This window comes from Rhodobacter sp. P1_C2, from assembly GCF_056406375.1.
In genome coordinates, this window is the sequence record NZ_JBFUAG010000010.1 from 1 (window position 1) to 56,025 (window position 56,025).

The 56,025-nt window shown below is 66.3% G+C and carries 53 protein-coding genes (1 of these 53 only partly in view); 16 read left to right on the forward strand and 37 right to left on the reverse strand.

Annotated features, from left to right (window positions below; translation table 11 throughout):
• Window positions 1-205: 205 nt before the first annotated feature.
• Window positions 206-1,861, reverse strand: a complete 1,656-nt coding sequence (locus AC1DZT_RS17125) for an amidohydrolase (RefSeq protein WP_478007861.1) — start codon at window positions 1,859-1,861, stop codon at window positions 206-208.
• A gap of 83 nt (window positions 1,862-1,944) precedes the next feature.
• Window positions 1,945-2,922: an agmatinase gene (locus tag AC1DZT_RS17130; protein ID WP_478007862.1), complete on the reverse strand. Its 978-nt coding sequence runs from the start codon at window positions 2,920-2,922 to the stop codon at window positions 1,945-1,947.
• A 169-nt stretch (window positions 2,923-3,091) separates the two neighbouring features.
• On the opposite strand from AC1DZT_RS17130, the gene AC1DZT_RS17135 reads away from it, so the two are divergent.
• Window positions 3,092-3,472 carry a bactofilin family protein gene (locus AC1DZT_RS17135; RefSeq protein ID WP_478007863.1) on the forward strand — a complete coding sequence of 127 codons (381 nt, stop codon included), beginning with the start codon at window positions 3,092-3,094 and terminating at the stop codon, window positions 3,470-3,472.
• A 24-nt stretch (window positions 3,473-3,496) separates the two neighbouring features.
• Window positions 3,497-4,282, forward strand: a complete 786-nt coding sequence (locus tag AC1DZT_RS17140; RefSeq protein WP_478007864.1) for an enoyl-CoA hydratase — start codon at window positions 3,497-3,499, stop codon at window positions 4,280-4,282.
• Here AC1DZT_RS17140 and AC1DZT_RS17145 read toward each other — a convergent pair.
• The 5 genes from AC1DZT_RS17145 to AC1DZT_RS17165 form a co-directional block, all read right to left on the reverse strand.
• Window positions 4,279-5,463 carry an MFS transporter gene (locus AC1DZT_RS17145; protein WP_478007865.1) on the reverse strand — a complete coding sequence of 395 codons (1,185 nt, stop codon included), beginning with the start codon at window positions 5,461-5,463 and terminating at the stop codon, window positions 4,279-4,281. The genes AC1DZT_RS17140 and AC1DZT_RS17145 overlap by 4 nt on opposite strands.
• Window positions 5,460-6,938 (reverse strand): carboxypeptidase M32, encoded by a 1,479-nt coding sequence (locus AC1DZT_RS17150; RefSeq protein ID WP_478007866.1) that lies wholly within the window; start codon window positions 6,936-6,938, stop codon window positions 5,460-5,462. The genes AC1DZT_RS17145 and AC1DZT_RS17150 overlap by 4 nt, the downstream gene beginning before the upstream one ends.
• Window positions 6,935-8,086, reverse strand: coding sequence for a heme A synthase (gene ctaA / locus AC1DZT_RS17155; protein ID WP_478007867.1), 1,152 nt, complete (start codon window positions 8,084-8,086; stop codon window positions 6,935-6,937). The genes AC1DZT_RS17150 and ctaA overlap by 4 nt, the downstream gene beginning before the upstream one ends.
• A gap of 414 nt (window positions 8,087-8,500) precedes the next feature.
• Complete coding sequence (locus tag AC1DZT_RS17160) at window positions 8,501-8,761, reverse strand: hypothetical protein (RefSeq protein ID WP_478007868.1); 261 nt, start codon at window positions 8,759-8,761, stop codon at window positions 8,501-8,503.
• 317 nt (window positions 8,762-9,078) lie between these two features.
• Window positions 9,079-9,240, reverse strand: coding sequence for a hypothetical protein (locus AC1DZT_RS17165; protein ID WP_478007869.1), 162 nt, complete (start codon window positions 9,238-9,240; stop codon window positions 9,079-9,081).
• Window positions 9,241-9,366: 126 nt separating this feature from the next.
• Here AC1DZT_RS17165 and AC1DZT_RS17170 point away from each other — a divergent pair, with 126 nt between their 5' ends.
• The 4 genes from AC1DZT_RS17170 (at window position 9,367) to AC1DZT_RS17185 (ending at window position 11,134) form a co-directional block, all read left to right on the forward strand.
• Entirely contained in the window at window positions 9,367-10,197 is an 831-nt protein-coding gene (locus tag AC1DZT_RS17170; protein WP_478007870.1) for a class I SAM-dependent methyltransferase, read from the forward strand.
• Between the two features lie 73 nt (window positions 10,198-10,270).
• A complete protein-coding gene (locus AC1DZT_RS17175) occupies window positions 10,271-10,450 on the forward strand; it encodes a hypothetical protein (protein WP_478007871.1) in 180 nt (59 codons plus the stop codon).
• Between the two features lie 24 nt (window positions 10,451-10,474).
• Window positions 10,475-10,804 (forward strand): hypothetical protein, encoded by a 330-nt coding sequence (locus AC1DZT_RS17180; protein WP_478007872.1) that lies wholly within the window; start codon window positions 10,475-10,477, stop codon window positions 10,802-10,804.
• Window positions 10,805-10,915: 111 nt separating this feature from the next.
• Complete coding sequence (locus tag AC1DZT_RS17185) at window positions 10,916-11,134, forward strand: DUF6500 family protein (protein WP_478007873.1); 219 nt, start codon at window positions 10,916-10,918, stop codon at window positions 11,132-11,134.
• 24 nt (window positions 11,135-11,158) lie between these two features.
• Here the strand turns inward: AC1DZT_RS17185 and AC1DZT_RS17190 are convergent, their stop codons facing one another.
• From AC1DZT_RS17190 to AC1DZT_RS17205, 4 genes are all read right to left on the reverse strand, one after another.
• A complete protein-coding gene (locus AC1DZT_RS17190; protein WP_478007874.1) occupies window positions 11,159-11,545 on the reverse strand; it encodes an ester cyclase in 387 nt (128 codons plus the stop codon).
• A gap of 27 nt (window positions 11,546-11,572) precedes the next feature.
• Entirely contained in the window at window positions 11,573-12,322 is a 750-nt protein-coding gene (map, locus tag AC1DZT_RS17195) for a type I methionyl aminopeptidase (RefSeq protein ID WP_478007875.1), read from the reverse strand.
• Between the two features lie 70 nt (window positions 12,323-12,392).
• Complete coding sequence (locus AC1DZT_RS17200; protein ID WP_478007876.1) at window positions 12,393-12,734, reverse strand: VOC family protein; 342 nt, start codon at window positions 12,732-12,734, stop codon at window positions 12,393-12,395.
• Window positions 12,735-12,943: 209 nt separating this feature from the next.
• Window positions 12,944-13,681 (reverse strand): RNA methyltransferase, encoded by a 738-nt coding sequence (locus AC1DZT_RS17205; RefSeq protein WP_478007877.1) that lies wholly within the window; start codon window positions 13,679-13,681, stop codon window positions 12,944-12,946.
• Window positions 13,682-13,816: 135 nt separating this feature from the next.
• Here AC1DZT_RS17205 and AC1DZT_RS17210 point away from each other — a divergent pair, with 135 nt between their 5' ends.
• Window positions 13,817-14,437: a thiamine phosphate synthase gene (locus tag AC1DZT_RS17210; protein WP_478007878.1), complete on the forward strand. Its 621-nt coding sequence runs from the start codon at window positions 13,817-13,819 to the stop codon at window positions 14,435-14,437.
• Window positions 14,438-14,441: 4 nt separating this feature from the next.
• Here the strand turns inward: AC1DZT_RS17210 and olsA are convergent, their stop codons facing one another.
• From olsA to AC1DZT_RS17225, 3 genes are all read right to left on the reverse strand, one after another.
• Entirely contained in the window at window positions 14,442-15,272 is an 831-nt protein-coding gene (gene olsA / locus AC1DZT_RS17215) for a lyso-ornithine lipid O-acyltransferase (RefSeq protein ID WP_478007879.1), read from the reverse strand.
• The gene (gene olsB / locus AC1DZT_RS17220; RefSeq protein WP_478007880.1) at window positions 15,269-16,054 is read right to left on the reverse strand and encodes an L-ornithine N(alpha)-acyltransferase; all 786 of its coding nucleotides are present in this window, start codon (window positions 16,052-16,054) and stop codon (window positions 15,269-15,271) included. The genes olsA and olsB overlap by 4 nt, the downstream gene beginning before the upstream one ends.
• Before the next feature lie 82 nt (window positions 16,055-16,136).
• Entirely contained in the window at window positions 16,137-16,334 is a 198-nt protein-coding gene (locus tag AC1DZT_RS17225; RefSeq protein WP_478007881.1) for a DUF3553 domain-containing protein, read from the reverse strand.
• A 24-nt stretch (window positions 16,335-16,358) separates the two neighbouring features.
• Between AC1DZT_RS17225 and AC1DZT_RS17230 the strand changes: the two genes are divergently transcribed.
• Window positions 16,359-16,955, forward strand: coding sequence for a histidine phosphotransferase family protein (locus tag AC1DZT_RS17230; protein WP_478007882.1), 597 nt, complete (start codon window positions 16,359-16,361; stop codon window positions 16,953-16,955).
• 21 nt (window positions 16,956-16,976) lie between these two features.
• On the opposite strand, the gene AC1DZT_RS17235 is transcribed toward AC1DZT_RS17230, so the two are convergent.
• From AC1DZT_RS17235 to obgE, 3 genes are all read right to left on the reverse strand, one after another.
• Entirely contained in the window at window positions 16,977-18,236 is a 1,260-nt protein-coding gene (locus AC1DZT_RS17235; protein ID WP_478007883.1) for a glutamate-5-semialdehyde dehydrogenase, read from the reverse strand.
• Window positions 18,237-18,306: 70 nt separating this feature from the next.
• Complete coding sequence (gene proB, locus AC1DZT_RS17240; protein ID WP_478008037.1) at window positions 18,307-19,413, reverse strand: glutamate 5-kinase; 1,107 nt, start codon at window positions 19,411-19,413, stop codon at window positions 18,307-18,309.
• A 5-nt stretch (window positions 19,414-19,418) separates the two neighbouring features.
• On the reverse strand, window positions 19,419-20,444 hold the full coding sequence (gene obgE / locus AC1DZT_RS17245; protein WP_478007884.1) for a GTPase ObgE: 1,026 nt from the start codon (window positions 20,442-20,444) through the stop codon (window positions 19,419-19,421).
• A 275-nt stretch (window positions 20,445-20,719) separates the two neighbouring features.
• Here obgE and AC1DZT_RS17250 point away from each other — a divergent pair, with 275 nt between their 5' ends.
• Window positions 20,720-21,802: an alkene reductase gene (locus AC1DZT_RS17250; RefSeq protein WP_478007885.1), complete on the forward strand. Its 1,083-nt coding sequence runs from the start codon at window positions 20,720-20,722 to the stop codon at window positions 21,800-21,802.
• Window positions 21,803-21,862: 60 nt separating this feature from the next.
• Here AC1DZT_RS17250 and AC1DZT_RS17255 read toward each other — a convergent pair whose 3' ends face one another.
• The 7 genes from AC1DZT_RS17255 to AC1DZT_RS17285 all read right to left on the reverse strand — a co-directional run bounded on the left by AC1DZT_RS17255 (window position 21,863) and on the right by AC1DZT_RS17285 (window position 29,079).
• The gene (locus AC1DZT_RS17255) at window positions 21,863-23,482 is read right to left on the reverse strand and encodes a dihydroxyacetone kinase subunit DhaK (RefSeq protein ID WP_478007886.1); all 1,620 of its coding nucleotides are present in this window, start codon (window positions 23,480-23,482) and stop codon (window positions 21,863-21,865) included.
• 11 nt (window positions 23,483-23,493) lie between these two features.
• A complete protein-coding gene (locus tag AC1DZT_RS17260) occupies window positions 23,494-24,489 on the reverse strand; it encodes an ABC transporter ATP-binding protein (protein ID WP_478007887.1) in 996 nt (331 codons plus the stop codon).
• A complete protein-coding gene (locus AC1DZT_RS17265; RefSeq protein ID WP_478007888.1) occupies window positions 24,482-25,576 on the reverse strand; it encodes an ABC transporter ATP-binding protein in 1,095 nt (364 codons plus the stop codon). The genes AC1DZT_RS17260 and AC1DZT_RS17265 overlap by 8 nt, the downstream gene beginning before the upstream one ends.
• A gap of 3 nt (window positions 25,577-25,579) precedes the next feature.
• A complete protein-coding gene (locus tag AC1DZT_RS17270) occupies window positions 25,580-25,768 on the reverse strand; it encodes a hypothetical protein (protein WP_478007889.1) in 189 nt (62 codons plus the stop codon).
• Complete coding sequence (locus AC1DZT_RS17275) at window positions 25,765-26,703, reverse strand: carbohydrate ABC transporter permease (RefSeq protein ID WP_478007890.1); 939 nt, start codon at window positions 26,701-26,703, stop codon at window positions 25,765-25,767. Before AC1DZT_RS17275 ends, AC1DZT_RS17270 begins: the two co-directional genes overlap by 4 nt.
• Window positions 26,700-27,635 carry a carbohydrate ABC transporter permease gene (locus AC1DZT_RS17280; RefSeq protein ID WP_478007891.1) on the reverse strand — a complete coding sequence of 312 codons (936 nt, stop codon included), beginning with the start codon at window positions 27,633-27,635 and terminating at the stop codon, window positions 26,700-26,702. The genes AC1DZT_RS17275 and AC1DZT_RS17280 overlap by 4 nt, the downstream gene beginning before the upstream one ends.
• Window positions 27,636-27,759: 124 nt before the next feature.
• Window positions 27,760-29,079 (reverse strand): ABC transporter substrate-binding protein, encoded by a 1,320-nt coding sequence (locus AC1DZT_RS17285; protein WP_478007892.1) that lies wholly within the window; start codon window positions 29,077-29,079, stop codon window positions 27,760-27,762.
• Window positions 29,080-29,245: 166 nt separating this feature from the next.
• Here AC1DZT_RS17285 and AC1DZT_RS17290 point away from each other — a divergent pair, with 166 nt between their 5' ends.
• On the forward strand, window positions 29,246-30,265 hold the full coding sequence (locus tag AC1DZT_RS17290) for a LacI family DNA-binding transcriptional regulator (RefSeq protein ID WP_478007893.1): 1,020 nt from the start codon (window positions 29,246-29,248) through the stop codon (window positions 30,263-30,265).
• Here the strand turns inward: AC1DZT_RS17290 and AC1DZT_RS17295 are convergent.
• From AC1DZT_RS17295 to AC1DZT_RS17335, 9 genes are all read right to left on the reverse strand, one after another.
• Window positions 30,260-32,026, reverse strand: a complete 1,767-nt coding sequence (locus AC1DZT_RS17295) for an ABC transporter ATP-binding protein (RefSeq protein WP_478007894.1) — start codon at window positions 32,024-32,026, stop codon at window positions 30,260-30,262. The two genes, AC1DZT_RS17290 and AC1DZT_RS17295, sit on opposite strands and share 6 nt — an antisense overlap.
• Entirely contained in the window at window positions 32,023-32,982 is a 960-nt protein-coding gene (locus AC1DZT_RS17300; protein WP_478007895.1) for an acetamidase/formamidase family protein, read from the reverse strand. The genes AC1DZT_RS17295 and AC1DZT_RS17300 overlap by 4 nt, the downstream gene beginning before the upstream one ends.
• Before the next feature lie 6 nt (window positions 32,983-32,988).
• The gene (locus tag AC1DZT_RS17305) at window positions 32,989-34,611 is read right to left on the reverse strand and encodes an ABC transporter substrate-binding protein (RefSeq protein ID WP_478007896.1); all 1,623 of its coding nucleotides are present in this window, start codon (window positions 34,609-34,611) and stop codon (window positions 32,989-32,991) included.
• 31 nt (window positions 34,612-34,642) lie between these two features.
• Window positions 34,643-35,563: an ABC transporter permease gene (locus AC1DZT_RS17310; protein ID WP_478007897.1), complete on the reverse strand. Its 921-nt coding sequence runs from the start codon at window positions 35,561-35,563 to the stop codon at window positions 34,643-34,645.
• Entirely contained in the window at window positions 35,564-36,448 is an 885-nt protein-coding gene (locus AC1DZT_RS17315; RefSeq protein ID WP_478007898.1) for an ABC transporter permease, read from the reverse strand.
• Window positions 36,426-37,025, reverse strand: coding sequence for an ANTAR domain-containing response regulator (locus AC1DZT_RS17320; protein WP_478007899.1), 600 nt, complete (start codon window positions 37,023-37,025; stop codon window positions 36,426-36,428). Before AC1DZT_RS17320 ends, AC1DZT_RS17315 begins: the two co-directional genes overlap by 23 nt.
• Complete coding sequence (locus AC1DZT_RS17325) at window positions 37,022-38,092, reverse strand: transporter substrate-binding protein (protein WP_478007900.1); 1,071 nt, start codon at window positions 38,090-38,092, stop codon at window positions 37,022-37,024. Before AC1DZT_RS17325 ends, AC1DZT_RS17320 begins: the two co-directional genes overlap by 4 nt.
• Before the next feature lie 193 nt (window positions 38,093-38,285).
• A complete protein-coding gene (locus AC1DZT_RS17330) occupies window positions 38,286-41,408 on the reverse strand; it encodes a PAS domain S-box protein (RefSeq protein ID WP_478007901.1) in 3,123 nt (1,040 codons plus the stop codon).
• Window positions 41,409-41,410: 2 nt separating this feature from the next.
• Window positions 41,411-42,145 (reverse strand): response regulator transcription factor, encoded by a 735-nt coding sequence (locus AC1DZT_RS17335; RefSeq protein WP_478007902.1) that lies wholly within the window; start codon window positions 42,143-42,145, stop codon window positions 41,411-41,413.
• A gap of 97 nt (window positions 42,146-42,242) precedes the next feature.
• Between AC1DZT_RS17335 and AC1DZT_RS17340 the strand changes: the two genes are divergently transcribed.
• Window positions 42,243-42,923 (forward strand): response regulator transcription factor, encoded by a 681-nt coding sequence (locus AC1DZT_RS17340; RefSeq protein WP_478007903.1) that lies wholly within the window; start codon window positions 42,243-42,245, stop codon window positions 42,921-42,923.
• 6 nt (window positions 42,924-42,929) lie between these two features.
• Here AC1DZT_RS17340 and AC1DZT_RS17345 read toward each other — a convergent pair whose 3' ends face one another.
• Together AC1DZT_RS17345 and AC1DZT_RS17350 are read right to left on the reverse strand one after the other, a co-directional pair.
• A complete protein-coding gene (locus tag AC1DZT_RS17345; protein ID WP_478007904.1) occupies window positions 42,930-43,361 on the reverse strand; it encodes a globin domain-containing protein in 432 nt (143 codons plus the stop codon).
• A 198-nt stretch (window positions 43,362-43,559) separates the two neighbouring features.
• On the reverse strand, window positions 43,560-46,355 hold the full coding sequence (locus AC1DZT_RS17350) for a hypothetical protein (protein ID WP_478007905.1): 2,796 nt from the start codon (window positions 46,353-46,355) through the stop codon (window positions 43,560-43,562).
• Between the two features lie 241 nt (window positions 46,356-46,596).
• Between AC1DZT_RS17350 and AC1DZT_RS17355 the strand changes: the two genes are divergently transcribed.
• The 4 genes from AC1DZT_RS17355 (at window position 46,597) to AC1DZT_RS17370 (ending at window position 50,395) form a co-directional block, all read left to right on the forward strand.
• The gene (locus AC1DZT_RS17355; protein WP_478007906.1) at window positions 46,597-48,684 is read left to right on the forward strand and encodes a calcium-binding protein; all 2,088 of its coding nucleotides are present in this window, start codon (window positions 46,597-46,599) and stop codon (window positions 48,682-48,684) included.
• An 88-nt stretch (window positions 48,685-48,772) separates the two neighbouring features.
• On the forward strand, window positions 48,773-49,597 hold the full coding sequence (locus AC1DZT_RS17360) for a glycoside hydrolase family 25 protein (protein ID WP_478007907.1): 825 nt from the start codon (window positions 48,773-48,775) through the stop codon (window positions 49,595-49,597).
• 124 nt (window positions 49,598-49,721) lie between these two features.
• Window positions 49,722-49,964, forward strand: coding sequence for a hypothetical protein (locus tag AC1DZT_RS17365; protein ID WP_478007908.1), 243 nt, complete (start codon window positions 49,722-49,724; stop codon window positions 49,962-49,964).
• Window positions 49,961-50,395 (forward strand): hypothetical protein, encoded by a 435-nt coding sequence (locus tag AC1DZT_RS17370; protein ID WP_478007909.1) that lies wholly within the window; start codon window positions 49,961-49,963, stop codon window positions 50,393-50,395. Before AC1DZT_RS17365 ends, AC1DZT_RS17370 begins: the two co-directional genes overlap by 4 nt.
• Window positions 50,396-50,439: 44 nt before the next feature.
• Here the strand turns inward: AC1DZT_RS17370 and AC1DZT_RS17375 are convergent, their stop codons facing one another.
• On the reverse strand, window positions 50,440-52,938 hold the full coding sequence (locus AC1DZT_RS17375; protein WP_478007910.1) for a GcvT family protein: 2,499 nt from the start codon (window positions 52,936-52,938) through the stop codon (window positions 50,440-50,442).
• 198 nt (window positions 52,939-53,136) lie between these two features.
• On the opposite strand from AC1DZT_RS17375, the gene AC1DZT_RS17380 reads away from it, so the two are divergent.
• Entirely contained in the window at window positions 53,137-55,290 is a 2,154-nt protein-coding gene (locus tag AC1DZT_RS17380) for a hypothetical protein (RefSeq protein WP_478007911.1), read from the forward strand.
• A gap of 4 nt (window positions 55,291-55,294) precedes the next feature.
• Here AC1DZT_RS17380 and AC1DZT_RS17385 read toward each other — a convergent pair whose 3' ends face one another.
• Window positions 55,295-56,025: the 3' portion of an iron chelate uptake ABC transporter family permease subunit gene (locus AC1DZT_RS17385; protein ID WP_478008038.1), read on the reverse strand. 61 nt of this gene lie beyond the right edge of the window; the window shows 731 of its 792 coding nt (coding positions 62-792); its start codon lies off the right edge, out of view; its stop codon occupies window positions 55,295-55,297.

Here is a 56,025-nt window from a genome sequence, read left to right on the forward strand (position 1 = left end):
CCGTCTGGCGTCGTCTGCGTCTCGGTGAGGCGGTATTTAGGGAAACACCACAAAACCCGCAAGCGAAAAAAACACCCTTCATGACGATTTCTTGTCAGCCCCAACAAAACTTGAACTTTTTGAGCGCTTCGCCGCCAACCGACTCACCCGGCGAATCCACCCCAAACCCCACAACACCCCACGCAACCCAAAATCTGGGGATAACTCAAACGAATCCAGCAACTTCATGCGTGATTCGACCGCCGCAGACCGTCAAAGCGATTCCCAGACTGCCGATCGCCGCATCCGCCACCTGCTCGATATCGCCGTCGATCAGCACAAGATCGGCGGCCATGCCGGGGCGCAGCCTCCCCGTCACTGTTTCCATATGCGCAGCAAAGGCCCCGCCTGCGGTATAGGCGTGCAAGGCCGCCATCCGGTCCAGGCCCTGCGCCGTGCCCCCCGCATAGGCAGGCCGGGTCGCGTTGGCCTGCAGCCCGCGCAGGACCGAGACATCCGCCACCGGCCAGTCCGAGGCGAAAGCCACCCTTGCCCCGGCCTCGGCCAGATCGCGGCAGAGGTAGGCGTCCTTCCAGCGCTCCGGTGCGAAGACGGTCTCCATCGCGCCGATCGGGAAATCCATCGCCCCCGGCGGATGCGGCGGTTGCAGGCTGGCGGTGATCTCCAGCGCGGCAAGGCGCGGCACGTCGCTGCGGTTGATCAGCTCGATATGTTCGATGCGGTGGCGGCGGTCGTGCTTGCCATTGGCGCGGGCGGCCGCTTCGTAACCGTCGATTGTCTGGCGCACCGCGCCGTCGCCGATGGCATGGACGGCGATCTGCAACCCGCGGCGGTCGATCTCGACGCAGACCTCGTTGAAGCGGTCGGGGGCAAACAGCGGAAAGCTGCGGTGCCCCGGTACGCCGGGATAATCCTCGAGCATGAAGGCCGTGCGGCTGTCCACCACGCCATCCATGAACATCTTGACGAAGCCCGACGACAGCCATTCATCCGCATAGCCCGCCGTCATCGCACTGGCGCGCTCCAGTTCCGCGAGGTCCATTTCCGGCTTCATGTGGAAGGGCACCTTGACGCGCTGGGTCAGACGGCCCTCCGCGCGCATCTCGGCCAGAAGTTGCAGCGTGTAAAGGCTGCCGTCCATCGTGACGAGGCTGGTGATCCCTTGCGCCGCGCAATGCGCCATGCCGCGTGCGATATGGTCCTTGTCGATGGCCCGCTCGGCATCGCTGGGCCAGGTGGCAGGCTCCGCCCCCCGCGCGATGGCAAGGTACATGCGGGAGACCCCGGCCAGCGCCAGGATCGCATCGAAGGCCTCGAACTCCAGAAGCTCACCCGAAGCCAGCCCATCCGCGCCCATCACCACCTCATGGCCATGCGGCATCTCCGCCCCATGCAGCAGACCCGCTTGCTGCAAGGCGATCGTGTTGGCCCAGACGGTGTGATGGTCCATCGCGCGGATCGCAATCGGCCGGTCGGCAAAGATCTCGTCCAACGCCTGCCGCGTCACCCCGCCCGGCAGCAGCGCATAATCCGCCCCCTCCGCCATGAGGAACCCATCGCGCCCCTTGGCATAGGCGTGGAAGGCCGCCTTCAGCGCCTCCATCCCATGCACCCCGGTCAATTGCAGGTGATTGAGCTCGGCCCCGCCGAACAGATGCATATGGCTTTCGAAGAACCCCGGCAGCAGACTGCGCCCGCCCGCCTCGATCACCCGCGTCTCGGGGCCGCGCAAGGCCATGACCTCTGCCGCACTCCCCACCGCAAGGATCTTGCCCCCCGCCAGCGCCACCGCCTCGGCCCGGGGCTTCGCTTCATCCATGGTCAGCACTTGCGCGCCGGTGATGATCATCTCTGCCTGCACAGCGGCTCTCCTTTTCATTGGTCTTCAAATATCCCGGGGGGGTCCAGGGGGGCAGAGCCCCCCGGCCTCCGCCGGCCGCAGGCCTACTTCGCCAGCCGCTCCGCCATCACGCAGAGCATCTCGAACATCAGGCTGATCCCCAGCCAGGCCGTGCCCCCCGCCTGGTCGAAGGGGGGCGAGACCTCGACCAGATCGGCCCCCACGATATTCAGCCCGCGCAAGGCCCGTGCCACCTGCAGCGCCTGCCAGGAGTTCGGGCCGCCCACCTCGGGCGTGCCGGTGCCCGGCGCGAAGGTCGGATCGACGAAGTCGATGTCATAGGTGACATAGGTCTCGCCCATGCCCACGATCTCGCGCACCTCGGCCATCACATCCTCGACCCCGCGGCGGTGGAATTCGTCGATGCCGATGATGCGGATGCCCTGTTCGGCGGCATAATCCCAGTCCTCGCGGCCATAGGCCGTGCCGCGGATGCCCACCAGGACATAGCGTTTGGGGTCGATCAGCCCCTCTTCCATCGCGCGGCGGAACGGCGTGCCATGGGTGTATTTGCCGGTGCCGAAATAGACGTCGTTGAGGTCGGTATGGCTGTCGAACTGGATCAGGCCCAGCTTCTGCCCTTCCGGCCGGCCCTTGCCCAGGGCGCGCAGGATCGGCAGCGTGCAAAGATGGTCGCCGCCGCCGGTCAGCGGCAGAACCCCCGCCTTGCGCAGCCGCGTGTAGAAGGCCTCCATCCGCGCCAGGCTGTCCATCAGGTCCGCCGGGTTCGGCGCCACGTCCCCCACATCGGCGCAATTGGCCAGGGCGAAGGGCGCCACCCAGGTCGAGCCGTTCTGCGCCCGGATCATGGTGGACAGATCGCGCAGCTGGCGCGGCCCGTGGCGCGGGCCGGGGCGGTTGGTCGTGCCGCCATCCCAGGGCGCGCCGACCAGGGCGATCTGCACCTCGGCAAAGCGCGGGTGGTCGAAATCGACCACCGGCAGCCGCATGAAGCTTGGCACGCCGGCGAATCGCGGCAGGTCAAAGCCCGACACCGGTTGAAAGAAGGGGTCGCCCGCCATGATCATGTCTCCTGTCGCTCTCCATCCCCCGCAGTCAAGCAGCCCCGCCCCCCGCCTGCTGGCCAATGGGCGACACCTTCTGGCGCGAAACAGCCCCCGAACCCATCCACCACTTGACCGCGCCCGCCCTATCGGTCCTTATCCCTCCAACCACCCAGGGACAGACCACATGTTCAGCAAATCCGCCGACCCCACCCCGCCGCCCGCTCCCGCTGCGCCGCAGCGCGGCGCCGGCAATTCCAACCGCTCCGTTCTCGCCGCCGATCTGCGGATCACCGGCGAAATCTCCTCGACCGGCACGATCGAAGTCCTGGGCGAGGTCGAGGGCAATGTCACCTCCAAGGGCCTGATCATCGGCGCCGAGGGGCGTGTCTCCGGCACCGTCTCGGCCGAGAATGTCGAAGTGCGCGGCAAGCTCGACGGTTCGGTCGCAACCCACGGCTTTGCCCTGCGCGCCTCGGCCGAAGTGCAGGCCGATGTGCTGTATACCACGCTGATGATCGAAAGCGGCGCCTCGATCGAGGGCAAGTTCGCGATGAACAAGCTCTGAGAGCCACAAGCGCCGGAGGCACGGATGACCCAGATCCTCTTGCGCGCCGATGAGGGCCCGGTGGCCGTGCTGGTGCTGAACCAGCCGGCCAGGCTCAACCCCCTGTCCAATGCGATGCTCGCAGCCCTCGAGGCGGAGCTGGATGCCATCGCCGCCGATCCCGCCCTCAGGGTTCTGCTGATCCGGGCCGAGGGCAAGGCCTTCTGCGCCGGCCATGACCTGCGCGAGATCCAGGGGGCTCGTGCCGCGCCCGATGGCGGGGCCGCGGCCTTTGCCGCCCTTTTCGACGCCTGTGGCCGGGTGATGCAGAAGATCGCCACCATGCACAAACCGGTGATCGCCGCGGTCCAGGGCATCGCCACCGCCGCCGGCTGCCAGCTGGTCGCCAGCTGCGACATGGTCGTGGCCGCCGACACCGCCCGCTTTGGCGTGAACGGCGTCAACATCGGCCTCTTCTGTTCCACCCCGATCGTCGCCCTGTCGCGCAAGATCGCCCCCGCCGCCGCCTTCGAACTGGCCGCCACCGGCGATTTTCTCGATGCGCCGCGCGCCCAGGCGCTCGGCCTCGTCACCCGCGTTGCGGCGCCCGAGGCGCTTGAGGCCACGGCGATGGATCTGGCGCGCAAGCTGGCGCAGAAACTCCCCTCGGCCCTGGCGCTTGGCAAGGCGGCCTTTGCCGCGCAATCCGGCCTGCCGCTCGATCAGGCCTATGCCTCGGCCGGGGCGGCGATGGTGGCCAACCTGCTGGATGCCGACACCGCCGAGGGCATCGACGCCTTTCTCGACAAGCGCCCGCCACACTGGAGCTAAGCCGAGAGCACCGGCCTTCTGCGCAGCAGGATCAGGGCAAGGCCAAGGCCCAGCACCGCAAAGAGGATCAGGCTCAGGTAGATCGCCCCGGCCCCGGCCCGGTCCAGAAGGTAGGCGCCCAGCACCGGCGCCCCGGCCGAGGCGAGGATCGGTGACACCGCCACCGCGCCCGAGATGGCACCGAAACCGCGCCGCCCCAGAACCTCGGCAATCAGCATCGGCCGCATGATCGACATCAGCCCCACGCCCGCGCCCTGCACGGCCACCACCGCAAAGACCAGTTCGGGCGCAAGCCCCGCCAACGCCAGCAGCGCCGCCGCCAGCACCACCATGCCGAGGCCCAGCTTGGTCACCAGCCCGTTGCTGATCCGCGTGCCGCCCACCACCAAGATCATCCGCCCCGCCAGCTGCGCCGGCCCGATGCAGGCCGCCGCCACCGTCGCCGCCTGCCGGCTGATCCCGCGCTCCTCCAGCAGGGGCAGGATATAGGTGATCAGGATGCCGTGGTTCAGCCCGACCAGGGCAAAGACCGCCGCGATGCCCCAGAAGGCGGGCCGCCGCAGCGCCGCCGCAAGGGCACCCGTGCGGTCCTCCACCGCCCGCGCCACCTCGGGCCCGCGCAACAGGCGCATCGCCAGAAGGTTGAGCGGCACGGTCCCAAACAGGGTCAGCGCCGCAAAGCCAAGATAGGCATTCTGGCCGCCGAACCGCTCGGCCAGCCAATGGCCGAGGGGAAAGGTCATCGTGCCCGACAGTCCGGCCACCAGGGTGATCCGGGTGATGGCGATGCGGGTGTGATGCGCCATCCGCCGGGTCAGCAGCGCAAAGGTGCTTTCGTACAGACACCCCGCCTGCGCCACGCCCAGCATGGCCCAGACCGCCCACCACAGGGCCCGCGTCTGCACGAAGGCCAGGGCCGCCACGCCCAGCGCCGCCATCACCGGAAAGATCACCAGCATCGCCCCGCCATGGCCCCGGTCGATCACCCGCCCGGTGACCGGCGTCATGGCGGCCATCACGAGGTAAGACAGCGTCGGCCCCAGCGCGAGGTCGGCCTTGCTCCACCCGGTTTCGGCCTGCAACTCGGGCAGAACCGCCGGAAAGGCATAGTAGACCCCGGCGTAGATCAACAGCAGGCCCAGCGCCAGAAGCCAGACCGCCAGGCTTTCCTGTCGTGTCACAACCCGTACAGCGCCCCGAACTTGGCTTCGAGATAGGCGAGCAGCGGCTCTTCCGAGGGCGCAAAGCCGCAGGCCGTGGCGATGGTCTCGCGCGGGCTGCGCAAGCCGCCGTGGCGCTGCAGGTTCTCGCGCAGCCAGGCCACCGCCTGCGAGGTGTCGCCCCGGGCCAATTGCCCCTGCAACCCCGGCACCGCCGCCTGCAAGGCCTGCCAGAGGCAGCCGGCATAGACATTGCCCAGGGTATAGGTCGGGAAATAGCCGAAGAGCCCGACCGACCAATGCACATCCTGCAACATGCCATGCGCCGGACGGTCGACCTTGACGCCAAAGTCCTTGAGGAACCGGTCGTTCCAGGCGCCTTCCAGATCGCCCACCGCCAGATCGCCGCGCACCAGCGCGCGTTCCAGATCAAAGCGCATCATGATGTGCAGGTTGTAATGCACCTCGTCGGCCTCGGTCCGGATGAAGCCCGGCTGCACCCGGTTGACCGCCCGATAGAAGGAATCGGCATCCTTGACGCCCAGCGCGCCGAACCGCTCCTTCATCTCGCCGTAAAGGTATTCGGTGAAGCCGCGGCCGCGGCCGATCTGGTTCTCGTAGATCCGGCTCTGGCTTTCATGCACCCCCATCGAGACACCGCGCCCCAGGGGCGTCAGCTTGTAATCGGGGTCGATGTTCAGCTCATAGCTTGAATGGCCGACCTCGTGGATGGTCGAATAGATGCAGTTGAAGGGATCGCTTTCGACCACCCGCGTGGTGATCCGGCTGTCGCTGGCCGAACCTGAACTGAAGGGATGCACCGCCAGATCGATCCGCCCCCGGCTCCAGTCATAGCCATAGGTCGAGGCGAGGTCGCGCGCCAGCCGCAGCTGCGCCGCCTCGCCGTAATGGCCGCTGAGGGGGGACGGCGCGGGCCGCGCCAGCACCGCCTCGCGCAGCGCCACCAGCCTGGGCCGCATCCGCCCGAACATCGCACCGATGCTTTCCGCCGTGGCGCCCGGCTCGTAATCGTCCAAGAGCGCGTCGTAAAGATCGCCACCCTGCGCCAGACAGGCCGCCTCCTGCCGGCGCAGGTCGATCACCTCGCGCAGCGTCGGCAGGAAATCCTCCACCCGGTCATTGGCCCGCGCCTCGGCCCAGACGCCCTGTGCCACCGAGGTCACCTGCGCCAGCTTCTGCGCCAGATCAGAGGGCACCTTGGTCGCCCGCACGAAGCTGCGCCGGATCAGCCGCAGCTGCGCCTGCCCCTCGGCATCCTGCGGGTCCGCCACCTCCAGCCAGTCGGCGATGCGCGGGTCGGTGCGGCGGGCATGCATCACACCCTCCATCGCCGCCATCTCCTCGCCGCGCTGTTCGGCGGCACCCCGCGGCATCATGGTTTCCTGATCCCAGCCGAGCCGTTCGGCCACCAGACCCAAAGCCTCGGTCTGGCGCTGAAACGCCATCAACTGCTCGTAAGCGTGGTTGTTCGTCATGCCGTTCCCTTCCGGATCGAGCCTTGCACCGGATACGCCGCCATATGCCGCGCCCGGATCACCAGAACCCACAGGACCACCGCACCGACCTGATGGGTGATCGCCATATGCAACTGCGCCGCCGACAGCGCGGTGAAGATGCCGAGCGCCACCTGCGCCAGAAGCATCGCCATCATCAGGTTGAAGGCGGTCCGCGTCGCCTTGTAGGCCGACTTGCGCCCCCGCAGCCACGCCACCACCCCGAAGGCAAACAGAAGATAGCCCGAGATGCGGTGGACGAACTGCACCAGCCCCGGATTGGCCCACAAAGGCACCCCGGGCACATCGAAGGCATCCGCCGGAAAGAAGGACCCGTTCATGTCCGGCCAGGTCGGATAATTCCGCCCCGCATCGATCCCCGCCACCAGGGCGCCAAGGATGATCTGGAGGAACAGAAAATGCATCACCCCGGTCGAAAGCCCATACAACTTCCGCTCCCCGCTCCGCCGCGCCGTCAGAAGGTCGGTCTCGGAGCGACCCAGCAGGAACACCCACCAGGCGATGAAGCCGAAGATCACGAAAGCCCCGCCCAGATGCACCGCCAGCCGGTAGCTTGCGACCGAGGTCATCGCCCCGGTGAGGCCCGAGGCCACCATCCACCAGCCAATCGCCCCCTGTATCCCGATCAGGATGCCCAAGCCCCACAGCCGCGGCGCCCAACCCGGCGGCACCCGCCGCGTCAGCGCGAAAAAGCCAAAGCCAATCGCCCAGACAAGGCCAATCACCCGCCCCAGCTCGCGATGCCCCCATTCCCACCAGAAGATCTGCTTGAAGGCCGCCATGTCCATCGAGGCGTTGAGGATCTGCCCCTGCGGGCTCGCCTGATACTTGGCGAACTCGGCGGCCCAATCGGCATCACTCATCGGCGGCAGGGCCCCCATGACCGGGTTCCACTCGGTGATCGAAAGCCCGCTCTCGGTCAGCCGGGTCAGCCCCCCCACCGCGATCATCACCGCCACCAGCGCGAAGATCACCATGAGCCAGACCCTGACCGCCCCCCGCGCCCCCTTGGGCGCCGTGGCAATCATGCCCCCCGCGGGAGCCTTCACCGGAGCCCCGGAGGCACCCTTGGCCCCAACCTCTTCAAAAATTGTGCGCTTGCCCGCCATCCCAAGCCCCTCGATTGCTGCCCGGACCCTAGTCCGCCAAGGGGTGGCCTTCAAGGGCGCGCGGGTGGTGTGACCGGGTTGTGAGGACGGCGGGCGTCTGCTTTGAGCCCTGAGCGGTCGGTCGCCCAGAACATGACGCGCTCGATCTACATGCAGGTGTACCCCGCACCCGGCCCTCTCCTGCCATTCGTGCTCGTTACTTCCTGTGTCGGGCGCTTCAGCAATTATACCGTAGAACAAGTGGTATCGGGGACAATATAAACGCGCAGTGGCAATAGGCCGTGCCCACCACCTCCTGCCAACGATGCTACCTCGTAAACTTTCTGTCCATTTGTGAAATATCCGTAGGAGACGCTCGGGCTAACGAGCCAGTCAAAACTACTATGAGAATAGAACCGGAGAACGGCTGTTCAGTCAGTGCTTATTGCAGCCATCCTGAAGGAAAAGAAAAACTGCAGGGAGCGCTATCGAAAAAGCAATAGCAATCCAGTAACGAACGTTGTGGGGATTCTTGTAAATTTCAAACGGGTCCTGCATAGATATCCTTTTAATAATTGTTTCGCGCGAGGTCGGGTCAATGATTGAAATTACGAAGACAACAAATAATCCAAGCGCTCCAACTTCAAATACGTAGTCGATGTTGACAGCACAGACCATGCTTGCCTTTTGGCTCACGGACATCCCCTAAAATTTCTTAGTGTGTTATTTCTTAGCTAACGAACATAAGGTAGGTGAACTCAACTATCCACCCCCCTCAAGCCGGTTCGCGTTTCCTTCAACTCTACACGGCGACAGCATAGTTCGCTCCCCCAACTCGCTTCCCAAAGTCATCCTTAACACGCACTTTCCACCACGGGCGTAGAGACGGAGTTGCGGCACTGCACTGCCGACCCGCTGTTTTCCGCCATCTACGCCGTCCCCGCTGGTGCTGCGAGTTTAAGCTGAACAACGCAGCGAATGACCGCTAAGTCCACATTGCCTCCACCACACCCTCACCCCGGCAGCGTCACCACGATCGCGCCCTTCTCGGTCGCCACCACCTTTTGCTCATACTGCACCACCGGGGCCGAGGGTTCGGCGTAAAGCGTCCAGCCATCGCGCCCCTCATTTGCCCAAACTCCGCCCAGCAGCAGGAAAGGCCCCTCCGACAGCACCTGACCGCGGTGCGTGCGCCGGGGTTCGTCCCGCCGCTGCCCCCCCCGGCCAGACCGCGCCGCCGTTGATCTTTGACCACCGTTGCGGCAAACTCTGCCGCATCACAAAAGCGCGGAGGGACGGGGATGGCGGGGCAGCCGAGTATTTCCGATCACTGGGGCACCGGCGATGTTTATGGTCGCATCCTGACCGCGATGCAGGCGGCGGGCCTCTCGCCCGACAGCGTCACGGTCGAACAGCTTGCCCCCGTCGATCACTTCCACGCCCGCGGGCTGGCCGCGACCATCGACCTTGCAGATGCGCTGCCGGTGCGGGCCGGCGACCACCTCGTCGATATCGGCTGCGGCATCGGCGGCCCCGCCCGCTATCTGGCCCAAAGGTTCGACTGTTCCGTCTCCGGGCTGGACATCACCGCCCCCTTCGTCGAGGCCGCCAACAAGCTCTCTGCCCTGGTCGGCCTGCAGGACCGGGTCACCATCGTTCTGGGCGACGGCCAGCAGCTGCCCTATCCGGACCAAAGCTTCGACGGCGGCTACAGCCAGCATGTCACGATGAACGTCGCCGACCGGCCCCGCTTCTTCGCCGAGGCCTTCCGCGTCCTGAAACCCGGCGCCTGGTTTGCCCTGACCGAGCATGGGCTTGGCACGGGCGAAGCGCCCCTCTACCCCCTGCCCTGGTCGGATGACGGCAGCGGCGCCTATCTCGTGACCCCGGCGCAGACGGTCGCCTTTCTGCAGGCGGCGGGCTTCACCGATATCGCCGTGACCGACACCGGGGCCAATTACCTCGCCGGTTATCAACGCGCCATAGCCCTGGCGCAAAGCGGCAAGGCGCCCGCCTTCGGCCTGCACATCCTCCTCGGCCCGACGGCGCCCGCCAAGACGGTGAACGCCGCGCGCAACATCGCGGAGGGCCGCACCCACCCGATCCAGGTTCTTTGCCGCAAGCCGGGCTGAGGCTGCGGTGCCGGGTTGACAAGGGCCTGCCGGTCCCTGTCTCAAGGGTAGGGACGAAAAGGAAGATCGGCCGATGCCCGACCGGAGCGATATCGACGCCCTTCACGGGGCGGTCATGCGCCGCAGCCTGCCAGAGCTTGCCGCAGCGATCAGCGCCGGGGCCGAGGTGAATGCCCGCGACCGCGACGGGCGATCCGCTGCTAAGGGCGAAAGCGAATTTCGACCTGCACCGGTTTTTCGCGTGAAGGTGTGATCCCATGATGACCCGGTGCAGCCTTTGACCACGGATCTCCACGCCATCTTCGACAGCGCCTTCTCCGGCCCGACCGGCGAAGCGGTCTGGATCGTGGACAGCCCGGCCAACCGCATCTGGTTCGAGGCGGCCGGGGCATCGCTCGACCGCGACAGCGCCCTGTTCCATGCGGCGCGTTACGGCTCCACCGAAGAGGCCTTCTGCTTCATGATCTGGGGGATGATCGAACATTTCCCGGAATGGCAAAGGCTCCATGTGTCCGGCCTCGCGCCCGCGACACCGATCCCGGAGGAGCTCTCCGACGAAGGTCGCTGGGAAATCCACCCGGACGGCTTCGTGCTGCATCGCGTCTGACCCCTCGCCCCGGCAAGATCAGCACAAGCGCGCCCTTCACCCGCGCACCCCCCTCCCGCGTTCCCAAAGCCACCTCCCCGTGCTAGTCCGTCCGAAAAGGGGAGAAGACCGATGCGGCCCAGCCTGCGGCAGAAAGCCATCGCGATCTGCACCGACAAGATCGAACGCAAGGGCGCGGGGGTCGGCCTGTCCTTCTATGCCTTCTTCGCCAACAAGAACGACGATCCAGAGCTTCTGATGGAAGCGGCGGAATGGTGGATCAGGACCCACAGGCTCGACCATTTCGTGAAAGCCGTGGTCATCCGCGACATGCTCTCCGCGGGGCTTTGACCCTGGCCGCAGCGCCGCCCCCGGTCAGATCTGCGCGGCAATCGCGGCCCGGTCGATCAGCGACCAGACCCAGCGGATCTTGCCCGCCTCCAGCTTGTAGATGACGTGTTCCGCAAATGTCACCCGCTTGCCATGAACCGGCAGATCGAACAGCACCCCGGTGGGTCGGCAATCGAACAGCAGGCGCGCGGCGAGGATCGGCGGCTCTGACACGCTCAACCCGATGGCAAAGCGCAAATCGGGGATCGCATGCACGTCCCCCTCCAGCATGGCCCGATAGCCGGCAAGGCCAAGCGGCCGGTCATTATGCACCACCGCGTCATGGACAAAGCCGCCGAGGCGGCCCCAGTCGCGGGCATTCAGGCAATCGATATAGCCTTGATAGAACTGCGAAAGGTCCTGCGGTGTCATCACTTCCCCGTTTCAGCGGCGCGCCAGTCACCCCGGCAACGTCACCACGATCGCGCCCTTCTCGGTCGCCACCACCGTATGTTCATACTGCACCACCGGGGCCGCGGGTTCGGCATAAAGCGTCCAGCCGTCGCGCCCCTCATTGGCCCAAAGCCCGCCGAGCGACAGGAAAGGCTCCACCGTCAGCACCAGCCCGCGGTGGATGCGCCGCTTGTCGCCGCGCGTGGGCCAGGTCGGCACCTCGCCCGGTTCCTCATGCAGGGCGCGCCCCACCCCATGGCTCGCAAGGTTGCGGATCAGCGTATAGCCCCCGGCCCGCGCAAAGCGGCCGATGGCATTGCCGATCCCGGCCAGGGGCCGGCCCGCGCCCACCTCTGCCACGCCGATCTGCATCGCCTTGCGCCCATCGCGGCAGAGCCGCTCCAACGCGGGCCGCACCGCGCCCAGCCGGAACGTCGCCCCGGTGTCGGCAAAGAAACCGTCCTTGCTGGCCGAGACGTCTATATTCACCAGATCCCCGGCGCGGATCACGCGATCCCCCGGAATCCCATGCGCAATCTCTTCATTGACGCTGATACAGGTCGCTCCCGGAAAGGCATAAGTCGCCTCGGGCGCCGAAACCGCCCCCTCCCGCTCCAGCAAGGCCCGGCCAATCGCGTCAAGCTCGCGGGTCGTCATGCCCGGCTCCATCGCTTTCGCCATCGCCTGCATCGTATTGGCGACGATCCGGCCAACCACCTTCAACCCGTCAAGCTCGCCGTCCTGGGTGATCGTCATATCTGCCCCCTCGCATCCGCTGTCCCGTCAGCATAGGGCCTGCCCGCCGCCCTGTCGCGCGAAAGCCGCCTCAAAGCTCCGACCAGACGCCCATCTCCATCCCGCCCGGCGCGCGGAACTGGAACCGCCGCCCGCCCGGAAAGCTGAAGATCGCCCTGGTCACCACGCCGCCCGCCGCCTCGACCCGCGCCAGGGCCGCCTCCAGATCGCCGGTCTTGAGGATCACCAGCGCCGTCCCCGCCGGTGCGGACCCCGAGCCATCTATTCCCCCGTCGATCCCCGCATCGGCAAAGGCCTGATACCCCGGCCCGTAATCAAGAAAGCTCCAGCCAAAGGCCTGGGCAAAGAACCCCTTGCTCGCCGCCAGATCGCCGCTGGCAAATTCCACATAGTCAATCTTCAGATCAGACATGGCGCCCCTCCCAAAAGTTGCTATTATGTTCTAGCCTGATTTTCCCTGTTTTTCAATCCGCCCCCCCTTTCATTGGTCCATAAATATCCTCGGGGTGCGGGGGTGAGCCCCCGCTCCTGCCGCCAGCCCCGGTTAACAACACATGAAGAAATTTCCCACAACGCAGCAAAACCAATGTCTTACCCGACATTGCACGCGTGCAATCCCCTTCACTCCCCCTGCTTTTTCAGCCGGTAGGCGATCTGGCGCAGCATCCCGTGAAAGGTCTGAACCTCGGCCCGGGTCAGCCCCAGCCGCGACCACATGTTGCGCAGGCTCTGCTTCATCTTGGGGGCCTTCAGCTCGGGAAAGAAGAAGCCCGCCCCGTCCAGCTCGGTCTCGAAATGCCCTGCCAGAGCGGCGATTTCCCCGGCATTGGCGAGGTCCGCCCCGGCCATTTCCATCACCATGCCCGGCACTTCCACCGTCTGGCGCCGCCATTCATAGGCCAGCAGCAGGACACATTGGGCGAGGTTGAGGCTGAAGAACTCCGGATTGACCGGCACCGTCACGATCGCATTGGCCCGGATGATGTCCTCGTTCTCAAGGCCGGCCCGCTCCGGCCCGAACAGGATCGCGACCTTCTTGCCGGCCGAAGCCATCTCGCGGACCAGGGTCATCGCGGCCTCGGGCGTGTAGACGGGCTTGGTCAGCTCGCGCCCCCGCGCCGTGGTGGCGAGGACAAAGTCGCAATCGGCCAGCGCCCCGTCCAGATCGTCATGCAGGCCCGCATGGTCCAAGACCCGCCCCGCCCCGCTCGCCATGGCCACCGCCTTCGGGTTGGGCCAGCCGTCGCGCGGCGCCACGACCCGCATCCGCTCCAGCCCGAAGTTCAGCATGGCCCGGGCGGCGCCACCGATATTCTCGCCCATCTGCGGGCGGACCAAAACGAAAACGGGGGGTATCATCTGCAGGCCTCTCTTTGCGACCCGCCGCAGATACGCCACCCCGCCGCACCTGACAAGCATACCCCCGCGAAACCTACCCCTGACAAGCGCCCGACTTTAGGCTAAACGGGCGCATTCACCGCGAAGGAGCCCGCTTTGGCCAATCAGGACCGCCCGCAGATCACCCTCATCACCCCGCCGAGCCTGGACCTCGACACGTTCCCCACCGCCCTGGCCCGCGTGATGGACGGGGTCGAGATCGCGGCGCTGCGGCTGACCCTGGCCACCAAGGACACCGACGAGATCGGCCGCGCCGCCGATGCCTGCCGTCTGGTCGCCCATGCCCGCGACGTGGCCATCATGATCGAGAACCACGTCCTCTTCGTCGAACGCCACGGGCTTGACGGCATCCACCTGACCGACGGCGCCCGCGCCGTGCGCAGCCTGCGCAAGGACCTTGGCGCGGATGCGATCATCGGCGCATATTGCGGCGCGACGCGGCACGAGGGGATGACGGCGGGCGAGGCGGGGGCGGATTACGTCTCCTTCGGCCCGATCGGCGCGGCGGGGCTTGGCCTTGGCACGCAGGCGCCGCGCGACCTTTTCGAATGGTGGACCGAGATGATCGAGGTCCCGGTCGTTGCCGAAGGCGCGCTGACCGCCGAACTGGTCGAAAGCTTTGCCCCGGTCACCGACTTTTTCGCCGTCGGGCCCGAGATTTGGGGCGCGGAAGACCCGCTCGCCGCCCTCAAGACCCTTCTGAAGCCGATCCTCTAAGGCCTCACGGCCCCGAGGAGTCTGCGCCGACATGGCTGGTGCGGACCACCCTTTCGCAATAGGCGGCGAGGCTCTTGCGGTCGGGGAAGGCATGCACCGGCACGGGGGCGTGAAACAGCACCTCGACCCGTCCCGGGCGCGGATCGGCCAGCACCATCAGAAGATGCGGCGCGAAATCCATGTCGCCGTACCAGCCGTAATGCCGTGCATCCACGCCCTCGGGCGCGTGATAGGTCACCGTCACCGGCTGGATCTGCAGAGGCTCGGGCACCTCGGCGGTGAAGAAGGCGGCGAAGAGGGTGGATTTGAAGGGCAGCACCCTCAAGCCATCGGTCGAGGTGCCCTCGGGGAAGAACAAAAGCTGATGGCCGGCGGCCAGCCGCGCCTCGAAGACCTCTTGCTGGCGCTTGGCCTCGGCGCCCTTGCGGGTGACGAAGACGGTGCCGGTGGCGCGGGCGAGCCAGCCGATCCCGGCCCAGCCGGCGACCTCTGACTTGGCGACGAAATAGATCCGCGCCGCGGCATTCAGGGTGAAGATATCCAGCCAGGAGGCATGGTTGGCCACCATCGCCCCCGGCGCCGTCATCGGCTGGCCCGTCACCTTTTGGCCGATGCCAAGGATGCGAAAGGCGGCCCGGCAGACCGCTTGGGTGATATGCGGCGTCCAGGGCCGCGCCGCGCCGAAAAGCGGCCGCTCCACCAGCCGCAAGAGCAGCAGAACCGCCAGCCCGCCATAGGCCACCAGCGCCAGGAAGCCGCCGCGCCAGACGACCCGAAGCCAGCCGCCCGGCCCGATCCGCCGAGGCGCCGGGCGGGCCGAGAGCCAGTCGCTCATCCCTCGCGCCCCGATTTCCGCGTGTAGAAATCGCGGTGCTTGCCGCTCATCCGGACCGTATCCATCACGAGGCACACGTCGATCGTGTTGAAGGCCCGGTCGATCCAGGCCCCGTCCGAGACGAAGCCGCCCAGCCGCAGATAGGCCTTGATCAAGGCCGGAATCCCCGCCATCGCCCGGGCCCGGTCCAGCGCCCCTTCGGGCAGCAGGTCCATGTCCAGCGCTTGGGCCGGCTGCGGCGTGACGCGCAAGGCCTCGGGCGCGCGGTGCAGGTGGTGCAGCAGCGACAGGGGCTGCGCCAGGGCCGCCGCATCGGTGCCGTGGAACGAGGCCGCGCCGAACAGCACCTCGATCCCGCGCTCCAGCACATATTCGGCCAGCCCGTTCCACAGAAGGAACATCGCCGCCCCGCCCCGCATGTCGCGGTGGACGCAGGACCGCCCCAGCTCCAACAGGCGCCGCCCGCTGGATTTCAGCCGCGACAGGTCGAACTCGCCTTCGGAGTAATAGCGTCCCGCCGCGGCAAACCTTTCCGGCGGCAACAGACGGTAGACCCCCACCACATCCGACAGGGTCGCCGGATCGCGGCGGTTGTCGATCAGCAAGAGGTGGTCGAAATAGGGGTCGAACTCATCCGCCTCCAGCCGGTTTTCGTGATCGACCAGAGGTCCCGAGGCGCCAAGTTCGGTCACGAAGACCTCGTAGCGCAGCCTCTGGGCGGCGCGCAGGTCTCTGGCATCACGGGCCAGACGCAGGGTCAGGGCAGCAGCATCAAGGGTCATCGGGTCCGGCGCATCAAGGTCAGAAAAGGGTGGCTCAGCTTGACATGAGGGTCAAGTGACACAAACTCGCGACAAATTGTCTTCACGGCGACGGTCCGGTGGAGAAATCCGCGATGAGCGTGATATGGTTGGTGTCAATCACCACCTTGCCCCGGTTTTCAAAGTTAACGGTGCATTTACCATTTATGAGAGACTGTACCTGACCAAGACCCCAATCCGCTTCCGAGGGGTGACGCACAAGCATACCCGGTTCCAGTCCAGATGACATATTGGGCCGCATCGAAGCCTCCGCGAAAGGATGACCATGTCAGACAAATCAGACCTTGCCGCACTGCTCGGGTCGCGTATCTGCCATGACCTTATCAGCCCGATTGGCGCCATCGGCAATGGGTTGGAGCTGTTGATGATGGAGGCCGGGGGGCACGGGCCGGAAATGGCGCTGATTTCGGAAAGCGTCGGCCATGCCAATGCCCGCATCCGGTTCTTCCGCGTGGCCTTCGGGGCGGCGCAGGGCGAACAGCGGCTGGGGCGGTCCGAGGTCGCCAGCATCATCTCGGACATGACGCGGGGCGGGCGGCTGTCGATCGAATGGAACTCCGGCCCTGATCTCTTGCGGGGCGAGGTGAAGATCGCCTTCCTTCTGCTGATGTGCCTTGAAAGTGCGATGGCCTATGGCGGCAAGATCACCGTGGCGGTCGATGGCGGGCGCTGGCAGATCCATGGCGAGGCGCCCAAGCTGCGGCTGGAACCCGCGCTTTGGGCGGTGCTGGCCGATCCCACCGCCGACCCCGAGATCACCCCCGCCGTCGTGCATTTCCCACTGGCGGCGGAAGAGATCACCCGCCGCCAGTACCGCCTGTCGGCGGAACTGGGCCAGACCACGATCAAGCTCAGCTTCTGAAAGCTGCCGGGTCCGATCCGCTTACGGACGGATCGTGCCGTTGCCGGTGACGAGGTATTTGAAGCTGCAAAGCTGCTCGGCGCCGACCGGGCCGCGGGCATGCAGCTTGCCGGTGGCAATGCCGATCTCGCCGCCCATGCCGAACTCGCCACCATCGGCGAACTGGGTGGAGGCGTTGCGCATCAGGATCGCGGAATCGAGCCGCTGGAAGAACTTGGCCGCCGTCTCGTCATTCTCGGTCAGGATGCTTTCGGTGTGGCTCGATCCGTATTTGCGGATATGCGCCATCGCCTCGTCCACGCCATCGACCAGCTTGGCCGCGATGATCATGTCGAGGAACTCGCGCCCGAAATCGTCGGGCCTGGCTTGCACCGTGCCGGGGATCTTCAGAAGCTCGCCCTCGGTGCGCACCTCGACCCCGGCTTTCAGGAGGTCCTCGATCAGGACGCCGCCATGCTGGGTGTAGAACTTCCAGTCGATCAGCAGGCATTCGGCCGAACCGCAAACCCCGGTCCGCCGCGTCTTGGCGTTCAGGACCACGGCCCGCGCCTTTTCCAGATCGGCGTCCTTGTCGGCATAGACGTGGCAGATCCCTTCCAGATGGGCAAAGACCGGCACCCGCGCCTCGCGCTGCACCAGGCCCACCAGCCCCTTGCCGCCGCGCGGCACGATCACGTCGATATAGTTGGTCGCCGTCAGCATGGCCGAGACCATCTCGCGGTCGCGCGTCGGCACGAGCTGGATCGCCGCCTCGGGCAGCCGCGCCTCGCGCAGGCCGCGCACCATGCAGTCATGGATGGCGGCGGAGGAATGGAAACTCTCCGACCCGCCGCGCAGGATCACGGCATTGCCGGCCTTCAGGCACAGCGCCCCGGCATCCGCCGTCACGTTGGGCCGGCTTTCGTAGATGACGCCGATCACGCCCAAAGGCGTCGCAACCCGCTGGATGTGCAACCCGTTCGGGCGGTCCCACTCGGCCAGAACCCGTCCCACCGGATCGCGCTGTTCGGCCACGGCGCGCAGCGCGTCGACGATGCCGTGCAGGCGGTGATCGTCCAGCCGCAAGCGGTCCATCATCGCCGGGCTCAGCCCCTTGGCCGCGCCGTAAGCCATATCCTCGTCATTGGCGTCCAGAATCGCCTGCCGGCTTTCCCAGACGAAATGCGCCGCGCTGACCAGCGCCGCGTATTTGCGCTCCTGGCTGGCATAAGCCAGCTCCGCCGAAGCCGCCCGCGCCTTGCGGCCAATGTCATCCATCAGATCGGAGAACTGCCCGTCCATCCTTCACCCCTTCATTCAGACCCAAATATCCCACGGGGGTCCGGGGGCGTGAAGCCCCCGGCGCTGGGGATCAGATCACCATATCGTCACGATGCACCAGGGCCGCGCGACCCTGATAGCCCAGAATAGCCTCGATATCGCCCGAGCGGTGCCCGGCGATCGCCTTGGCCTCGACGGCGGTATAGCGCACCAGCCCCTTGCCCAGCACAACCCCCTCCGGCGAGACGATCGCCACCGGGTCGCCGCGGCCGAAGCTGCCGGTGACCGCGGTCACGCCGGCGGGCAAAAGGCTCTTGCCTTGGGCCATCGCCTTCACCGCCCCGGCGTCCAGCATCAGCTCGCCGCGCGGTTTCATCGCATTGATCCAGCGTTTGCGCGCCGCCTGCGGGTCGCTGATCGCCACGAACCAGGTCCGGTTGGCACCATTGGCCAGCGCCGAGAGCGGCCGCAGGGTCGAACCCTCCATGATCGCCATGGCACAACCCCCCGCCACCGCGGTCTTGGCGGCCAGAAGCTTGGTCTTCATGCCCCCCTTCGACAGGCCGGAAATCGGGTCGCCCGCCATCGCCTCGATTTCCGGCGTGATCTTCTGGACCAGATCAAAGCGCTGCGCCGTCGGGTCTTCCTTCGGGTTGGCGGAATAGAAGCCGTCGACGTCCGACAGCAGGATCAGCATATCCGCCCCCGCCGTCACCGCGATCTGCGCGGCCAGCCGGTCGTTGTCGCCAAAGCGGATCTCGTCGGTCGCCACGGTGTCGTTTTCATTGACGATCGGCACGACGCCAAGGCCCAGCAAGGTCTCCATCGTCGCGCGCGAGTTCAGATAGCGGCGGCGGTCCTCGGTGTCTTCCAGCGTCACCAGAACCTGGCCGGTGATGATGCCATGCGGCGCCAGCACCTCCTCATAGGCGCGGGCCAGCCGGATCTGCCCGACCGCCGCCGCAGCCTGCGACTGTTCCAGCGTCAGGGGCCCGGTGCCGAGCCCCAGCACCTTGCGCCCCAGCGCGATCGAGCCGGAGGAGACCAGCACCACCTGCGTGCCGCGCACCTTGGCCTCGGCCACATCCATCGCCAGCGCGGAAAGCCAGCCCTGCCGCAAGCCGTTCGCATCCACCAGAAGGGCGGAGCCGATCTTCACCACCAGACGGCGGGCCGTCCTGATATCGGGGGCAGCAATATGGCTCAGGGCCGCCACGGCGTCACCTCTTCGGGTTTGGCATTGCCCGCCTTGATGCGGGCATGGATCTCGCGCAGCACGTCCTGCAGGCCCCGGCCCGCGACGCCCGAGATGACATGCACCTCGCCGCCGCTGGCCTTTTCAAGGGCGCGGCGGCGGTCGCTGATCTGCTTGGCATCCATCGCATCGACCTTGTTCAGCGCCAGAATCCGCGGCTTGTCGCCGAGGACTTCGGAATAGGCCTCCAGCTCGTGAACGATCGTGCGGTAATCCTTGGTGATGGTGGAAGAGGTGCCATCGACCAGATGCAGCAGCACCTTGCAGCGTTCGACATGGGCGAGGAACTGCATGCCAAGGCCGCGACCCTCCGAGGCGCCCTCGATCAGGCCGGGGATATCGGCCATGACGAATTCGCTGCCATCCACGCCCACGACGCCAAGGTTCGGCACCAGCGTGGTGAAAGGATAATCCGCGATCTTCGGCCGGGCGTTCGAGACGGCGGCAAGGAAGGTCGACTTGCCGGCATTGGGCAGACCGAGCAGACCCGCATCCGCGATCAGCTTCAGCCGCAGCCAGATGGTCCGCTCGACGCCTTCCTGACCTGGGTTGGCGCGGGCTGGCGCCCGGTTGGTCGAGGATTTGAAGCGCAGGTTGCCCCAGCCGCCATTGCCGCCCTCGGCCAGACAGACTCTCTGGCCGGGCACGGTCAGGTCGGCCAGTACCGTCTCTTCATCCTCGTCGAGGATCTCGGTGCCGAGCGGCACGCGCATCACGATGTCTTCGCCGGTCTTGCCGGTCTTCTGGCTGCCCATGCCGGGCTGGCCGGACTTGGCGAAGAAATGCTGCTGGTAGCGGTAGTCGATCAGGGTGTTCAGCCCCTCCACCGCCTCGGCCCAGACCGAGCCGCCATGGCCGCCGTCGCCGCCATCCGGGCCGCCGAATTCCACATATTTGTCACGCCGGAAGGACACGCAGCCCGCACCGCCGCCGCCGGAGCGGATGAATACTTTGGTGAGGTCGAGAAACTTCATGGGCGAAAAACCGATATAAGGGGACGCATCAGCCGATAGACCCAAGAAACCAAAGGTGCAAGCCTTCTGCTGCATCCAGAACGCGTGCCGCGCAGGGATTGGCATGCCCGAAACCGCGGGGGCCCGGGCGAACGGCGCTAAATGGGGGTCCTGCGGGGCGATTTCAAGCCCGCTCTCGGTGCGGCGCTGCACAGGGCTGACGCCGCCCGGGGCCATTGTCGCGGCGCATCCGGTCTTCCACTGATGGCGCGGAATGCGTTGAAAAGGGAAACCACATGCCGACGATCTCTGTCTTCGAACCCTATGCGATGGGCCCGCACAAACTGGCCAACCGGTTTGTCATGAACCCGATGACCCGCTGCCGCGCCGATGCCGATGGCGTGCCGACCGCGATCATGGCGACCTATTACGGCCAGCGCGCCTCGGCCGGGCTGATCGTGACCGAGGGGATTTCGCCCGCGCCGAACGGGCGCGGCTATGCCCGCCAGCCCGGCCTCTGGACCCCGGCGCAGATCGCCGGCTGGGCCGCCGTGACCTCTGCCGTCAAGGCCAAGGGCGGCACGATCTTCGCCCAGGTGATGCACACCGGCCGCGTGAGCCATCCGGCCAACATGCCCGCAGGCGCCCGCGTCCTGGCGCCGAGCGCGGTGGCGCTGGCCGGCCAGATGTACACCGACGCACAGGGCATGCAGGACTATCCGGTGCCGGTCGAGATGACCGCCGCCGACATCGCCCAGGCCAAGGCCGAGTTCGTCACCGGTGCGAAGAACGCGGTGGCCGCGGGCTTTGACGGGATCGAGCTGCACGGCGCCAATGGCTACCTTCTGGAGCAATTCCTCAGCCCGCATACCAACCAGCGGACCGATGGCTATGGCGGCTCGGTCGCCAACCGGATCAAGTTCGTCGTCGAAGTGGCGCAGGACGTCGCCGCGGCCATCGGCGCCGAAAAGGTCGGCATCCGGCTTTCGCCCTATGGCATGGCCTCGGGCATGTCGCCCTATGCCGAGCTGGACGAGACATATCTTGCCCTCTCCAAGGCGCTGGATGCCATCGGTCTGGTCTATCTGCATGTCGTCGACCATGCCGCGATGGGCAACCCGCCGATCCCGGCCGATTTCCTTGCCGCCCTGCACGCCACCTGGACGCGCACCTTCTTCGTGGGCGGCAGCTTCGATCTCGCCTCGGGTCAGGCGGCGGTGGAGGCTGGCAAGACCGATCTGGTCGGCATCGGCCGCGCCTTCATCGCCAATCCGGACCTCGTTGACCGGCTGAAGGCGGGCACGCCGCTCGCCGCCCCGAATGCCGAGACCTTCTATACCCCCGGTCCGGTGGGCTATACCGATTACGCGGCGGCCTGAGGTTTCGATTCTTACCCCGAAATTGCAAAGGCCCCGCGGCAGTGCCCGGGGCCTTTGGCATCAGGTCGAGAGGGCCTCGAACAGCCGCGCCACCGCTTCGGCGCCGGGATCGACATGGCCTTCAAGGTTGCCCGCGTTGACGTAAGCCGCCCGCCCGGCCTTGGCCTTGCGCAGGGTGGCCGTGTGATCCGCCCCCTTGCGCGCCGCAGCGGTGGCTGCGGGCAGACCCTGGTCCAGCGCCTCAAGTGCGGGTTGCAGCGCGTCGATCATCGTGCGGTCGCCGAGCCTTGCGCCGCCGATCTCCTGCATCCGGTCCAGCCCGGCGCGCAAAGCGTCGCGCATGGTCAGCCCGCTGGAAGCCGCATCCCCCGCCGCCGCAAAGAAAATCGCCAGAAGCACGCCGGAAGATCCGCCCATGGTCTGGCTCAGCTCCAGCCCGATGGCGCGGTAGAGCTGGGTATGGTCGGCCAGCGGCAGATGATCCATCGCCCCGATCAGGGCCCGCGCCGCCCCGGCGAGGGTCGAGCCGGTATCGCCATCGCCGGACTTCGCATCCAGCGCGTTCAGATCCGCCTCCATCCCGATCAGCACCTCGCAGCAACGGGTCAGGAAGGCCCGCGTCGCCGCATGGGCCGAGGGGATCGGCCGGATCGGCGTCAGCCCATCGGGCAGGGCAAGGACGGTGGGCTCGGTCATCGCATGACAGCCGGGCCAGGCGGCCAGCGGCGTTGCGGCCTGCAGGGCCACCTCATCCTGCGGCGTCAGCGGATAGACCGAGATCGACACGCCCCGCATGTCGAGCGAGGTCATGATCGCCGCAGGCCCGACCATCAGCCGGATCTGCGACGCGATCCTGGACCGCGCCAGTTCATAGGCCAGCACCGACATTTCCAGCACCGAAGTGCCGCCGAGGTTGTTCAAAAGCGCCACATGCGGCCCCGCGCCCATCGCCGGGGCCAGCTTGTCGACCATCGCCGCCACGGCCTGTTCGGCGCCAAAGAAGCTGACCTGCTCCACCCCCGGCTCGCCATGGATGCCAAGGCCCAGTTCGGCCATGCCGGGCGCTATGCGGCTTTCCTTGGCGGAACCCGGCACGGTGCAGGTATCAAGCGACATGCCGATGGATTTGGTGCCGGCGATCACCCGCTCCGCCGCCTCGGTCACCGCGGCGAGGTCGGCGCCGGATTCGGCCAGATGACCGGCGATCTTGTGGACGAACAGCGTCCCCGCCACGCCGCGCGCCTGCGGCAGATCCGGCAGGGCGATGTCGTCATCGACGATCACCATGCTGACCTTGCGGCCAAAGGCGCGCGCCCGCTCGGCCGCGAGGCCAAAGTTCAGCCGGTCGCCGGTGTAGTTCTTGACGATCAACAGGCAACCCGCAGGCCCGGTGATGGCAAGGATGCCCGCCAGCACCGCATCGACCGAGGGCGAGGCGAAGACATCACCGCAGACCGCCGCCGTCAGCATCCCCGGCCCGACAAAGCCCGCATGGGCCGGTTCGTGCCCCGAGCCGCCGCCGGAGACCAGCGCCACCCGCGACTTGTCCCAATCGGCCCGCACCACGACGCGGATATGCGGAAAGCCATCCAGCCGCGCCAGCTTGCCGCCGGAGGCCATGATCACCCCGTCAATCGCCTCGGTGACGATATTCTCACGTTTGTTCATGAATTGAGTCATGTGGTCCTCCCTCAGGCAATGCGTGCGCCGGTGGCGTCGAAATAGAATGGCCGCTCCGGCTGGATCTTCACGATGTCGCCGGCACGCAGGGGCGTGTGGGCATGGGTCACCGTGATCAGGTCATGGGTCTTGAAGGTCAGATGCAGGCGGGTCTGGTCGCCCAGATGCTCCACCCGTTTGACAAGGCTGTCCTGCCCCGCGCCCTGATGGATCTGTTCGGGGCGCAGGCCGATATAGGTGGCACCCGAGGGGGCGCTACCGAAAAGATCGGCCGGCAGGATGTTGATGCGCGGTTGGCCGAGGCGGCTTGCGGCATAGATGCTGACCGGTTGTTCGTAAATCTCGCGCGGGGTGCCGAACTGCACCAGACGCCCATGATCCAGCACGCCGACATGGGTGGCCATGGTCATCGCCTCGATCTGGTCATGGGTGACATACAGGAAGGTGGCGCCCAGATTGGCCTGGATGTTCTTCAGCTCCACCCGCAGATCGGCGCGCAGCTTGGCGTCAAGGGAGCTGAGAGGTTCATCCATCAGATAGACCGAAGGATTGCGCACGAGGGCGCGCCCGATCGAGACGCGCTGCATCTCGCCCCCCGACAGGGCCGTGGCCTTGTTGTCCAGCTTGTGCGAGATTTGCAGGATATCGGCGACTTCAGCCACCTTGCGGGCAATCTCGGCCTTGGGGGTCTTCAAGAGGGGCGATTTCAGCGGAAATTCCATGTTCTCGCGCACCGTCAGATGCGGGTAAAGTGAGTATTGCTGGAAGACCATCGCCACATTGCGCTGCGCCGGGGTCAGGCCCGCCATCGGCCTGCCACCGATGAAGACAGCACCACTGTCGGGCTTGTCGAGGCCCGAGGTCATCCGCAGCATCGTGGTCTTGCCCGCGCCGGTCGGGCCCAGCAGCACGACGAAGGAACCGCTGGGGATCGTCATCGACACATCGGCCAGGGCGATCTGGCTGCCGAAGGATTTGGAGACGTTTTGCAGGATCACCTCAGCCATGGTGCAGCACCCTCTGGTTTGCGGTGGACAGGAGGGCGCGGCCCTCGGGGTCGAACATGGTGATGGTGCGCGCATCCAGCCGAAGGCCGGTCGTATCGCCAATCCGAACCGGCGTTTCGGAACCGATCCGCGCCTTGACCGTGCCGTGCTCGGTTTCCAGCGTCACGATCTGCGTGGTGCCGAGATATTCGCTGGCGAGAATCCGGCCCCGGATCGGCCCGCCATCCTCCAGATGCACATTCTCGGGCCGCACGCCGAGGATCAGCGCACCGCTGGCCCCGCCGAGCATCTGGGGGATCGCCACCTCGTTCCCCGCAAGGCTGACCGAGGTCGCGCCATGCCCGACCATGCCGCCAAAGCGCAGGAAGTTCATCGGCGGCGAGCCGATGAAGTTGGCGACGAAGGTGGTGGCGGGCCAGTCGTAGATCTCTTGCGGGCGGCCGAATTGTTCGACGACGCCGTGGTTCATCACGACGATCTTGTCGCCCATCTGCATGGCTTCCAGCTGGTCATGGGTCACATAGACCGTGGTCGCGTGCATCCGGTCATGCAGGGCGCGCAGCTCCTCGGCCATATGCTCGCGGAACTCGGCATCAAGCGCGCCCAAAGGTTCGTCCATCAGGAAGCAGGCGGGATTGCGCACGATGGCACGGCCAAGCGCCACGCGCTGACGGTCGCCGCCCGACAGGCCGCCGACCGGGCGATCGAGCAGCGCCTCGATGCCGAGGATGCGGGCGACCTCCTCCACTTTGGCCTTGACCTGCGCCTTGGGCATGCCCTGGCTGACCAGGGGGTAAGAGATGTTTTTCCTTACATTCATATGGGGATAGAGGGCGAACATCTGGAAGACGAAGGCAATGTCGCGCTGGCTTGCGGGCTTTTGGCTGACTTCCTCGCCGTTGATGTAGATCTCGCCTGACGTGGGCAGTTCAAGGCCTGCGATCATGCGCAGGGTGGTGGTCTTGCCGCAGCCGGAAGGCCCCAGCAGCATGAAGAATTCGCCGTCCTCGATGGTGAAGGAAGAGGATTGCACCGCCGTGAAGGCGCCGAATTCCTTGCGGATGTTCTTGATGACGATCTGGGCCACCGCTTACTCCGGGAAATGGCTGACGATGATGAACATGACGGTGCCCACCAAGGTGACGAGGAAGGAATAGGTGAAAAGCACCAGGGCGAAGGGCTGCATCAGCATGACGACGCCGAGGGCGATCAGGATGGTCGCCAGCATCTCCCAGGGGCCGCGGCGCAGGTGCAGAAGGCCGGTCAGAAAGGCGCTCATTTGCGAACCGCTCCGAAGGTGATGCCGCGCAGCAGGTGTTTGCGCAACATGATGGTGAAGATCATGATCGGCAGCAGGAACAGGGTCGCCCCTGCCGCCACGGCGGGCCAGTCCTTGCCGCCGGTGCCGATGATCGTGGGGATGAAGGGCGGCGCGGTCTGCGCCTCTCCGCTCGTCAGAAGGACCGCGAAGGCATATTCGTTCCAGGCGAAGATCAGGCAGAAGATCGCGGTGGAGGCGATGCCGGTGGCGGCCTGCGGCAGCACGACCTTGTAGAAGGCCTGAAACCGCGTGTAGCCGTCGATCAGGGCGGCCTCTTCATACTCGATCGGGATCTCGTCGATGAAACCTTTCAAGAGCCAGACCGACAGCGACAGGTTCACCGCCGTATAAAGGAAGATCATGCCCAGATGCGTGTCGTTCAGCCCAAGCTCCCGGTACATCAGGAAAATCGGGATGGCGACGGCGATGGGCGGCATCATCCGGGTCGAGAGGATGAAGAACAGCAGGTCGTCCTTGAGCGGCACCTTGAAGCGGCTGAAGGCATAGGCGGCGATGGTGCCGAGAAAGACGCTCAGGAAGGTCGAACCAAAGCCGATGATGACCGAGTTCAGGAAGCGCTGGCCGTATCGGCTCGGCCCGGTGATCACCATGTCGTATTTCCGAACGATCGTATCGTACCAGGTGGTGGGCGGCCCGAGGGCGGCCAGATCCTCCGGCGTCACCCGGCTGCGCGAGGTGAAGAGGTTCACATAACCCTCCAGCGTCGGCGAGAAGAACACCTTGGGCGGGTAGGCGATGGAATCCGAGGGCGATTTGAAGCCGGTGGCGATGATCCAGACCAGGGGCAAGAGGGTGACGACGGCATAAAGGATGACCAGGCTGCCCGCGATCCACTTTTGCCGGCTGGAGGGTTCGGTGATGGAAAAGCTCATCTGTCTTTCACCTTGTTCAAGGCCTTCACGTAGATCGAGGCGAGGCCGAAGACCGTCACGAACAGGATCACCGCATAGGCCGAGGCATAGCCGGTCCGCCATTTCTCAAACGCCTCGCGCTTGAGGTCGATCGAGGTCAGCTGCGTGGTGGCCCCGGGGCCGCCGCCGGTCAGCTGCACGACGAGGTCGAACATCTTGAAATTCTCGATGCCGCGGAACAGGACGGCGAGCATCAGGAAGGGCAGGACCATCGGAATGGTGATGGTCCAGAACTGCCGCCATTTCGAGGCGCGGTCACATTCGGCCGCCTCGTAGATGCTGGGCGGGATGCTCCGCAGGCCCGCAAGGCAGATCAGCATGACGAAGGGCGTCCACATCCAGGTGTCCACGATGACGATGGCCCAGGGCGCCAATGGCACCTCGCCGATCATCGAAAAGCTGGAGGGGTCGGCCCCGGTGAAGAAGGCCACGACATAGTTGAAGAGGCCGATCTGCGGTTGGTAGAGAAAGGTCCAGAAGTTGCCGACCACGGCGGGCGACAGCATCATCGGCAGCACGATCAGCGTGGTCCAGAGGTCGTTGCCGCGGAATTTCTTGTTGATCAGGTAAGCCAGGGTGAATCCGATCACCACCTGCAACAGGATGGTCCAGATCAGGAAATGCGCCGTGGCCTGCAATGAGGCCCAGGTGTCGGGATTGGTCAGGATCTTGCGGTAATTCTCGATGCCGATGAAATGCACCGGGTTGTTCGGCCGGTTGGTGCGGAAATCGGTCAGGCTCAGCCTGATCGTCCAGATCAGAGGAAAGATGTTGACGGCGAGCAAGAGGAAGATCGTGGGGGCGACGAAGACCCAGGCGATGGCCCGGTCAGACAGGCCCCGGACCTTGTGGGCAAGCCGGGACGGTGTGGCCTCGGCAATGCGATCAGCCATGTTTTCGGACATGATGGGGGTTCCAGAGGGCGGATTCGACAAGGGAAGGATGCGCGAGGCCCGACTGGCCCTCAAGAGCCTCGCGCAGATTGCCCGTGGGGTAGGAGGACGGGCAAATCCGGGGTCAGTATTTGCCTTCTTCTTCGAAGGTGGCGTGCCATTCCTTGACGATGCCATCGAGCGCCTCTTTGGCGGTGCCATGGCCGGCCACGACATAGTCATGGAAGTATTTCTGCGAGGCCTGCATCAGCGTCGCATAGCTGGGCTCGGCCCAGAAGTCCTTCACGATCGCCATCGAGTCGAGGAAGGTCTGCGCATAGGGCTGCGAGGTGGCAAAGCCCGGGTCTTCCACCACGGCCTTCAGCGCCGAATAGCCGCCGAGCTTCCACCACTTGGCCTGCACGTCCTTCTGCGCGAACCACTTGATATAGGACAGCGCGGCGTCCTTCTTCTCGGAGGTCGCCACGACCGAGATGCCCTGCCCGCCGAGTTGGGCGAACTGGTCGCCATCCGGGCCGGCCGGGTTGGCGAAATAGCCGGTCTTGTCGCCGCCGACATTGGGATCGGTGTTGAAGCCGGGCCAGGTGAAGGCAAAGTTCATCGCCATCGCGACCTGACCGGATTTATAGGCATCGACGCCCTCGCCCATATAGGCATTCGACATGCCGGGCGGCTGGCAGCAATCGTAAAGCGCCTTGTAGAACTCCAGCCCCTTCACGGACTTGTCGGAGTTGACGAAGCCTTCCATGTCATAGGGCTTGTCGGGGTTGTCATACTTGAAACCGAAGGAATAAAGGACATCCATCGCCCCCATCGTGATGCCTTCGGAGCCGCGTTCGGAGTAGATATAGGCACCATAGACCTTCTTGCCGTCTTCCTCGCGCCCGGTGAAGAAATCTGCGATGTCCTTCAGCTCGGCAAAGGTCTTCGGCACGGCGAGGTCGCGGCCATACTTGGCCTTGAAATCGGCCTGGTTCTTCGGTTCGGCGAACCAGTCCTTGCGGTAGGTCCAGCCCACCACGTCGCCGAAGGCCGGCAGCGCCCAGTAGTTCGGCGTGTTCTTCGGCCATTCGGCATAGCCCACCACGGTGGCGGGGATGAAATCGTCCATCTTGATGCCATTGGCGTCGAAGAAGTCGTTCAGCTTCACATATTGGTTGTTTTCGGCCGCGCCCCCGATCCACTGGCTGTCGCCGATCATCAGGTCGCACAGCTTCCCGCCCGAGTTCAGCTCGTTCAGGAAACGGTCGGCAAAGCTGGTCCAGGGCACGAATTCGAAGTGCATCTTGTTGCCGGATTGCGCCTCGTAGTCCTTGCTCAGTTCGACCAGGGCGTTGGCCGGGTCCCAGGCTGCCCAGCACAGGGTCAGATCCTCGGCCTTGGCCGTGCTCATGGATGCAGCGACCGCCACGGCCGCCGACGTGATCAACAGTCTCGCTTTCATTTTTGATTCCTCCCGGTTCAAGGCCCCGGCCTCCTCGCCGCGACTCTTTGCCCTTTCAGACGGTAGATGAGGTACGCACCTCATGGCAAGAGATTTTTGAGGTACGCACCTCAAATCTGTTGCCAGCCCCGCCGATTTCGGGGAGAAGAGGGCAAAGGGGAGTGGCATGCGACCGACGACGAAGGATCTGGCCAAAGCGGCAGGGGTAAGCCTTGCGACCGTGGACCGGGTGCTCAACGACCGGACCGGGGTGCGCGAGGATACGGTCAAACGGGTGACCGAGGCCATTGAGAAGATTGGCTTTATCCGCAACCTTTCTGCCGCCAACCTTGCCCGGTCGAAAAGCTATCGCTTCCTCTTCCTCTTGCCGCGCACCGGCGATCAGTTCCTGTCCGCCCTGATCGACCGCATCGACGAGGCCAATTTCGCCTTCGCCGGCGAGGCGATGCGCGCCGAGGTGGTGCAGATCCACGAAAGCGACCCGCACCAGATTGCCAACTTTCTGGAAGGCTTGAGCGCCGAGGCGCTGGACGGTGTCGCGATCATGGCCCCCGAATCGCCGCAGGTCCGCGACGCCAAGGCGCGGCTGGGCCAACGCGGGATCGAGGCGGTCTCCTTCATCTCGGGCCAGATCACCGCGGATGAGGATTTCGTCGGCATCGACAACCATGCCGCCGGGGCCACCGCAGGCCGCCTGATGGGGCGGTTTTCCGGCCCTGCGCCGGGCAAGATCCTCGTCGTGGCCGAAACCATGCATGCGCGCGACAGTCTGGAACGGCGCCTGGGCTTTGACGAGGTGATCAACGCCGATTACCCGCATCTGACCGTGCTGCCCTCGCTGGAAACCCATGGCGAGGGGGAGCGGACCGACCGCATCCTGCGCAACACCTTCGCCCGCAGCCCCGAGATTGCGGGCATCTACATCCTCAGCTCCGAAGCCCGCCTGCCCTTGGAGACGGTGACCCAGATCCCGCACAGCAGCCGTCCGGTGATCATCGCCCATGAACGCACCCAGTTCACCGAGGCCGCGCTCCTGTCGCGCCGGATCGACGCACTGATCACCCAGGATTCCGGCCATCTGGTGCGCAGCGCCATCCGCATCCTGCGCGCCCGCTGCGACCGGCGCGAGGTTCTGGCCAGCCAGGAAAAGATCCGGATCGAGATTCTGATCGCCGAGAACCTATAGCGCGACCAGGTGCCCGCCGCCGATATCGGTCAAGGCCAGGCGCGCCGGCCCCTGCCCCAGCGGATGCACCGGGCTTGGCACCTCGCCCGCCAGACGCGGCACGGGCGGGCGGACATGGGCAGGGTCGGGCACCGGCACCGCAGCGATCAGGCGCTGCGTATAGGGGTGCTGCGGATTGCTGAAGACCTGCGCCCGGCTGCCCGTCTCGACGATCTGGCCCAGATACATCACCGCGACCCGGTCGGAGATATTCTCGACCACCGCCATGTCATGGCTGATGAAGAGATAGGCGATGCCGAACTCCTGCTGCAGGGCGCGCAGAAGGTCGAGCACGCGGGCCTGCACCGAAACATCCAGCGCCGAGACGCTTTCATCAGCAATCACCAGCTGCGGGTTCAGCGCCAGGGCGCGGGCGATGCAGATGCGCTGGCGCTGCCCGCCGGAAAATTCATGCGGGTAGCGGTCCAGCTGGTCGGGTGACAGGCCGACCCGGGCGAAAAGCTCCGCCGCTTTGGCGCGCCGCGTGGTGGCATCGCCGATGCCGTGGATCAGCAGGGGTTCGGCGACCAGATCGGCCACCCGCATCCGGGGGTCGAGCGCGGCGGCGGGGTCCTGAAACACCATCTGCACCTGCCGCCGCAGCGCCTTCTTTCCCGCCGTATCAAGATCGGACAGCGCCAGCCCGCCGACCTCGATCCGGCCCTGATGCAGCACGAGGCCGACGATGGCCTTGGCGATCGTCGACTTGCCGCAACCGGATTCGCCGACCAGCGCAAAGGTCTCGCCCTTGCGGATGCTCAGGCTGACCTCTTCGACCGCATGGACCTGATGGGTGATCCGCCCCAGAAGCCCGCCGCGCAGGGGAAAGCGGACCGAGACATCGGTCAGCCGCGCCACGACCTCGCCCTGCGGTTCGGGCCGGGCCGGGGCGCTGCCAAGGCGCGGCACAGCGGCCAGAAGGCTTTGCGTATAGGAAGCGCGCGGCTGGTGGAACAGATCGGCGGTCGCGGCCTCTTCCACCATCGCGCCGTTCTGCATCACGATCACCCGGTCGGCCATTTCGGCCACCACGCCCATGTCATGGGTGATGAGGATGATCGCGGTGCCAAGCTCCTTTTGCAGATCGCGCAGCAGGTCCAGAACCTCGCGCTGCACGGTGACATCCAGCGCGGTGGTGGGCTCATCCGCGATCAGAACCTCTGGCCGCAGCGCCAGCGCCATCGCGATCATCACGCGCTGCCGCATGCCGCCCGACAATTCATGCGGGAACTGGGTCATGCGGCGTTCGGGCTGCGACAGGCGGACGGCGCGCAAAGCCTCAAGCGCGCGCAGGCGTGCCGCGGGGCGGGAGACGGGCGCATGGGCGCGGATCGCCTCGATCACCTGATCGCCCACCGTCATCACCGGGTTGAGCGAGGTCATCGGCTCCTGAAAGATCATCGCGATGCGGTCGCCCCGGCAGGCGCGCATCTGGTGTTCGGGCAGCGTTGTCAGATCGGTGGCACCCAGACGCACCGCACCGCCGCTGACCGCGACATGGGGCGGCAAAAGCCCCATGATCGCCAAGGAGGTGATCGACTTGCCCGACCCGCTTTCCCCCGCAATCGCAAGGGTCTGGCCCTTGTGCAGCGCAAAGGACAGATCGCGGACCAGCGGCTTTGCCCCGGCCTCGGTGGCCACCGAAACGCTCAGGTTCTGCACCGTCAGCACCGGAAGCTCCGGGGCCAGCGCGGCCCCGGAGATGGGTTCAAGAACGCTCATTCGAAAACGCAGCGCGGGAAGTAGAAAGAGACCACCCAGTTCGGCATGTCGACGATCTCGGAGATCCGCAGATCGCCGCAGGTCGAGACCAGCATATAGGCCTCCACCGCCGCCATCCCCCGCGAGGCGCAGAGGAAATCCACCATGCCCGCCACCGCATCGCGCGAGGCCGCCATCAGGTCGGGGCCGATGCCAGTGGTGACCTCGTATCCCTTGGCGTCCAGATGCCGGGTGACCGGGCCGGGCGTGGTGAAGCGCGGGGTCTTGAGCGGGTAGTTCTTCACCAGATCCAGCGTCAGAACCACATCCATCGGGCTTTCGATGGCCGTGCCGCAGACCTCGCCATCGCCCTGCGCGGCATGGGTGTCACCCACGCTGAAGAGGGCGCCCGCCACCTCGACCGGCAGGTAAAGCGTGGTTCCGGCGTTCAGATCACGGATGTCGAGGTTGCCGCCAACCCGCCGGGGCGGCACGACCGAATGCAGGCCGGGTTCGGCCAGGGCATTGCCGATGGTGCCGGCGAAGGGCTTCAAGGGCACCCGCGCCTCGCGCCCATACAGCGCCGGGCCCATCTGGCCGGGATCATAGCTCCAGACATGCAGGGCCGGGTCGGTGAACTGATCGGCCAGCAGGCCAAAGCCGGGGATATTCGCCGTCCAGCCAAAGCCGCGCCCCTCGAAGACCCGGGGGGCAAAGCTGTCGATGGTGACTTTCAGCACGTCGCCGGGTTCCGCCCCTTCGACAAAGATCGGGCCGGAGACCGGGTTGATCTTGCCAAAGTCCAGCGCGCTGACATCGGCCACGGTCGATTGCGGGCCAAGCTGGCCCGCAGAACTGTCATTGCAGTGGAACAGGATCGTGGCGCCGGGTTCCACCCGCGCGGCCGGGGCAAAAGAATTGTCCCAGCCGAAGTGATGCTGCGCCCCGTGGATCGTGTAGTTGCAGGCTTTGCACATGATGGCTCACTTCACATAGATATAGTCGAAGTTGATCGGCGTGGAAACCGGATCGGCGTAAAGCGCATTGGCGCCGCCGAGACGCGGCGCGTGCATCGTATAGCGGCTTTCGTTGAACACCGGAATCCAGGGCGCATCGGCCATGACCTTGGCCATGATGCCGGACCAGGCCTTCATCCGCGCCTCGGCCTGATCGGGGGCGGTCATCGCATCGGCCTTGGTCGCCAGGGCATCCAGGTCCTTGTTGCAGTAATGCGCCCAGTTCCAGCCGCCCGGACCGCCCGACTGGCAGGACAGGATCGGGCCGTAGAAGTCCGAAGGGTCGGGGAAGTCCGCCGCCCAGGCCATGCCACCGGACCAGATCATCGGGGCCGAAGTCGGCTCGCCCCCCGCCTGGATCACATTGGCCTGGGCGAGCGACTGGATCGCAGCCTTCACGCCGATCTTGGACAGATCCTGCTGGATGGCTTGCGCGATCCGCGGGTTGGGGTCGGTGTTGTAGACGAAAAGCTCGGTCTCGAACCCATCCGGGAAGCCGGCCTTGGCCAGAAGCGCCTTGGCCGCCTCGGGGTCATAGGCGAAGCCCCTGAAATCCGGGTCATAGCCCGGCATCCCGGGCGGCAGAACCTGCCCGGTCGGCTTGGCGCGGCCATTGATGATCTGGGTGATCCGCTCCTTGTTGATCGCCATGTTGAGCGCCTCGCGCACCTCCAGCTTGTCGAAGGGCGCGACGTTGAGGTTCAGCGTGACATAGCCCGTTTGCAAACTGGCCTGGCTGACGACCAGCGCCGCCTGGGCCGGGTCGGCCATGACTTCGGTGAACTTGGCGGGCGGGATGCCATCGCCGGGAATGTCGATCTCGCCCTTTTGCAGGCGCAAGAGGGCCACGACCGGCTCTTGCCCGACTTGGAAGGTGATCTTGTCCAGATAGGGCTCGCCCTTGCGCCAGTAATCGGCGTTGCGTTCAAAGGTGATGCTTTGCCCCAGGGTCCAGTCGGTCATCTTGAAGGCCCCGGTGCCGACCGGATGCTTGCCGAAATCGGCGCCCGAAGCCTCCACCGCCTCTTTCGGCACGATATAGCTGAAGTTCAACGCCATGACCTGCAAGAAGGTCGCATCGGGGCGGTTCAGCGTGATGGCCACGGTCAGCGGGTCCACCACCTTGACGCCTTCGAGCCCGGTGGCCGAACCATCCGCCATCTTCTCGTAACCGAGGATCGAGGCGAAGAAGCCCGCGCCGGGGGATTGCGTCTTGGGGTTGGTCACACGGTCCAGCGAGTATTTCACGTCATCGGCCGTCATCTCGCGCCCGTTGGTGAACTTGACGCCCTTGCGCAGGTGGAAGGTGAAGGTCATGCCATCGGCCGAGACGTCATAGCTTTCGGCCAGACCCGGGCGCAGCGTGGTGGTGCCGGGGACGTAATCCATGAGGCCATCGAACAGCGACTTGATCATCGACCAGTTCTGCCAGTCATAGCCGATCGCCGGGTCCAGCGTGGCCACGTCGTCGTGATAGGTGACGGTGATCTCGCCCCCCTGTTTGGCGGCGGGGTCGGGCGTGTAGTCTTGCGCCAGCGCGGGCATGGCACAGGCCAGCACGAGGGCGGTGGAGGCGAGCAGGTTTTTCATGGTCTCTCCTGTTGGTTTTATCGGATTTTGATCAGCGAATTTTGATTCTGGGGTCGATGAAGGGCGTGATGAGGTCGGCCAGAAGGTTGCCCAGCACGATGGCCACGGCAGAGACGAGCGTCACCGCCATGATGATCGGAATGTCGATGCGCTGGATCGCCTGCCAGGCCAGCTGCCCGATGCCGGGCCAGGCGAAGACGCTTTCCACCACGACCACGCCGCCCATGAAGACCCCGATGTCGATGCCGATCATCGCGATCACCGGCAGGATCGCATTGGGCAGGGCATGGCGCAGCACGACGCGGGCGCGGGTCAGGCCCTTGGCGCGGGCGGTGCGGATGAAATCGGCGGCCAGCACCTCGACCATCGAAGACCGCATCATCCGCGCGTACCAGCCGGAACCGAGGATGCCCAGGGTGACGGCGGGCAGCACCAGATGCCGGAAGGTGCCGTAGCCGCCGACCGGAAACCAGCTCAACTGCACCGCAAAGACATAAAGCAGTAGCAGGCTGACCACGAATTGCGGGGCAGAGACTGTGACGAAAGAGGTCATCATCAGCATCTGGTCGGCCAGCCGTCCCTTGGTCAGCGCGGCCACGATGCCCATGGTCAGGCCCAGGACCAGCTCGCAGCAGATCCCCGCCGCCATCAGCAGCAGCGTGGCCGGCAGGCGCGCGGCGATCAGCTCTGCCACTTGCGTCTTCTGCAGGTAGCTGCGCCCGAAATCGCCATGCAGCAGACCCGCAAGGTAGCGCAGGAACTGCACGAGGAAGGGTTGGTCCAGCCCCAGCTCGCGCCGGATGTTGGCCACGGTTTCCGGCGTGGCCGAGCGGCCCGCGATCTGGCGCACCGGATCGGCGGGCAGGATGTAAAGCAGGAAGAAGGTGATGAAGGCCACGCCCAACAGGATCAGCGCCGATTGGATCAGGCGGCGGAGGAGATAGCTGGCCATCTACCCGCGCCCCCGTTGCGTCGGGTCAAGGACATCGCGCAACGCGTCTCCGACCAGGTTGAAGGCCAGCGCCAGCAGGATGATCGCGGCGCCGGGGATGAAGACCAGCCAAGGGGCGGACTGGAAATAGGTCTGGTTCTCGAAGATGATATTGCCCCAGCTTGGCGTCGGCGGCTGCACCCCCACGCCAAGGAAGGACAGCGTCGCCTCCAGAAGCACGGTGGTCGAAATCCCCAGCGTGCCCCAGACGATGATCGTCGGCACCAGATGCGGCAGGATGTGGCGGAAGAGGATGCGCCCGGTCGAGGCGCCCAGCGTCCGCTCGGCCGCGATGAAGTCGCGCGTCGCGAGGGAGGAGGTCTCGGTATAGATCACCCGGGCCGTCTGCACCCAGTTGACCAGCGCGATCACCATGGCGACGATCCAGAGCGAGGGCTGGAAAATCGCCGCCAGGCAGATCGCCAGCAGAAGCGCCGGGAAGGCCATCATCAGGTCGGTGAAGCGCATCAGCACCGCGCCGATCCAGCCGCGGAAATAGCCCGCCAGCAGGCCGACGGTGGTGCCGATCAGCAGCGAAAGCCCATTGGCCACCACCCCGATGATCAGCGAAGTGCGGGCGCCGTAGAGGATGCGGGAAAACAGATCGCGGCCCAGAAGGTCGGTGCCGAAGAGGAAGGCGCCCCCCGGCGGCATCGGCGCGCCTTCCAGCGTCAGCCCGTCGAACATCTGCTCGTCAGGGGCATGGGCCACAAGGAATGGGGCGGCCAGCGCCCCGCCGATCACCAGGGCGATGACCAGAAGGCCAAGGACCGCCAGCTTGCGCCGCATCAGGCGGTGGAGCGGGCCTGCGGGGCGGGCGGGCTCAGCCACGGTTGCGGAAACCATCGGGATCCTTTCCGGCAGCGACGATCCGCGCCGCCGCTTCCTCCAGCGTCACGCGCCAGGCCATGGCCATCTGGCGCAGGCGGTCATAGGCCTCGGCCTCGGTGCCGCCGCGCGCGGCCAGAAGGGTGACGGCGCGCACCAGGGTCTGGCGCTCGTCCAGCCTGCGGCGCAGGCCGGCGATCTCGACACTCAGCGCCGCCTGCGCGTCAAAGGCGGCGCGGGCGACCAGTAGTGTCGCATAGGCCCCGTTGTCGCCGACGGGTTTGAGCATCTGGGCATGGGCCCCGGCCTCCAGCGACCATTCGATGCGGCCCGGCGCCTCGGACCCGATCAGCGCGATCATCGGAATGGGCGAGGCGCCGGGCGCCCAGGGGAATTGCCCGTCATGGCCCATATCGGCGTCGAAGAAGACGAAATCGGCGCCGAGCGCGCTGGCGTCCAGATCGGGCCAGACCTGGGTGACCATAAGGCCGATGGCGTTGAGCTGGCGGGTCAGGGCCTGCACGGTCGGATGCGGACGGTGCAGGATGATCGCCTGCGCGCCGCCGAGGTTCTGGATGCGGACCGGGCGCTTCATGACACCACCCGCAGGCCCGGCGCCTGGGGATCGCGGCCGCGCGTCAGGTAGGGATCGCCCGCCACGGCACCGCGGTTCTGGATGACCCGGAAGGCGCCCTCTTCGACCCGCGCGATCAGCACGGGCAGGCTGGTGTGATGGGTGTCGGGGTCGATGATGCCGCCCGTCCCCGCCAGCAGATCGGACAGGCCCTGCGCCTCGGGCCGGCGCGACAGAAGCCTTGCCAGTTCGCGCACCGCGACGAAGGCCGCCGCCTCGTGCGAAGAGCCGAAGCTGCCGCCGGGCCAGGCCTGCTGCCCGCGGAAATAGGGTCCCGCCGCCACCAGCCCCTCGGCCCGCTCGCCCAGCGCGGGCAGTTCGGCCTCGGTCAGGTTGCAGGACAGGACCGGGCAGCGCCCCGGCAGGAAGGACGCATCCTCGGCCCCGAGCGCGCGGTAGGCCTGCATGAATTCATAGGAGGAAGGCCCGATCAGCGAATTCAGGATGAAATCCGGCCTTGTGGCGCGGATCTCCTCGATCATCCGGGCGACATCGGTCGAGCCGATCGGCAGATAGCGTTCGCCCAGAACCTGCCCGCCCGAGGTCTGCACGATGTCGCGCGCGAGGCGGTTCATCTCCCAACCCCAGATGTAGTTGGACCCGGTCAGGTAAGCCCGCTTGCCATGCGCGGGCATCACCCAATCCAGCAGCGGCAGAAGGTGCTGGTTCGGGCAGGCATGGGTGTAGACGACGTGATCGGAGGCCTCGAAGCCTTCGTAAGGCACGGTGTACCAGAGCGTGCCGCCCAGTTTTTCCAGAACCGGGATCACTTCCTTGCGGCTCCACGAGGTGACACAGCCGATCACATGCCGGGCGGAGGTGTCGCGCAGGATCTCGGCACAAAGCGGGCCGTAAAGGTCGATGTTGCCGCCGGGATCGCGTTCGACCGGCAGAAAGCTGATGTCCAGATCGGGGTCGGCGTTGATCCGGGCGATGGCGGACAGCGCGCCGGACCGGCACGCCTCGCCGATCAGCGAATAGCTGCCCGAGCGGGAGTAGAGCAGGCCAAGTTCCACGCGACGCTTCATGCCACAGATCCAAAACAAAAGGCCCCGGCGCAGTCCTCTAAAGGTACTGCGCGCGGGGCCCTGATGCCACACCGGCTTTTGCCGTCAATGATGGGGAAAGGCTAGCGGGCGGCGGGCTTCGGGTCAAGGCGCGCGCCGTGGCACGGCGCGGTCCAACCGGGCAATTGCCGCGAAAAGAGGCAAGGGGCAGCGATCAGACGATCCGCGCCAGCAGGGTCGCAACCTCTGCGGGTGTGAAGGGCTTTTCCAGCATCAAGGGCGTCTCCAACCCGACCTGCGCCGCCCGCGCCGGGCCGGAGACGGTATCCCCGGTCATCAGCACGATCCTTCCCGCAAGGTCGGGGCGCAACTCGGCTGCCTGCAGCGCAAGTTCGGCGCCGTCCATGCCCGGCATCCGCAGATCGGTGAAGACCAGATCGAAGGCGCCCGCCCGCAGGGCCTGCAGGGCCGCGGCGGAAGAGGCGCAGACCGTGGCGCGGTGCCCGGCCAGCTGAAGGATCTCGGACAGGCTCAGCGCCACGTCGGGCTCGTCATCGACGATCAGGACATCGCGGCCCACGGAACCCGCCGCATCGGCGCGCCCGGCGGGGGCGGCTTCGGCGGCGGTGGCAATCGGCAGGCGGATCTCGAAACAGGCGCCGGGCAGATCGCCCTCGCCCTTCGCGGCCAGCCGGATGCTGCCGCCATGCGCCTCCACCACATTGCGCGAGATCGAAAGGCCGATCCCGGTGCCGACATCGACCGCCTTGGTGGTGAAATAGGCGTCGAAGATCCGCGCCCGCAGCGCCTCGGGCACGCCGGTGCCATTGTCCTGGAACCGCAACAGCAGGACGTCGCCTTCCTCCTGCGGCTCCACCCGGGCCTCGACCCGCACCAGACGCGGCAGGGGGATGGTGGTCAGGACCTGCTGGGCATTGATGAAGAGGTTGGAGAAGACCTGCCCCATCAGGTCGCGGTCAGCGTCGATCTGCGGCAGGTCATCGGCGAGGTCGAGGACGACCTCCACCCCGGCCGAGCGCAGGCCATAGCCCACCAGTTCCAGCGCGCCGCGGATCACCTCGGCCACGTCCAGCCTTTCGCGCTGCGGCGGTTTCTGCCGCGCCATGGCGAGGAAGCTTTTCACGATCCGCCCGCAGCGGTTGGCCGCGGCGCGTATCCGCTCGGCGCGGGTGCGGATATCGGGGTCCTTGGCACGTTCGACCAGAAGGGTCGCCTGGGCCACGGCAATGGCGAGGGGGTTGTTCAGCTCATGCGCCACCCCGGCCAGCAAGGACCCCATGGCCGACAGCTTTTCGACCTGGTGCAGGCGGTCGCGCCCCTCCTGCATCTCGCGGGCCAGCCGCTTGGCCTCGGTCAGGTCGCGCAGATGCGAGACGAAAAGCTGCCGCCCGCCTTCGGAGACCCGGGTGATCGCCAGTTCCACCGGCAGGCGGCTGCCATCCTTGCGCATCGCCTCGACCTCGATCCGGCGGCCGATCACCCGCGCCTCGCCGCTGGCGAGGTAGCGCGCCATGCCGGCCTCGTGGGTGGCGCGGGCCTCGGGCGGGACGATCAGATCGCCGACCCGGCGCCCGATCGCCTCGGCGGCGGTATAGCCGAAGATCGCCTCGGCCGCCGGGTTGAACTCATGCGCGATGCCCTGGTCATCCATCACCACGATGCCGTCGAGGGCCGAGATGACGACCGACCGGTAGAGCGCCTCGCGCTCGGCCAGGGCGGTGACATGGGCCTCGGCCTCCTGTTCGGCGGCCTTGAGCTCGGTCAGATCGCGGGTGAAGGTCAGATAGCCCGGCAGGCTTTCGCCCGGCGCGATGAAGGGCAGGATCGAGACCTGAAGATAGCGCCGCCCGGTGCCCTGATAGGTGATCCAGCCTTCGAAGCGGCCGATCTCGCCGCGCCGGATCAGGGGGGTGATGGCGCGGTACTGCGCCTCGACCTCGGGGCCGAGGATCTCGGCCACCGGATGGCCGATCACCTCGGCGGCGGTCTTGCCCATGAAGCTGAGAAATTCGCGGTTGGCGTCGCGGTAGATCAGCTCGGCGTCGAGGTAGACCACCCGCAGGGGCACGCCATCGACCATGGCGCGCAGCTGCACGGTCTGGGCAAAGCGCAGGCGGGCGGCCTCGGTGATGCGGTCGATCAGCGGGCGGAAGGGCGCGGGCAGGTCTTCGGGCGGGCCGAGGCGGACGATCTCGGCCGAGGGTTTGGTGCCGTAATCGGCCAGCGCCACCGCCGGGATCACGAACTGGCGGTCGAGGATCGCCGCCACCGTGGCGAGGACGACCAGCACCCCGGCCACCAGAAGCCCCATCGGCGCCATCCGGTCGCGGGCGCGGGCCTGCACCTCGGCACGCGGCAGGGTCATCACCAGCCGCCAGGGCGTGCCCTCGATCAGGACCGAGGCGACGTAAAGCGGCCCGCGCGGCAGGAATTTCCCGCCGGTGTCGGACAGATCCGCCGTCTGCATCAGGCTTTGCGCTGCGACCGGCCCCTTGGCGGAAGGGTCAAAGCCATCGGGCGTGGCCACCAGGTTGTCGGCCTGATCCACCACGGCGACCCTGGCCGAGACCACCGGAAACCCGCCGAGCATCTTGGAGAGGTAGGACAAGAGCACATCCGCCCCGACGATGCCGCGGAACTGCCCCTTGACCCAGACCGGCGCGCCCCGCGTCACCATGAGGCCGGTGCCGCCAGCATCCAGATAGACCGGCGACCAATAGGCCTTGTGATCGGGATTGGCCGCAGGCTCGGCCAGGGTGTAAAGGTCATAGGTGAAGTAATCGGCCAGTGCTGCATCGGGATCGCCCGGCGCCAGCATCTCCTGCGGCGGGGCCCAGGGGTAGATCGCGACGTAGCGGCGGGTTTCCGAGAAGAAATAGGACCAGCGCATCCAGGGCCGGCTGGCCTGGGTCGCCCGGGCCAGGGCGAACATCGAGGCGAGCGCCGAAATCTCGCGCCGCGCCTCCGGGGTCAGGCGGTCGGGGTTGCCCAGAAGCATGCCGTGATCCGGGCCGGGATTGGCCAGATAGGGCGGCCAATCCATCGCGCCGTCGTATGCGGGCTGGTCGGCCTCCTGGGCCAGCCTCTGTTCGGCAAAGGCGCGCATCACGGCGATATGTGTATCCACCTCGGCGGCCAGCTGTTCCAGCCCGGCGCGGCGGATGCGCCCGGCATCGGCCAGCTCGCGCAGGATGTCGGCACGGGCATTGTCCATCTCGCGCAGGCCGAGGATCACCATCACCGTGAGCAAGGGCACCGCCGCCCCGATCAGCAGCCAGATGAACCGGCGGCGCAGCCGGGCCGAGGGGTCGGCCATCGTCACGCCCCGCCCTCGCCCGACAGGACATAGCCCTCGCCCCTGATGGTGCGCAGGAAGCGCGGGCTTTCGGGGTCAGGCTCGATCTTCTTGCGCAGCCGGGTCACGCGCACGTCGATCCGCCGGTCGGTTTCGGCGCCCGAGGCCTCGGCCCCCAGAAGTTCGGCCAGCACCGCGCGCGACAGGATGCGGTTGGGCCGCGCCGCCAGAACCTCGAGCAGTTCGTATTCGGCAGCGGTCAGGTCCAGCGCCCCGGTCTCGGCATGGGTCAGGCGGCGGGCGGCGGTGTCCAACGTGAAGGGGCCAAAGCGCAGTAGCCGCACTGGCGCCTGCGCCGCAGGTGCGGCGGCCACGGCTGCGGGTTCGGGCGCGACATCCAGCCGCCGGATGAGGCTGCGGACCCGGGCCAGCATCTCGCGCAGGTCATAGGGTTTGGCGACATAGTCATCCGCCCCGATCTCGAGGCCGACGATGCGGTCCATCGGCGCGCCCGAGGCCGAGGCGAAGATGATCCCGGCCCGCCCCGAACGCCGCAGCCAGCGCGCCAGCGACAGCCCGTCCTCGCCCGGCATCGCGATGTCGAGGATCGCCACGTCGATCCGGTTTTCCGCCGCCAGCGCCCGGAACTCTGCCGCGTCCGCCGCCGTCAGCACCCGGTAGCCATGGCCGGATAGGTATTCGGCCACCGCCTCGCGCAGGTCCTCCTCATCATCGGCGATGGCGATCACATAGGCCACGGCGGGCCACTCCTTTGCGAAAATTCCAAAACTATCGACACTGCGGCGTGGCTGACACTACACATGTCGCAGAAACCTCCGTCAAGAAGGCCCCGCCATGGCCCCGCGCGCCCGCATCATCTTTGCAGACGACGAGCCCGACCTGACCGAGGCGCTGGCCGCCTATTTCGAGGGTCTGGGCCATGACACGGCCCTGGCCTGCGATGGCATCGCACTCGAGGCCGCCCTGCGCGCCGGGCCGGCGGATCTGGTGATCCTCGACCTCAATATGCCCGGACGTTCCGGCTTCGATCTGATGAACGGGCTGGAGGCGCTGCGCGGCGTGCCGGTCATCATCCTGACCGCCAACCCCGACCAGATCGACCGCGTCATCGGGCTGGAGATGGGGGCCGACGATTATGTCCTCAAACCCGTGGACCCGCGCGAGCTTGCCGCCCGCGCCGCCGCCGTCCTCGCCCGGCGCAAGGGCCAGATGCGCCTGCTGGTGCCCTTCGAGACGACCTCGGCCGACCTCTCCGCCGCTCGCATCCTGCTGCAGGATGGCGCGACCGAGGCGCTTTCGCCCGGCGAGGTCGCCCTGATCCGGGCTTTCGCGGCCCATCCGCATCGGGTGCTGAGCCGGGAAGAGCTGATCGACCTCGCCCCGGCCGAGACGACCGAGGCGCTGGACCGGGCGATCGATGCCCGGGTTGCGCGCCTGCGCCGCAAGCTGCGCACCGAACGGCTGGTGACGGTGCGCGGCCTCGGCTACCGCTACGAGCCGCCCTGGCAGGGTTAGCGCGCCTCAGGCGGCGTTGAGCTTTGCCTTCGCCTCGGCCATGCCTTCGGCCATCAACCCGGCCAGCGCGGTGATCGCAGCGGTCCAGGCAGCCTCGGCCCTTGCGTCAAAGCCCTGCCCGAGGGCCGCGGCCAGCGTGTGCAGAAGGGCCGCGCCGACCGGCTCGAAATGAGCCAGTTCGACCCCGTAAGTCACATGGCGCGCGCCCAGCATCCGGACGGCGGGCACCAGCGCATCGGGCCGGTCGAGCGCGCCTGCCGCAAAGGTCAGGACGGTCATCAGCTTGCGGCCCTGATCCGACAGGTCATGCGGGAACAGGACGCGCAGCTGCGGCGCGATCTGGAACAGCCGGGCGTAGAAGGCGGCGGCAAAGGCCTCTTCCATGCCACGGGTCAGGCTCAACTGTTGGCGGATGAGGGCGATATCTTCGGGGGACATGATCTTCTCCTGGGAAGCACCGTCCGCAGACCGGGCGGCTACAGGATACAAACTGCGCCATGAAGGTTTCTGCTTGGCGCCGTGCGGGGGCCCTGGATGTTTCAGAACTTGGGCGGCTGAAACATCGAGGCTCGCGGCCAGAATGGCAAAGGCCCGCCGGCAAAGCGGCGGGCCTTTCATTTTCGCAGCGGTCGGGCATCAGAAATAGCTGATCTGGTCCAGGACCTGCACCCCGGTCACGCCATCGAAGGTCAGGACGAACTCGCCCCCGGCGGCCAGCGCCATGTGCAGCTCGGTCCCGCCGGCGACATCGGTCGCGGTGATGCCGGTCACGGCACCCTGCGCCAGCTTGATCTGGTCCACGCCATCCTGGAAATCGGAAACCCGGTCCTTGTCGCCCGCGATCAGCGCGTATTTGTCGAAGATGAACACATCGGTCCCGACCCCGCCCGACAGATAGTCGCTGCCCGCGCCGCCGTTGATCTGGTCATTGCCGTAACCGCCATAGGCAAAGTCGTTGCCGGCCCCGCCTTGCACGATGTCATTGCCATCGCCACCCCAAAGCGTATCGGCCCCGTCATGACCCAGAAGCTGGTCATTGCCTGCCCCGGCGTTCAGCGTGGTGGCGCCATGCCCCGCCGAGAGGAGGTCGTCATACATCGAGCCGTTGATCGCCTCGATATTGCCCAGCCGGTCGCCCTCGGCATCGCCGCCCTTGCCCAGCGCATACCAGCTGGAGGTCGCGGCATCCCAGAGCGACTCGAGCCAGATCGTCACGCCAGAACCCGAGGCGCTGTAGGCCGCACCATCGCGCCCGGCGCCGCCGTCCAGCGTATCGGCCCCGGCCCCGCCGATCAGCCAGTCATCGCCCGCCCCGCCGCTCAGCGCATTGGCCGCGCTGGTGCCGGTGATGTCGTCGTTGAAGTTGGAGCCGATCGCGTTTTCGAAATTGCTGACCTTGTCGCCGGTGGCATCGCTGCCCGACACCGCCCCGGTGCCGAGGTTCACCATCACGCCATAGGCATTGGCGGCAAAGCTGACCGTGTCGATGCCCGCACCGCCATCCATCGTGTCGGCACCCGAGGCGTTGAGGATCAGGTCATTGCCGTTGCCGCCATAAAGCACGTCATTGCCCGAGCCGCCGTTCAGCGTGTCATTGCCGTCAAAGCCCCAAAGCAGATCCTGCCCCATGCCGCCGGTCATCACGTTGTTCAGGGCATTGCCAAAGCCCCAGAAGGTGGCGCTGCCCAGGTGCATCAGGTTTTCCACCTCGGCACCAAGGGTATAGCTGGTCAGCGTGGTGCGCACCTCGTCGGTGCCGCCGCCGGCAAGTTCGGTCACCACGTCGCCGGCGTCGTCGACGATGTAAAGGTCATTGCCCGTCCCGCCGATCAGGTTGTCGGCCCCGGTGCCGCCGTCGAGATAGTCGTTGCCGGCATCGCCGCCCAGCTTGTCGATGCCGTCGCCGCCGAACAGCTGGTCGTTCTCGGTGCCGCCATAGAGGAGGTCATTGCCCTCCATCCCGACCAGCGTGTCATTGCCGCTGCCGCCATAGATCCCGTCGGCATCGCCCTCGCCGTTCATGTAGTCGTTGCCGGTGTCGCCGATCATCCAGTCGACCCCGGTGCCGCCGCGCATGCTGTCGCTGCCTGCGCCGCCGTTCAGGATGTCGTCGCCGGCATCGCCGTTCACCGTGTCATTGCCATCGCCGCCCTGCGCCACATCGTTGCCATTGCCGCCCGACAGGCTGTCATTGCCGCCGCCGCCGTAGAGGGAGTCGCGCCCGTCAAGCCCGCTCAGCACATTGGCCGAGGCCGAGCCGGTCAGCCGGTTGTCGGCGGCGTTGCCGGTGCCGTTGACCGCCGCGGCGTTGTTGGTCAGCTCGAGGTTCTCGAACTCGGTGGTCAGAACCCAGGACACCGCCGAACGCACCGTGTCGGTGCCGCCGCCGGCCGCCTCGACCAGCGCCGTGGCCGAGGAGATGACATAGGTGTCATCCCCCGCGCCGCCAACCAGCTTGTCGCCCGCGCTGCCGGTGAGCGTGTCGTTGCCGTCCTCGCCGTAGACCGTGTCATTGCCGGCATCGCCCGACATGACATCATTGCCCGCGCCGCCATAGAGGCTGTCATTGCCCGACCAGCCGTTGATCGTGTCATTGCCGGCATTGCCCCAGACCGTATCGGCCCGATAGGAGGCCGAGATGACGTTGTTCAGGCTGTTGCCGGCCAGATGGTTGCCGGTGCCGGGCGTGGTATAGGACCAGACGTCGATCACATCGGCCGAGACGCGGATATTCTCCAGGTTGGCGCCAAGGGTGTAGTCGTTACCCAGCAGCACCTCGACCGTATCGGTGCCCTCGTTGGCGTTTTCGGTGATGGTCACGGACATCGGGTTCTTGTTGCCGATGTCGTAATAGACGTCGTCGCCAGCACCTCCGGCCATGACATAGGTCGAACCGGCCATCCAGTGGCTGGAGACCGTGGCATGGAAGCTGTCATTGCCCGCACCGCCATAGGCATATTCGGTGTTGTCGGTGATTTCCTCGGTCAGATAGAAGGTATCGTCGCCATTGCCGCCATAGACCGTCGCATCCGACTGGATCTGGAAGGTGTCGTTGCCGTCTTCGCCATAAGCCGTGGCGCTGTCGCCGCGCAGAAAGAAGCTGTCATCGCCCGCCCCGCCCGAGATGGTGGCAGAATCCGCGCGCACCTCGATGTCGTCGTTGCCCTCGCCGCCATAGACGGTCGAGGTGCCCCATTGGGTCAGCGTGCCGTCGCCGACCACGATCCGGTCATTGCCGAGGCCGCCATAAACCGTGTCGGTGCCGCCGCCCGAGGTGATCGTGTCATTGCCCGCGCCGCCGTCGATCACGTCGTCGCCGTCGCCGGTCAGGATCGCATTGTTCACCGAGGTGCCGATGACCATGTAGCTGTCATCGTCGGGCGCGCTCCAGTTCGGGATGCCGTCGGTCAGGGTGATTTGCGTTTGTGCCATGGTCTGTCTCCATCAGGTCGGGCTGCCAGAGCCCCGGATTGCGTGATGGGACGGGTTCTGCTGCGGCGATGTTTCGCTTTGACGCCACCGCTGCGACAGGTTTGTTTCAGCGGCGTTTCAACCGAAACTTCCGTTACAGCTGTTACAATCCCCGGCCCCGGACGGCGCGAAGGCGAAACATGCAAGCGCCAGAAAGATCCCATCACGCGGGGCTGACCCGCCAGCACAGGGGTTTTGCAACATGGCGTACAAGACAGGCACGGCGGGCGACGATCTGATCGGCGGCACCGCGGACCAGGACACGCTCGGCGGCGGTGACGGCAACGATATCCTGCTGGGCGGGGCCGGTTCCGATTACCTCGACGGCGGCGCGGGCAATGACTCGCTGTCCGGCGGGGCGGATGGCGACACGCTGGTCGGCGGCACCGGCAGCGACAACATGGAAGGCGGCGACGGGGACGACGTCTACTATGTCGACTCGGCCGGCGACAAGGTGATCGAGGCCGCCGGCAAGGGCTATGACACCGTCTACACCACGCTGTCGGCCTATAGCCTTGCGGCCAATGTCGAGGATGTCTTCGTCTCGGCCACCGCCAATTCGATCCTCTGGGCCAATGGCCAGTCGAACCATATCTACATGAACAAGGGCAATGACCTCGCCTATGGCGGCACGGGCAATGACATCATCTTCGGCGGCGAAGGCAATGACCAGCTTTATGGCGGGGCCGACAATGACATCATCTATGGCGGCGGCGGCAATGACAGCCTTTATGGCGGCAGCGGCGACGACACCTACATGCTGGACAACTGGGCGCAGAACAAGGGCGACCAGATCGTCGAAGCCGCGGGCGCCGGCTATGACACGCTGATCACCCAGGGCATCGGCTATCTGGGCGCTTCCGGCGCCGTGGGCGAGGTGCATTACACGACCCTCGCCGACAATGTCGAAGCGATCATCGGCTCGGGCGCCTTCAGCTTCCGCTTCACCGGCAACGCCTCGGACAACAAGATCACCGGCGGGGCCCGCGCCGATACACTGGACGGCGGCCAGGGCGCCGACACGCTGTCGGGCGGCGGCGGGGATGACACCTATGTCATCGACAACACGGGCGATGTCATCACCGGCGAGGCGGCGGGCAAGGTCGGCTATGACAAGGCCAGCGTCATCGGCGCCGGGACCTGGACCATCGCCACCGGCATCGAAAAGGTCGAGATCGGCACTGGCACGACCCATATCATCGGCAATGCCGAGGATAATGTCGTCCTCGGCACCGCCGCCGCCGAAACGATCGAAGGCGGCGCGGGCAACGACTTCCTGCAGGGCAGCGGCGGGGCCGACCTGCTGATCGGCGGCGAGGGCAACGACATCCTGCAATCGGCCGCCGCCGCCGAGGGCTCGGCCACGATGGAGGGCGGGCTGGGCGATGACATCTTTTACGTCACCACCGCCGGCGACACCGTCACCGAGGCGGCGGGCGAGGGCTATGACAAGGCCTTTGTCGGCACCAACTGGGTCATGTCCGCCAATCTCGAGGCGGCCTCGGTCTCTTCGGTGACCGGCGTGCAGATCACCGGCAACCTTTCGGACAACACGATGCAGGGCGCCACGGGCGATGACACGCTGATCGGCCTTGGCGGCAAGGACACGCTGGCGGGCGGTGCCGGGACGGACCAGCTTTTCGGCGGCGTGGGCGATGACCTCCTCGATGGTGGCACCGGCAATGATGCTTTGCAGGGCGGCTATGGCAATGACATCTACATCGTCGATTCCAGCAGCGACACCGTGACCGAGGCGGCCAGCGCCGGGTTCGACACGGTGATCGCCGGTACCGACTTCCAGCTTGGCGCCAATATCGAGGTGCTGAACCTGACCGGTTTTGCGCAGAGCGGCACCGGCAATGCCCTGAACAACCTGATCACCGGCACCATCCTGGGCAATACGCTGAACGGCATGCTGGGCGCCGACACGCTGGTCGGCGGCGGCGGGGCCGATCAGCTGACGGGGGGCGCGGGCTCGGATGTCTTCGTCTTCGCCTTTGGCGACAGCGGCACGGCGGATGGCATGCGCGACCAGATCCTCGACTTCACCAGTGGCAAGGACCGCATCGACTTGCGCGCCTTCGACGGCGATCCGGCGACCCTCACCCATGACCCGCTGCAATTCCTTGGCACGGCGGAGTTCGGCCATCACGCGGGCGAGCTGCGCTACGAGGTGCTGTCGGCGGGCAACCTGCGGCTCTTGCTCGACATCGGCGGTGATGGTGTTGCGGATCTGGCCATCGACGTGAAGGGCGCGGATGCCTTCGGTCTGGGCGATTTCATGCTGTGATCCAAAGCGCCGGGGCGGTCTGCGCGAAATTGCGCGGCCCGCCCCGGCTAGCGCGTGACAATCCCCGGCCCACACGGCAAACTGAGGCATGAGATTTCAAACCCGCTCCGTTTTGCGCCTGCTGCTGACCCTCGGCCTTGTGGCCGGCCTGTCCGCCTGTGGCCCCCGCCCCTCTGACCGGGGCGAGCCGCGCCCGGGCCGCAGCTCGAACGGTTTCACCGTCACCCGGGCCAATTTCGGCGAAAGCAAACCGGTGGACTGGAACGGCAACCCGCCCTCCAGCCATCAGGTGCATGGCATCGACATTTCGGTCTGGCAGGGGGCGGTGGATTGGCCGGTGGCCAAGGCCAATGGGGTGAACTTCGCCTTCCTGAAGGCGACCGAGGGCGGCGATCACGAGGATCAGGCCTTCCTCTTCAACTGGCGCCAGGCGGATGCCGCGGGTGTCGCGCGCGGGGCCTATCACTTCTTCTACCACTGCCGCCCGGCCGCGGAACAGGCGCGCTGGTTCATCGCCCATGTGCCGCGCAGCCCGGGCGCCCTGCCCCCGGTGCTGGATGTCGAATGGACGCCGCGCTCGCCCACCTGCCCCGGCAAGCGCCCGGCAGAGCTGGTCCGGGCCGAGGCGCAGGTCTTCCTCAAGATCGTCGGCCGCGCCTATGGCCAGCGCCCGATCCTCTACACCACGGTCGATTTCTACCGCGAGAACGAGCTTTGGCGCTTGAACGGCGTGGACTTCTGGCTCCGCTCGGTCGCGGCCCACCCCTCGGACCGGTTCCCGGGCCAGCACTGGCTCTTCTGGCAATATTCCGGCACGGGCCAGGTGCCGGGCATCGCCGGGCCGACCGATCTGAACGTCTATGCCGGCAGCGCCTCGCAATTCACCGCCTGGCTGGCCAGCCACCGCAGATAGCGCCGCCCCGCCTGCCGATTTGACAGCGTTTGACGCGCCTTTAACTCGCCTTTGACGGGTCGAGGGCGCAGGCTCATCTGGCGCGGACCCATTGCCGTGCAGCCTCTTTTCACCGGAGATTGCCATGACACGATTCGTCGTCGATCTGGGCGATATTGCCCTGTCCAAGGACGCCCAGGCCGCCCTCAACGCGGATATCCAGAAGGTGGCCCTGTCCCATATTGCGGGGATGAACCTGGACAAGCCCCATGTCTTCCGCTTTCCGCGCGAGTGGTGGGGTTTCATCCTGCGGCAGGATTTCGAAGGCCTGCTGGAGGGCGAGAAAGCCCTTGGCCGCGGCCTTCTGCAGACCGCGGGGCGGATGTGATGGGGCCGGGCGGCAATGACCCCGCCGCCCGGCCTGCCAGCTACGCCTGCCCCTCTGCCCCCGCCACGCCGGGCAGCGGGCTGTTGGGCGTGCTGGGGCTGGACGGCAAGATCCACAACCTGCGCACGCTGATGCCGGTCGACAAGAATTTCCTTGCCGCCGTCCGCCTGCGCGGCGCACCGGAGGAACGGATGCGTTTCACCAGCCCGTGCCAGACCTCGGGCTGCAGTCAATGGACGGGAACACGCTGCGGCGTGATCGACCGCGCGATGAAAGAGATGGAGGTCCCGGGCGCTCCCCTCGCAACAGACCTCCCCGCTTGCACCATCCGCGGCACTTGCCGGTGGTATGCGCAGAACGGGCCCAAAGCCTGCGGAACCTGCGTCTATATCGTGACCGATAGCCGGCAAACAGACATGGCGGCGGAGTGATCCGCCGCCATGTTTTCTTAGAGTTGTGAAATCGCGCGCAGCGATCAGCCGTCGACGCGGATGCGCGCGTTGGACGGATCGAAGGGGCTGTCTTCCACCACCACCGCATCCCAAAGCTCGCGGTTCATCCGGACCTTCAGCTTGGTGCCGACCTCGGCCAGATCGGGGCGGACATAGCCCATGCCGATCTGCTTGCCGAAGGCCACCGAATACCCACCCGAGGTCAGACGACCGATCTTCTCGCCATCGAGCAGCAGCGCTTCCTTGCCCCACGGGTCGGTATCCGAAGGCCCATCGATCAAGAGCGTGCAGCACTTGGACCGGATGCCAACGGCCAGCATGGCCTCTTTGCCCTGGAAGTCCTTCTTCAGGTCGACAAAGCGGTCGAGGGCGGCTTCCAGCGGGGTCGCGTCGCGGCCCAGCTCGTTCCCGAACGCGCGGTAGGATTTCTCCTGACGCAGCCAGTTCTGCGCCCGGGCGCCGACCAGCTTCATCCCGTGCTTTTCGCCCGCTTTCAGCAGTTGCTCCCAAAGGTAGCGCTGCATCTCGATCGGGTGGTGCAATTCCCAGCCCAACTCGCCGGTATAGGCCACGCGGATCGCGTTGACCGGGCACATGCCCAGTTCGATCTTGCGGGCCGACAGCCAGGGGAAGCGCTTGTTGGACAGGGCGGTTTCCGGCTCGGCATCCTTGATCAGCTCGGCCATGATCTTGCGGCTGTTCGGACCGGCGAGGGCGAAGACGCCCCACTGAGTCGTCACGTCGTGGATGTCGAGATAGGCGCCACCGCGGCCCATGAAATCCTCGGCGCATTTGCGCAGATAATCGGCGTCATAGGCGGTCCAGGCCCCGGCGGAGACGAGGTAATAGTCGTTCTCGCCATTGCGCACGATGGTGTATTCGGTGCGCGTCGTGCCCTGCGGGGTCAGCGCATAGGTCAGGTTGATGCGGCCGACCTTGGGCAGGGCGTTGCAGGTGAACCAGTCGAGGAAAGCGGTGGCGCCCGGCCCGCGCACCAGATGCTTGGTGAAGGCGGAGGCGTCGATCAGGCCGGCGGTCTCGCGGATCGCCTTGGCCTCGTCCACCGCGTACTGCCACCAGCCGCCACGGCGGAAGCTGCGGGAATTGTGGTCGAAATCCGCCGGAGCGTTCAGCGGGCCGTAATAGATCGGGCGCTCCCAGCCGTTGACCTGGCCGAATTGCGCGCCGAGCGCCTTCTGGCGGTCGTACACCGGGGTGGTGCGCAGCGGGCGGGCGGCCTCACGCTCTTCATCGGGGTGGTGCAGGATGAAGACGTGGTCATAGCACTCTTCGTTCTTGCGCGCCGCATATTCGGTGGTCATCCAGCTGCCATAGCGGCGCGGGTCGAGGCTGGCCATGTCGATTTCGGCCTCGCCGTTCACCATCATCTGGGCGAGGTAATATCCCGTGCCACCGGCAGCGGTGATCCCGAAGGAGAAGCCTTCCGCGATCCACATGTTGCGCAGACCCGGCACCGGGCCGACCAGCGGGTTGCCGTCCGGCGTGTAGCAGATCGGGCCGTTGAAATCGTCCTTCAGACCCACGACTTCCGAGGAGGGAATCCGGTGGATCATCGACATGTATTCCGCCTCGATCCGCTCCAGATCCAAGGGGAAGAGGTCGGCGCGGAAGCTGTCGGGGACGTTGTATTCAAAGCGCGCCGGGGCGCCCTTTTCGTAAGGCCCGAGGATCCAGCCGCCACGCTCCTCGCGGACATACCATTTGGCGTCGGCGTCGCGCAGCACCGGGTGTTCGGGGTTGTTCTTGCGGTATTCGACCAGCATCGGGTCGGGCTCGGTCACGATGAACTGGTGTTCGACCGGAATAGCCGGGGTCTTGATGCCCAGAAGGCGGGCGGTGCGTTGGGCGTGGTTGCCGGTGGCGGTGACGACATGTTCGGCATGGATCTCGAACTTCTCGTCCGAGGGGACAAGGTTGCCGCCCTTGTCGACCATCTTCGTGCAGGACACGATCCACTCCGACCCGGTCCAGCGATAGCCGTCGACCTGGATCTTGCGCTCGATCGTGGCACCATGCTGGCGGGCGCCCTTGGCCATGGCTTGGGTCACGTCGGCCGGGTTGATGTAGCCGTCCTGCGGGTGGTAAAGGGCGCCGATCAAGTCATCGGTGCGGACCAGCGGCCAGCGGTCCTTGATCTCTTTCGGCGACAGGAATTCATGATAGACCCCGGCGGTTTCGGCCACCGAAGAGTACAGCATGTATTCGTCCATGCGTTCCTGGCGCTGCGCCATGCGCAGGTTGCCCACCACGGCAAAGCCCGCGTTCAGGCCGGTCTCGGCCTCCAGGCTCTTGTAGAAATCGACCGAGTATTTGTGGATATGGGTCGTGGCATAGGACATGTTGAACAGGGGCAGCAGCCCCGCCGCATGCCAGGTGGAACCAGAGGTCAGCTCGTCACGTTCGACCAGCATCGTATCCCAGCCGGCTTTGGCCAGGTGATAGGCAATGCCGTTGCCAACGGCACCGCCGCCGACAACCAGAGCTTTGACATGGGTTTTCATCGCGGCGACTCCGAATGGGATTTTGGATCATATGTGCCTGATGACCCGGTCAACGAGCAAGGCTGGGCGACATGGAACGGACGAAAACGACATGAGCCAAGAAAAGCCGATCACGCGGGCGGCACTGGCCGTTTCCGTGGCACGGTTTAGATGCTTTGCTGATGACAGACTTGGTTAACCCCTGCCCGGAGCGTTCTGATGAAGCCCTTTGCCGCCCTGCTTTTCTCTGTGGCCCTGCCGCTGGCCACTCCGGTCTGGGCCGATGCCGTCGCGCAACCCGACACTTTGGCCGCCAAGGCGGCGCTTGCGGCGCAAAGCTTTGCCCGGCCTACGGGCGTCGGTCAGGTCAGCCTCGATTTTTCGGCGGTCGAATATTATCCCAACCTGAAATCCAAGGTCGGCGTCGCCTCGGCCTTCGTGCTGAAGGGGCTGAAGGAGTCGCTGGCGCAGGTCGAAGAGCTTGGCCCGGGCCTGATGTGCAACGATCTGGAGTTTGACCACTGGATCTCGCTTTCGGGGGCCAAGCCCCTGCCCGCGCTGGACGAGGTCTTCAGCACGCCGGGCGATCCCTCGACCCGGCCGGTCAAGACGCTGGACAAGCCCGCACCGTGGCTGTGGGATTTCACCAAGGCGCTGGGCGACATGGGGGTGGCGCAGCTGATCCAGATGACCGGGGCGCCGGCGCAGTACCAAGTAGAAAGCGCCAAGGCCCCGGCGACCGACCCTTCGCCGACCGATTTTGACGGCACGGCCAGGTTCATCGGGTCCTGGACCGCCGCCGCCAACCACCCCTATCCGATCCTGTGGTCCTTCTGGAACGAGCCCGGCCATACTCTGGCGGGTGTGTTGCAGGGCAAGGATGTTGCGGGCAACCCGGCCTTTCCGGGCGAAAGCGATGCCGCCTTTGCAAAACGCGACGCCGCGCAGCGCAGCAAGGCGGCCGAGGATACGGTAAAGCTTTACACCGCCTATGGTCAGGAGATGGGGCCGCGGATGGGGCCCTATGCAAGGCTCGGCATCGGCAGCCTGATCGCCACCGATTTCGACCCCGCCAAGCCCACCGCCCCGGGCAAGGTTTTCTTCGACGAGGTGCTGGGCCAGCTGACCAAACCGGGGGTGGCGCCGGTCGATTTCATCTCGTTCAACAGCTTCAACGGCACCTTTGGCCGCCAGCTGGCCGGGTCGCGCGGGTTCCTCGCCGATCTGCCGGACAGCCCGGCCAGGACCGCGCCGGTGATCTTCACCCAATATGGCCCCGCGGTCCTGAAGCGCAGCCTGGACGGCAAGCTCCTCCTGCAGGGCAAGCTCGCGCAGGGGCTGGACCATCAGGCCGCGGTTCTGATGCTATCGGATCTGGCGCAGATGGAGCGGGCCTCGGATGTGCAGCATGTCTGCCTGTCCTATTGGATCGGCGGCAAGAACGGGTTTCTGAGTTATGCCCAAGGCGGTTTGCAGCCCCGCGTCCGCTATCCCGTGTTGCAGATGTTCATGTCCCTGCCGGTCTGGCGCAGCCGGATCGATTTTGGCGAGACCGGCCTTGCCGAGGCGGGCCTGCATGGGCTGGCCGGGGTGAACGGGGCGCGGGCCTCGGTCCTGTTCTGGAACGAAAGCACGCAGGCCCTGAAAGTGCCGCTCGCCATCGCGGGACTGCCCAAGGGGGCCTCGGCGGATCAGGGTCAGGTGGCGGTGCTGGGGCCGAAGGACGATGCCCCGCGCCAGATGGGCTTCAACGGCCATGCGGTGATGGTGCCGCCGATGGGGGTGGCGCTCCTCAGCTTCGACACCGGGGCGCCTGACCCTCTTGCCCGCCGCCGCATCCTCGCACCGGCGCGGTTCCTTGCCACCCAATCCAGCGTCGAGCGCCTGCCCGCGGCCTGCACCGATGCCCGCAGCACCCAGACCGGCGCCCCCTGTGCCGGCACCAGCGGCACCTATGGCTTTTACGATTCCGTCCGCGCCGTCGCCTATCTGGGCAAGGGCGACGGAAAAAGCGACCCGCAGGTCAGCGCCACCTACGAGGGCCTGCCCCCCTCGGTGCGGTTCAGCGCCAAGGTCGTGGGCACGGGCAAGGTCGCGGTCAGCGCCACCTATGCGCAATGCGGCAAGACCATCACGGCCGATCTGACGCAGGGGACGGGAGAACTCGACGCCGCCGCCCTGCCGCAGGACTGCGCCAAGGGGCCGGTCACGCTGGACATCGCCCTTCACGGCGCGCGGACCGGGGCGCAGGCCGAGGTCTTCCTCGACCCGACCGCCGCCACGGTGCCCGAAGCCTCGCTGGCGCTGGCCCTGAAGCCCAGCCCCGATCTCTCGGTCGAGGAAGGCCTCGTCCTGCCCGGTCAGGCCGACTAGGCCGCTAGTGCCGCCGGATCCGGCCAAAGAGCCCCGCCAGCGCGAAGGCCCCCGCTGCCGCCGTCACGATGGAGGGCCCGGCAGGCGTGTCCTGCCAGAGCGACAGCGCCAGCCCCGCGAGGCAGGCAAGCGCCCCGATGGCCGAGGCAAGTGCCGCCATCTGCTCGGGCCCGCGCGACACCGCGCGTGCGGCGGCGGCCGGGATGACCAGCATGGCGGCGATCAGCAAGGCCCCCACCACCTTCAGCGCCACCGCCACCACCACGGCGAGGGCAAGCGTGAGGATCAGCCTTTCACGGTCGGGGTTGATGCCATCGGCCTGGGCCAGATCGGCGCTCAGCGTCGCCGTCAGCAGCGCCTGCCAGCGCCAGAACAGCAAAACCAGAACCGCCGCCGCCCCGGCCCAGATATAGGCGAGGTCCCCCTTGGTCACCGCGAGGATATCGCCGAAGAGGTAGGATTCGAGGCTGGTATGCACGCCATGCACGAAGCTGATCGCGACCAGACCCAGGGCCAGCGCGCCATGGCTCAGAACCCCCAGCGTCGTATCCACCGCCCAGCCGCGCGCCGCCAGTGTGGCCACGGTCACCGCCATGATCAGCGCCACCGCCAGCGTGCCCAGCGGCACCGGCAGATCGGTGGCCAGCGCCAGCGCTACGCCGAGGATCGCCGCATGGGCCGTCGCATCGCCGAAATAGGCCATCCGCCGCCACAGCACGAAGGACCCCAGCGGCC

What these genes read in the sequence shown, in the direction of transcription:
- AC1DZT_RS17130 (WP_478007862.1), bottom strand. Translation starts at nt 2,922, where the DNA reads ATGGCGGGCGACCCCTTCTTTCAACCGGTGTCGGGCTTTGACCTGCCG.
- AC1DZT_RS17135 (WP_478007863.1), top strand. Translation starts at nt 3,092, where the DNA reads ATGTTCAGCAAATCCGCCGACCCCACCCCGCCGCCCGCTCCCGCTGCG.
- AC1DZT_RS17140 (WP_478007864.1), top strand. Translation starts at nt 3,497, where the DNA reads ATGACCCAGATCCTCTTGCGCGCCGATGAGGGCCCGGTGGCCGTGCTG.
- AC1DZT_RS17150 (WP_478007866.1), bottom strand. Translation starts at nt 6,938, where the DNA reads ATGACGAACAACCACGCTTACGAGCAGTTGATGGCGTTTCAGCGCCAG.
- ctaA (WP_478007867.1), bottom strand. Translation starts at nt 8,086, where the DNA reads ATGGCGGGCAAGCGCACAATTTTTGAAGAGGTTGGGGCCAAGGGTGCC.
- AC1DZT_RS17170 (WP_478007870.1), top strand. Translation starts at nt 9,367, where the DNA reads ATGGCGGGGCAGCCGAGTATTTCCGATCACTGGGGCACCGGCGATGTT.
- AC1DZT_RS17175 (WP_478007871.1), top strand. Translation starts at nt 10,271, where the DNA reads ATGCCCGACCGGAGCGATATCGACGCCCTTCACGGGGCGGTCATGCGC.
- AC1DZT_RS17185 (WP_478007873.1), top strand. Translation starts at nt 10,916, where the DNA reads ATGCGGCCCAGCCTGCGGCAGAAAGCCATCGCGATCTGCACCGACAAG.
- AC1DZT_RS17190 (WP_478007874.1), bottom strand. Translation starts at nt 11,545, where the DNA reads ATGACACCGCAGGACCTTTCGCAGTTCTATCAAGGCTATATCGATTGC.
- map (WP_478007875.1), bottom strand. Translation starts at nt 12,322, where the DNA reads ATGACGATCACCCAGGACGGCGAGCTTGACGGGTTGAAGGTGGTTGGC.
- AC1DZT_RS17200 (WP_478007876.1), bottom strand. Translation starts at nt 12,734, where the DNA reads ATGTCTGATCTGAAGATTGACTATGTGGAATTTGCCAGCGGCGATCTG.
- AC1DZT_RS17205 (WP_478007877.1), bottom strand. Translation starts at nt 13,681, where the DNA reads ATGATACCCCCCGTTTTCGTTTTGGTCCGCCCGCAGATGGGCGAGAAT.
- olsA (WP_478007879.1), bottom strand. Translation starts at nt 15,272, where the DNA reads ATGAGCGACTGGCTCTCGGCCCGCCCGGCGCCTCGGCGGATCGGGCCG.
- olsB (WP_478007880.1), bottom strand. Translation starts at nt 16,054, where the DNA reads ATGACCCTTGATGCTGCTGCCCTGACCCTGCGTCTGGCCCGTGATGCC.
- AC1DZT_RS17225 (WP_478007881.1), bottom strand. Translation starts at nt 16,334, where the DNA reads ATGCGGCCCAATATGTCATCTGGACTGGAACCGGGTATGCTTGTGCGT.
- AC1DZT_RS17230 (WP_478007882.1), top strand. Translation starts at nt 16,359, where the DNA reads ATGTCAGACAAATCAGACCTTGCCGCACTGCTCGGGTCGCGTATCTGC.
- AC1DZT_RS17235 (WP_478007883.1), bottom strand. Translation starts at nt 18,236, where the DNA reads ATGGACGGGCAGTTCTCCGATCTGATGGATGACATTGGCCGCAAGGCG.
- obgE (WP_478007884.1), bottom strand. Translation starts at nt 20,444, where the DNA reads ATGAAGTTTCTCGACCTCACCAAAGTATTCATCCGCTCCGGCGGCGGC.
- AC1DZT_RS17250 (WP_478007885.1), top strand. Translation starts at nt 20,720, where the DNA reads ATGCCGACGATCTCTGTCTTCGAACCCTATGCGATGGGCCCGCACAAA.
- AC1DZT_RS17255 (WP_478007886.1), bottom strand. Translation starts at nt 23,482, where the DNA reads ATGACTCAATTCATGAACAAACGTGAGAATATCGTCACCGAGGCGATT.
- AC1DZT_RS17260 (WP_478007887.1), bottom strand. Translation starts at nt 24,489, where the DNA reads ATGGCTGAGGTGATCCTGCAAAACGTCTCCAAATCCTTCGGCAGCCAG.
- AC1DZT_RS17270 (WP_478007889.1), bottom strand. Translation starts at nt 25,768, where the DNA reads ATGAGCGCCTTTCTGACCGGCCTTCTGCACCTGCGCCGCGGCCCCTGG.
- AC1DZT_RS17275 (WP_478007890.1), bottom strand. Translation starts at nt 26,703, where the DNA reads ATGAGCTTTTCCATCACCGAACCCTCCAGCCGGCAAAAGTGGATCGCG.
- AC1DZT_RS17280 (WP_478007891.1), bottom strand. Translation starts at nt 27,635, where the DNA reads ATGGCTGATCGCATTGCCGAGGCCACACCGTCCCGGCTTGCCCACAAG.
- AC1DZT_RS17285 (WP_478007892.1), bottom strand. Translation starts at nt 29,079, where the DNA reads ATGAAAGCGAGACTGTTGATCACGTCGGCGGCCGTGGCGGTCGCTGCA.
- AC1DZT_RS17290 (WP_478007893.1), top strand. Translation starts at nt 29,246, where the DNA reads ATGCGACCGACGACGAAGGATCTGGCCAAAGCGGCAGGGGTAAGCCTT.
- AC1DZT_RS17295 (WP_478007894.1), bottom strand. Translation starts at nt 32,026, where the DNA reads ATGAGCGTTCTTGAACCCATCTCCGGGGCCGCGCTGGCCCCGGAGCTT.
- AC1DZT_RS17300 (WP_478007895.1), bottom strand. Translation starts at nt 32,982, where the DNA reads ATGTGCAAAGCCTGCAACTACACGATCCACGGGGCGCAGCATCACTTC.
- AC1DZT_RS17305 (WP_478007896.1), bottom strand. Translation starts at nt 34,611, where the DNA reads ATGAAAAACCTGCTCGCCTCCACCGCCCTCGTGCTGGCCTGTGCCATG.
- AC1DZT_RS17310 (WP_478007897.1), bottom strand. Translation starts at nt 35,563, where the DNA reads ATGGCCAGCTATCTCCTCCGCCGCCTGATCCAATCGGCGCTGATCCTG.
- AC1DZT_RS17315 (WP_478007898.1), bottom strand. Translation starts at nt 36,448, where the DNA reads ATGGTTTCCGCAACCGTGGCTGAGCCCGCCCGCCCCGCAGGCCCGCTC.
- AC1DZT_RS17320 (WP_478007899.1), bottom strand. Translation starts at nt 37,025, where the DNA reads ATGAAGCGCCCGGTCCGCATCCAGAACCTCGGCGGCGCGCAGGCGATC.
- AC1DZT_RS17325 (WP_478007900.1), bottom strand. Translation starts at nt 38,092, where the DNA reads ATGAAGCGTCGCGTGGAACTTGGCCTGCTCTACTCCCGCTCGGGCAGC.
- AC1DZT_RS17330 (WP_478007901.1), bottom strand. Translation starts at nt 41,408, where the DNA reads ATGGCCGACCCCTCGGCCCGGCTGCGCCGCCGGTTCATCTGGCTGCTG.
- AC1DZT_RS17340 (WP_478007903.1), top strand. Translation starts at nt 42,243, where the DNA reads ATGGCCCCGCGCGCCCGCATCATCTTTGCAGACGACGAGCCCGACCTG.
- AC1DZT_RS17345 (WP_478007904.1), bottom strand. Translation starts at nt 43,361, where the DNA reads ATGTCCCCCGAAGATATCGCCCTCATCCGCCAACAGTTGAGCCTGACC.
- AC1DZT_RS17350 (WP_478007905.1), bottom strand. Translation starts at nt 46,355, where the DNA reads ATGGCACAAACGCAAATCACCCTGACCGACGGCATCCCGAACTGGAGC.
- AC1DZT_RS17355 (WP_478007906.1), top strand. Translation starts at nt 46,597, where the DNA reads ATGGCGTACAAGACAGGCACGGCGGGCGACGATCTGATCGGCGGCACC.
- AC1DZT_RS17360 (WP_478007907.1), top strand. Translation starts at nt 48,773, where the DNA reads ATGAGATTTCAAACCCGCTCCGTTTTGCGCCTGCTGCTGACCCTCGGC.
- AC1DZT_RS17365 (WP_478007908.1), top strand. Translation starts at nt 49,722, where the DNA reads ATGACACGATTCGTCGTCGATCTGGGCGATATTGCCCTGTCCAAGGAC.
- AC1DZT_RS17375 (WP_478007910.1), bottom strand. Translation starts at nt 52,938, where the DNA reads ATGAAAACCCATGTCAAAGCTCTGGTTGTCGGCGGCGGTGCCGTTGGC.
- AC1DZT_RS17380 (WP_478007911.1), top strand. Translation starts at nt 53,137, where the DNA reads ATGAAGCCCTTTGCCGCCCTGCTTTTCTCTGTGGCCCTGCCGCTGGCC.